Origin of the sequence: Pseudomonas sp. 2hn, assembly GCF_019646095.1 — a bacterium.
Classification (GTDB): domain Bacteria; phylum Pseudomonadota; class Gammaproteobacteria; order Pseudomonadales; family Pseudomonadaceae; genus Aquipseudomonas; species Aquipseudomonas peradeniyensis.
This window is the reverse complement of the sequence record NZ_CP081016.1, coordinates 1303359-1357894: the sequence shown is the minus strand read 5'-3', so window position 1 is coordinate 1357894 and position 54536 is coordinate 1303359. Positions and strand designations below refer to the sequence as shown.

At 64.1% G+C, this 54536-nt stretch carries 61 protein-coding genes and 3 tRNA genes (2 of these 64 cut by a window edge); 18 read left to right on the top strand and 46 right to left on the bottom strand.

Annotated elements, in window-relative coordinates:
• The 12 genes from tolA to K2O50_RS06305 form a co-directional block, all read right to left on the bottom strand.
• On the bottom strand, positions 1-555 hold the 5' portion of the coding sequence (gene tolA / locus K2O50_RS06360) for a cell envelope integrity protein TolA (protein WP_050704478.1). 522 nt of this gene lie to the left of the window's left edge; 555 of the gene's 1077 nt are visible here — the first part of the coding sequence; its start codon is at positions 553-555; its stop codon lies off the left edge, out of view.
• Positions 555-1007, bottom strand: coding sequence for a protein TolR (gene tolR / locus K2O50_RS06355; RefSeq protein ID WP_011535155.1), 453 nt, complete (start codon positions 1005-1007; stop codon positions 555-557). The genes tolA and tolR overlap by 1 nt, the downstream gene beginning before the upstream one ends.
• 14 nt (positions 1008-1021) lie before the next feature.
• Positions 1022-1717: a protein TolQ gene (gene tolQ, locus K2O50_RS06350; protein ID WP_023628695.1), complete on the bottom strand. Its 696-nt coding sequence runs from the start codon at positions 1715-1717 to the stop codon at positions 1022-1024.
• 2 nt (positions 1718-1719) lie between these two features.
• Entirely contained in the window at positions 1720-2172 is a 453-nt protein-coding gene (gene ybgC / locus K2O50_RS06345; RefSeq protein WP_050704477.1) for a tol-pal system-associated acyl-CoA thioesterase, read from the bottom strand.
• Positions 2173-2297: 125 nt separating this feature from the next.
• Positions 2298-3344, bottom strand: coding sequence for a Holliday junction branch migration DNA helicase RuvB (ruvB, locus tag K2O50_RS06340; protein ID WP_011535158.1), 1047 nt, complete (start codon positions 3342-3344; stop codon positions 2298-2300).
• Positions 3341-3958: a Holliday junction branch migration protein RuvA gene (gene ruvA / locus K2O50_RS06335; protein WP_011535159.1), complete on the bottom strand. Its 618-nt coding sequence runs from the start codon at positions 3956-3958 to the stop codon at positions 3341-3343. The genes ruvB and ruvA overlap by 4 nt, the downstream gene beginning before the upstream one ends.
• A 108-nt stretch (positions 3959-4066) precedes the next feature.
• The gene (gene ruvC / locus K2O50_RS06330) at positions 4067-4591 is read right to left on the bottom strand and encodes a crossover junction endodeoxyribonuclease RuvC (protein ID WP_050704476.1); all 525 of its coding nucleotides are present in this window, start codon (positions 4589-4591) and stop codon (positions 4067-4069) included.
• Between the two features lie 185 nt (positions 4592-4776).
• On the bottom strand, positions 4777-5529 hold the full coding sequence (locus tag K2O50_RS06325; protein WP_050704475.1) for a YebC/PmpR family DNA-binding transcriptional regulator: 753 nt from the start codon (positions 5527-5529) through the stop codon (positions 4777-4779).
• 110 nt (positions 5530-5639) lie between these two features.
• Positions 5640-7415, bottom strand: coding sequence for an aspartate--tRNA ligase (gene aspS, locus K2O50_RS06320; protein ID WP_050704474.1), 1776 nt, complete (start codon positions 7413-7415; stop codon positions 5640-5642).
• 94 nt (positions 7416-7509) lie between these two features.
• Positions 7510-7731: an FmdB family zinc ribbon protein gene (locus K2O50_RS06315; protein WP_050704473.1), complete on the bottom strand. Its 222-nt coding sequence runs from the start codon at positions 7729-7731 to the stop codon at positions 7510-7512.
• Between the two features lie 89 nt (positions 7732-7820).
• Complete coding sequence (locus K2O50_RS06310) at positions 7821-8153, bottom strand: ribbon-helix-helix domain-containing protein (protein WP_052896323.1); 333 nt, start codon at positions 8151-8153, stop codon at positions 7821-7823.
• Between the two features lie 182 nt (positions 8154-8335).
• Positions 8336-8809: a Dps family protein gene (locus tag K2O50_RS06305; RefSeq protein WP_028690591.1), complete on the bottom strand. Its 474-nt coding sequence runs from the start codon at positions 8807-8809 to the stop codon at positions 8336-8338.
• 267 nt (positions 8810-9076) lie between these two features.
• On the opposite strand from K2O50_RS06305, the gene K2O50_RS26770 reads away from it, so the two are divergent.
• A complete protein-coding gene (locus K2O50_RS26770) occupies positions 9077-9670 on the top strand; it encodes a cold shock domain-containing protein (RefSeq protein WP_050704472.1) in 594 nt (197 codons plus the stop codon).
• 19 nt (positions 9671-9689) lie between these two features.
• Here K2O50_RS26770 and K2O50_RS06295 read toward each other — a convergent pair whose 3' ends face one another.
• Both K2O50_RS06295 and K2O50_RS06290 read right to left on the bottom strand, forming a co-directional pair.
• On the bottom strand, positions 9690-9902 hold the full coding sequence (locus K2O50_RS06295; protein WP_050704471.1) for a SlyX family protein: 213 nt from the start codon (positions 9900-9902) through the stop codon (positions 9690-9692).
• Between the two features lie 2 nt (positions 9903-9904).
• Positions 9905-10324, bottom strand: a complete 420-nt coding sequence (locus K2O50_RS06290; RefSeq protein ID WP_050704470.1) for an HIT domain-containing protein — start codon at positions 10322-10324, stop codon at positions 9905-9907.
• 761 nt (positions 10325-11085) lie between these two features.
• Here K2O50_RS06290 and K2O50_RS06285 point away from each other — a divergent pair.
• The 3 genes from K2O50_RS06285 (at position 11086) to K2O50_RS06275 (ending at position 15229) form a co-directional block, all read left to right on the top strand.
• On the top strand, positions 11086-12381 hold the full coding sequence (locus tag K2O50_RS06285; protein ID WP_050704469.1) for an OprD family porin: 1296 nt from the start codon (positions 11086-11088) through the stop codon (positions 12379-12381).
• Between the two features lie 157 nt (positions 12382-12538).
• Complete coding sequence (locus K2O50_RS06280) at positions 12539-14254, top strand: proline--tRNA ligase (RefSeq protein WP_050704468.1); 1716 nt, start codon at positions 12539-12541, stop codon at positions 14252-14254.
• 21 nt (positions 14255-14275) lie between these two features.
• Positions 14276-15229 (top strand): hypothetical protein, encoded by a 954-nt coding sequence (locus tag K2O50_RS06275; RefSeq protein WP_050704467.1) that lies wholly within the window; start codon positions 14276-14278, stop codon positions 15227-15229.
• A 114-nt stretch (positions 15230-15343) separates the two neighbouring features.
• Here the strand turns inward: K2O50_RS06275 and dinB are convergent, their stop codons facing one another.
• Positions 15344-16402 (bottom strand): DNA polymerase IV, encoded by a 1059-nt coding sequence (gene dinB / locus K2O50_RS06270; protein ID WP_162232951.1) that lies wholly within the window; start codon positions 16400-16402, stop codon positions 15344-15346.
• Between the two features lie 210 nt (positions 16403-16612).
• Between dinB and K2O50_RS06265 the strand changes: the two genes are divergently transcribed.
• The 5 genes from K2O50_RS06265 (at position 16613) to K2O50_RS06245 (ending at position 21292) form a co-directional block, all read left to right on the top strand.
• Positions 16613-16689, top strand: a tRNA-Met gene (locus K2O50_RS06265).
• A 135-nt stretch (positions 16690-16824) separates the two neighbouring features.
• Positions 16825-16901 (top strand) — tRNA-Met (locus K2O50_RS06260).
• 124 nt (positions 16902-17025) lie between these two features.
• Positions 17026-17102: transfer RNA gene (locus K2O50_RS06255), tRNA-Met, on the top strand.
• A 255-nt stretch (positions 17103-17357) separates the two neighbouring features.
• The gene (mprF, locus tag K2O50_RS06250; RefSeq protein ID WP_050704465.1) at positions 17358-20000 is read left to right on the top strand and encodes a bifunctional lysylphosphatidylglycerol flippase/synthetase MprF; all 2643 of its coding nucleotides are present in this window, start codon (positions 17358-17360) and stop codon (positions 19998-20000) included.
• Positions 20000-21292: a virulence factor family protein gene (locus K2O50_RS06245; RefSeq protein ID WP_050704464.1), complete on the top strand. Its 1293-nt coding sequence runs from the start codon at positions 20000-20002 to the stop codon at positions 21290-21292. The genes mprF and K2O50_RS06245 overlap by 1 nt, the downstream gene beginning before the upstream one ends.
• Before the next feature lie 163 nt (positions 21293-21455).
• On the opposite strand, the gene K2O50_RS06240 is transcribed toward K2O50_RS06245, so the two are convergent.
• The gene (locus tag K2O50_RS06240) at positions 21456-23366 is read right to left on the bottom strand and encodes a potassium transporter Kup (RefSeq protein WP_050704463.1); all 1911 of its coding nucleotides are present in this window, start codon (positions 23364-23366) and stop codon (positions 21456-21458) included.
• A gap of 236 nt (positions 23367-23602) precedes the next feature.
• Between K2O50_RS06240 and rimO the strand changes: the two genes are divergently transcribed.
• The 5 genes from rimO (at position 23603) to tsaA (ending at position 27524) form a co-directional block, all read left to right on the top strand.
• Positions 23603-24934, top strand: a complete 1332-nt coding sequence (gene rimO, locus K2O50_RS06235) for a 30S ribosomal protein S12 methylthiotransferase RimO (protein ID WP_050704462.1) — start codon at positions 23603-23605, stop codon at positions 24932-24934.
• Positions 24935-25019: 85 nt separating this feature from the next.
• On the top strand, positions 25020-25478 hold the full coding sequence (locus K2O50_RS06230) for a GNAT family N-acetyltransferase (RefSeq protein WP_050704461.1): 459 nt from the start codon (positions 25020-25022) through the stop codon (positions 25476-25478).
• 121 nt (positions 25479-25599) lie between these two features.
• Positions 25600-26310: an rRNA pseudouridine synthase gene (locus tag K2O50_RS06225; protein WP_050704460.1), complete on the top strand. Its 711-nt coding sequence runs from the start codon at positions 25600-25602 to the stop codon at positions 26308-26310.
• Positions 26311-26360: 50 nt separating this feature from the next.
• Positions 26361-26822: a DUF1456 family protein gene (locus K2O50_RS06220; RefSeq protein WP_050704459.1), complete on the top strand. Its 462-nt coding sequence runs from the start codon at positions 26361-26363 to the stop codon at positions 26820-26822.
• 6 nt (positions 26823-26828) lie between these two features.
• On the top strand, positions 26829-27524 hold the full coding sequence (tsaA, locus tag K2O50_RS06215) for a tRNA (N6-threonylcarbamoyladenosine(37)-N6)-methyltransferase TrmO (RefSeq protein ID WP_050704458.1): 696 nt from the start codon (positions 26829-26831) through the stop codon (positions 27522-27524).
• 171 nt (positions 27525-27695) lie between these two features.
• On the opposite strand, the gene fpr is transcribed toward tsaA, so the two are convergent.
• Entirely contained in the window at positions 27696-28475 is a 780-nt protein-coding gene (fpr, locus tag K2O50_RS06210; protein WP_050704457.1) for a ferredoxin-NADP reductase, read from the bottom strand.
• A gap of 120 nt (positions 28476-28595) precedes the next feature.
• Between fpr and finR the strand changes: the two genes are divergently transcribed.
• Positions 28596-29522 carry a LysR family transcriptional regulator FinR gene (gene finR / locus K2O50_RS06205; RefSeq protein ID WP_050704456.1) on the top strand — a complete coding sequence of 309 codons (927 nt, stop codon included), beginning with the start codon at positions 28596-28598 and terminating at the stop codon, positions 29520-29522.
• Between the two features lie 4 nt (positions 29523-29526).
• On the opposite strand, the gene K2O50_RS06200 is transcribed toward finR, so the two are convergent.
• From K2O50_RS06200 to K2O50_RS06190, 3 genes are all read right to left on the bottom strand, one after another.
• On the bottom strand, positions 29527-29892 hold the full coding sequence (locus K2O50_RS06200) for a diacylglycerol kinase (RefSeq protein ID WP_050704455.1): 366 nt from the start codon (positions 29890-29892) through the stop codon (positions 29527-29529).
• A 77-nt stretch (positions 29893-29969) separates the two neighbouring features.
• Positions 29970-30620 (bottom strand): response regulator transcription factor ErdR, encoded by a 651-nt coding sequence (erdR, locus tag K2O50_RS06195; protein ID WP_028690610.1) that lies wholly within the window; start codon positions 30618-30620, stop codon positions 29970-29972.
• Positions 30621-30877: 257 nt separating this feature from the next.
• Complete coding sequence (locus K2O50_RS06190) at positions 30878-31588, bottom strand: tRNA-uridine aminocarboxypropyltransferase (RefSeq protein ID WP_050704454.1); 711 nt, start codon at positions 31586-31588, stop codon at positions 30878-30880.
• A 214-nt stretch (positions 31589-31802) separates the two neighbouring features.
• On the opposite strand from K2O50_RS06190, the gene K2O50_RS06185 reads away from it, so the two are divergent.
• Positions 31803-32222, top strand: a complete 420-nt coding sequence (locus K2O50_RS06185) for a quorum-sensing-regulated virulence factor family protein (RefSeq protein WP_028690612.1) — start codon at positions 31803-31805, stop codon at positions 32220-32222.
• 1 nt (position 32223) lies between these two features.
• Here the strand turns inward: K2O50_RS06185 and K2O50_RS06180 are convergent, their stop codons facing one another.
• Positions 32224-32430 (bottom strand): hypothetical protein, encoded by a 207-nt coding sequence (locus tag K2O50_RS06180; protein WP_050704453.1) that lies wholly within the window; start codon positions 32428-32430, stop codon positions 32224-32226.
• A gap of 304 nt (positions 32431-32734) precedes the next feature.
• Here K2O50_RS06180 and K2O50_RS06175 point away from each other — a divergent pair, with 304 nt between their 5' ends.
• A complete protein-coding gene (locus K2O50_RS06175) occupies positions 32735-33853 on the top strand; it encodes an LOG family protein (protein ID WP_050704452.1) in 1119 nt (372 codons plus the stop codon).
• Positions 33854-33905: 52 nt separating this feature from the next.
• Here K2O50_RS06175 and recX read toward each other — a convergent pair whose 3' ends face one another.
• From recX to K2O50_RS06045, 25 genes are all read right to left on the bottom strand, one after another.
• Entirely contained in the window at positions 33906-34376 is a 471-nt protein-coding gene (gene recX, locus K2O50_RS06170) for a recombination regulator RecX (protein WP_028690615.1), read from the bottom strand.
• Positions 34377-34384: 8 nt separating this feature from the next.
• Positions 34385-35461: a recombinase RecA gene (recA, locus tag K2O50_RS06165; RefSeq protein WP_028690616.1), complete on the bottom strand. Its 1077-nt coding sequence runs from the start codon at positions 35459-35461 to the stop codon at positions 34385-34387.
• A gap of 104 nt (positions 35462-35565) precedes the next feature.
• The gene (locus tag K2O50_RS06160; protein ID WP_050704451.1) at positions 35566-36048 is read right to left on the bottom strand and encodes a CinA family protein; all 483 of its coding nucleotides are present in this window, start codon (positions 36046-36048) and stop codon (positions 35566-35568) included.
• A gap of 59 nt (positions 36049-36107) precedes the next feature.
• The gene (locus K2O50_RS06155) at positions 36108-36605 is read right to left on the bottom strand and encodes a lysis system i-spanin subunit Rz (protein WP_371263129.1); all 498 of its coding nucleotides are present in this window, start codon (positions 36603-36605) and stop codon (positions 36108-36110) included.
• A complete protein-coding gene (locus K2O50_RS06150) occupies positions 36602-37153 on the bottom strand; it encodes a glycoside hydrolase family 19 protein (protein ID WP_050704450.1) in 552 nt (183 codons plus the stop codon). Before K2O50_RS06150 ends, K2O50_RS06155 begins: the two co-directional genes overlap by 4 nt.
• Before the next feature lie 217 nt (positions 37154-37370).
• On the bottom strand, positions 37371-38405 hold the full coding sequence (locus K2O50_RS06145; protein WP_050704449.1) for a phage late control D family protein: 1035 nt from the start codon (positions 38403-38405) through the stop codon (positions 37371-37373).
• Between the two features lie 115 nt (positions 38406-38520).
• Positions 38521-38727: a tail protein X gene (locus K2O50_RS06140; protein ID WP_050704448.1), complete on the bottom strand. Its 207-nt coding sequence runs from the start codon at positions 38725-38727 to the stop codon at positions 38521-38523.
• Complete coding sequence (locus K2O50_RS06135) at positions 38702-39547, bottom strand: phage tail protein (RefSeq protein ID WP_050704447.1); 846 nt, start codon at positions 39545-39547, stop codon at positions 38702-38704. The genes K2O50_RS06140 and K2O50_RS06135 overlap by 26 nt, the downstream gene beginning before the upstream one ends.
• 9 nt (positions 39548-39556) lie before the next feature.
• A complete protein-coding gene (locus K2O50_RS06130; RefSeq protein ID WP_050704446.1) occupies positions 39557-41851 on the bottom strand; it encodes a hypothetical protein in 2295 nt (764 codons plus the stop codon).
• Positions 41852-41976: 125 nt separating this feature from the next.
• The gene (locus tag K2O50_RS06125) at positions 41977-42279 is read right to left on the bottom strand and encodes a phage tail assembly protein (RefSeq protein ID WP_050704445.1); all 303 of its coding nucleotides are present in this window, start codon (positions 42277-42279) and stop codon (positions 41977-41979) included.
• Positions 42280-42291: 12 nt separating this feature from the next.
• Positions 42292-42801: a phage major tail tube protein gene (locus K2O50_RS06120; RefSeq protein ID WP_023628885.1), complete on the bottom strand. Its 510-nt coding sequence runs from the start codon at positions 42799-42801 to the stop codon at positions 42292-42294.
• A 13-nt stretch (positions 42802-42814) separates the two neighbouring features.
• Positions 42815-43981, bottom strand: a complete 1167-nt coding sequence (locus K2O50_RS06115; RefSeq protein ID WP_050704444.1) for a phage tail sheath family protein — start codon at positions 43979-43981, stop codon at positions 42815-42817.
• Between the two features lie 141 nt (positions 43982-44122).
• The gene (locus K2O50_RS06110) at positions 44123-44989 is read right to left on the bottom strand and encodes a hypothetical protein (RefSeq protein ID WP_050704443.1); all 867 of its coding nucleotides are present in this window, start codon (positions 44987-44989) and stop codon (positions 44123-44125) included.
• Complete coding sequence (locus K2O50_RS06105) at positions 44976-45422, bottom strand: phage tail assembly chaperone (RefSeq protein WP_050704442.1); 447 nt, start codon at positions 45420-45422, stop codon at positions 44976-44978. Before K2O50_RS06105 ends, K2O50_RS06110 begins: the two co-directional genes overlap by 14 nt.
• Positions 45423-45434: 12 nt before the next feature.
• A complete protein-coding gene (locus K2O50_RS26585; RefSeq protein WP_050704441.1) occupies positions 45435-47552 on the bottom strand; it encodes a phage tail protein in 2118 nt (705 codons plus the stop codon).
• Positions 47545-48156, bottom strand: coding sequence for a phage tail protein I (locus tag K2O50_RS06090; RefSeq protein WP_050704440.1), 612 nt, complete (start codon positions 48154-48156; stop codon positions 47545-47547). The genes K2O50_RS26585 and K2O50_RS06090 overlap by 8 nt, the downstream gene beginning before the upstream one ends.
• A gap of 1 nt (position 48157) precedes the next feature.
• Positions 48158-49039 carry a baseplate J/gp47 family protein gene (locus tag K2O50_RS06085; protein WP_050704439.1) on the bottom strand — a complete coding sequence of 294 codons (882 nt, stop codon included), beginning with the start codon at positions 49037-49039 and terminating at the stop codon, positions 48158-48160.
• The gene (locus K2O50_RS06080; protein ID WP_050704438.1) at positions 49036-49362 is read right to left on the bottom strand and encodes a GPW/gp25 family protein; all 327 of its coding nucleotides are present in this window, start codon (positions 49360-49362) and stop codon (positions 49036-49038) included. The genes K2O50_RS06085 and K2O50_RS06080 overlap by 4 nt, the downstream gene beginning before the upstream one ends.
• A gap of 104 nt (positions 49363-49466) precedes the next feature.
• Complete coding sequence (locus tag K2O50_RS06075; RefSeq protein WP_050704437.1) at positions 49467-49799, bottom strand: hypothetical protein; 333 nt, start codon at positions 49797-49799, stop codon at positions 49467-49469.
• A 92-nt stretch (positions 49800-49891) separates the two neighbouring features.
• Positions 49892-50452, bottom strand: a complete 561-nt coding sequence (locus K2O50_RS06070) for a phage baseplate assembly protein V (RefSeq protein WP_220689978.1) — start codon at positions 50450-50452, stop codon at positions 49892-49894.
• Positions 50449-50946, bottom strand: a complete 498-nt coding sequence (locus tag K2O50_RS06065; protein ID WP_050704434.1) for a hypothetical protein — start codon at positions 50944-50946, stop codon at positions 50449-50451. Before K2O50_RS06065 ends, K2O50_RS06070 begins: the two co-directional genes overlap by 4 nt.
• Positions 50947-51008: 62 nt before the next feature.
• Entirely contained in the window at positions 51009-51839 is an 831-nt protein-coding gene (locus K2O50_RS06060; RefSeq protein ID WP_050704433.1) for a putidacin L1 family lectin-like bacteriocin, read from the bottom strand.
• Between the two features lie 10 nt (positions 51840-51849).
• Positions 51850-52038, bottom strand: a complete 189-nt coding sequence (locus K2O50_RS06055) for a Com family DNA-binding transcriptional regulator (protein ID WP_050704432.1) — start codon at positions 52036-52038, stop codon at positions 51850-51852.
• 24 nt (positions 52039-52062) lie between these two features.
• Positions 52063-52410 (bottom strand): phage holin family protein, encoded by a 348-nt coding sequence (locus K2O50_RS06050; protein ID WP_050704431.1) that lies wholly within the window; start codon positions 52408-52410, stop codon positions 52063-52065.
• Between the two features lie 462 nt (positions 52411-52872).
• On the bottom strand, positions 52873-53619 hold the full coding sequence (locus K2O50_RS06045; RefSeq protein ID WP_082337656.1) for an XRE family transcriptional regulator: 747 nt from the start codon (positions 53617-53619) through the stop codon (positions 52873-52875).
• 151 nt (positions 53620-53770) lie between these two features.
• On the opposite strand from K2O50_RS06045, the gene mutS reads away from it, so the two are divergent.
• Positions 53771-54536, top strand: partial view of a DNA mismatch repair protein MutS gene (gene mutS, locus K2O50_RS06040; protein WP_050704430.1) — the start only. It continues 1808 nt past the right edge of the window; the window shows 766 of its 2574 coding nt (coding positions 1-766); the start codon lies at positions 53771-53773; the stop codon falls past the right edge of the window.

The window sequence follows — 54536 nt, the reverse complement described above, 5'->3', positions numbered from 1 at the left end:
GTCTTCGGCGGCTTTCTTCTTCGCCTCTTCCGCAGCTTGTTTCTTGGCTTCTTCCTCGGCCTGCTTCTTGGCCTCTTCCTCAGCCTTCTTCTTGGCGATGTCGGCCTGCTGCTTTTCAGCGGCCTTCTTCGCCTCCTCGGCTTTCTTGGCCTCGGCGGCTTTCTTCTGCTCGGCGGCCTTGGCGGCCTCCTCAGCCTTCTTCGCCTCGGCGGCTTCGCGAGCCTCCTCGGCCTTTTGAGCGGCGTCGGCTTTCTTTTGTTCCGCGGCCTTCACGGCCTCCTGCTCGACCTTCTTCTGCTCCAGCTGCTCGACCTCGGTCTGGCGCGAAGCAGTCTTCTTCGCCTCCCCGGCAATCTTCTGATTGGTCTGGGTGGTCGCCTGGCTCTTGGACTTGAGCTGGTAGAGCGTGGCCTGGACGATGGGCTTGGATGGTGGCAGCTCGGGGGTCATGGCAAAGCTGACGAACAGCATGCCGAACACCAGCACATGCAGGCCAATGGCCCAGACACTGGGCCAGAAGTAGCTTTCCGAGGCGGATGGCTCTCGCTGCTGCATCAGGGCGCCTCGGTAATCAGGCCAACGTTACCGACACCGGCCTTCTGCAACCCGCCCATGGCGCCCATGACCGCGCCGTAGTCGACGGCCTTGTCGCCACGGATGAAGACCTGGGTCTGCTTGCCCTGGTCACGGCCGGCGGCAATGATCTTGGTCACCGCACCGGTCATTTCCGGCAAGGTCATGGCCTTGTCCATCTGCTTGTCGGTGTCGACTTCGCTGCCAAGGTTCCAGTAGTAGGTCTTGTCGGCCTTGATCGAGATGGTCAGGACCTGGACGTTGTTGTCCTGCGGCAGGGCTTCGCTGGAAACCTTGGGCAGATCCACCTTCACGCCCTGGTTGAGCATGGGGGCGGTCACCATGAAGATGACCAGCAGCACCAGCATCACGTCGATGTAGGGCACCACGTTCATCTCGGCGACCGGCTTGCGTTTGTGGCGAACTCGGGCCATGGGTTTCTACCTGATCACTCTTCGCTGGTGTGTACTTTGCGGTGCAGGATCGCCTGGAACTCGTCGGCGAAGGTGTAGTAGCGGCCAATCAGCACTTCACTGCGCGCGGCAAAACGGTTGTAGGCGATAACGGCCGGGATCGCGGCGAACAGGCCGATCGCGGTGGCGATCAGGGCCTCGGCGATACCGGGAGCCACGGTCGCCAGGGTCGCCTGCTGGGCGCTGGCCAGGCCACGGAACGAGTTCATGATGCCCCACACGGTACCAAACAGACCGATGTACGGGCTGGTTGAACCGACGGTCGCCAGGAACGGCAGGCTCTGCTCGAGCTTTTCTTCCTCGCGGGAAATGGCCACGCGCATGGCACGACCGACACCTTCCATGACCGCGTCAGGGTCAACGCCCGGCTGCTGGCGCAGACGCGAGAATTCCTTGAAGCCGGCGCGGAACACCTGCTCGACGCCCGAGTCCGGATCGGGGTTGCTGCCCGCCTGGCGGTACAGCTTGGACAGGTCGATGCCCGACCAGAAGCGCTCTTCGAAAGCGTCCAGTGCACGACGACCGGCGCGCAGCATGGTGCTGCGCTGGAAGATCATGATCCAAGAGGTCACCGAGGCTGCCACGAGGGTCAGCATTACCAGCTGAACCACGACACTGGCATTGGCGACCAGGCTCCACATGGAGGTATGGTCGACGACGTTTGCTTCCACGCTTATTCTCCTGCGTTCGATTGAGTACCCGCGCCGTCCGCCAGGAATGCGTCGCGCAGTTCTGGGGGAATGGCCCGGGGTTTGAAAGTGTCGGCGCGCACGGCGGCCACCAGGAACTGCCCCTCGCAGAGCAGCACTTCATCCTGTGTTCGCCACACCTGCTGCACGAAGCGCAGGCTGGCACGATTCAATTCAAGCACTTGCGCGGTCACCCGCAGCTCATCGTCCAGGCGGGCCGGCGCGTGATAGCGCGCCTCGCTGGAATGGACCACGAACAGCAGGTTGTCCTGCGCCAGCTGGACCTGGGAGAACCCCAGGTGACGCAGCCGCTCGGTGCGGGCGCGCTCCATGAACTTGAGGTAGTTGACGTAATACACCACGCCACCGGCGTCGGTATCCTCGTAATAGACGCGACAGCGGTGTGCGAACGGTTCCAGCCCATTTTGCGCGCGCATACTCTAGTGGTTACTCCTGAACTTGCCAATCCGCCCCGGCAACTGTTTTTGCATCGATAATGTCGTATTGCCAGCGAGCCTGCGCCGTGCCAGCGGTAGGACCATGAAAAACCCGATTCGATCTGTCATTCGTCGTCCTGGGCGGCATATTCGCCACCTTCGCAGAAACGCCCGGGGATGTTCAGGCCGAAATGCAGGTAGGCGTGTCGGGTCACCACGCGGCCTCGCGGGGTACGCATGATGTAACCCTGCTGGATCAGATAGGGCTCGAGCACGTCCTCGATGGTGTGACGCTCCTCGCCGATCGCCGCGGCAATGTTGTCGAGCCCCACCGGACCGCCGTCGAACTTCTCGATCATGGTCAGCAACAGACGCCGGTCGGAGTGATCGAAGCCACGTTCGTCGACATCCAGCAGGTTCAGCGCCATATCCGCGACGGCCTTGGTGATCTCGCCCTTGCCGCGCACTTCGGCAAAGTCGCGCACCCGCCGCAGCAGGCGGTTGGCGATCCGCGGCGTGCCCCGCGCCCGACGGGCGATCTCGAAGGCGCCCTTGTCGTCCATCGGCAGCCCGAGAATACCGGCCGAACGGCTGACGATGGTGGCCAGGTCCTTGTTGCTGTAGAACTCCAGGCGCTGGACGATGCCGAAACGGTCACGCAGCGGATTGGTCAGCATGCCGGCTCGGGTGGTGGCGCCAACCAGGGTGAACGGCGGCAAGTCGAGCTTGATCGAGCGCGCGGCCGGCCCTTCGCCGATCATGATGTCGAGCTGGAAGTCTTCCATCGCTGGGTACAGCACCTCCTCGACCACCGGCGACAACCGGTGGATCTCGTCGATGAACAGCACGTCATGGGGCTCGAGGTTGGTCAGCATCGCCGCCAGGTCGCCCGGGCGCTCGAGAATCGGGCCCGAGGTGCTCTTGACCGACACGCCCATTTCCTGGGCGATGATGTTGGCCAGGGTGGTCTTGCCCAGGCCTGGCGGGCCGAAGATCAGGGTGTGGTCGAGGGACTCGTTGCGCCCGCGCGCCGCCTGGATGAACAGCGCCATCTGCTCGCGCACCACCGGCTGGCCGATGTACTCGTCCAGGCGCAGCGGGCGGATCGCGCGGTCCTGGACTTCTTCACGGTCGCGGCCACTGGCGGCGATCAGGCGGTCGGTCTCGATCACTTGGCAATCATCCCTTTAAGGCTGCGACGGATCAGCTCCTCGCTACTGAGGCCCGCCTTGTCCTTGATCGCGGCAATCGCCTTGCTCGCTTCCTGTGGCTTGTAGCCCAGGGAGACCAGGGCGCTGACCGCGTCGGCCTCGGCCGAGGACTCACTGGCGACCGGCAGCGGGCCGTCGGAGACCAGGGTGAACATCGCCGGGGAGGTTTCCCAGGCCTTGAAGCGGTCCTTGAGTTCGACCAGCAGGCGTTCGGCGGTTTTTTTGCCGACACCGGGCACACGCACCAGGACCGAGGCGTCCTGGGCCTGCACGCAGCGCACCAGTTCGTCCACTTCCAGGCCGGACATCAGCGCCAGCGCCAGCTTCGGCCCCACGCCGTTGAGACGGATCAGCTCGCGGAACAGCTCGCGCTCGCGCTTTTCGGCAAAACCATAGAGCAGGTGGGCATCTTCGCGCACCACCAGGTGGGTGTGCACGGTCACTGGCTCGCCGACCTTGGGCAGGCGGTACAGGGTAGTCATCGGCACTTCCAGCTCGTAGCCCACGCCGTTGACGTCGATAATCAGGTGCGGCGGCTGTTTTTCCGCCAGGGTGCCACGCAAACGTCCAATCACGTTCCGATCCTTCCTCTCGGGCGCCGGTCGAAAACCGGTCCACCCTATCAGCAAATGCGCCGGGAGCGCGCGTCACCCGGACAAAATGTGTATCAGCGCATGAAGCGGTTACAGACGCAAGCGTCCGCCGCGCCGCCGCGCCGTCGCCAACCCATGGGGAATCAGGCTGGAACGGGTATGGGCGTGGCACAGGGCGATGGCCAGGGCGTCGGAGGCGTCGATCTGCGGCTTCTGGGTCAGCTTGAGCAGGTGCATGACCATCATCATCACCTGCTCTTTATTGGCCCCGCCGGTGCCGGCCACGGCCTGCTTGACCTGGCTGGCGCTGTACTCGGCGATCTCCAGGCCCGCCTCGGCCGCGGCGACGATGGCCGCGCCCCGGGCCTGGCCCAGCTTGAGCGCCGAATCGGCGTTGCGCGCCATGAACACCCGCTCGATGCCCATGGTCACCGGACCATGCTCGCGGATGATCTCGCTCACCCCGCGAAAGACGATCTGCAGACGCTCGGGCAGCTCGCCGCCACCGGTGCGGATACAGCCCGAGGCCACATACTCGCAACCACGGGCGGTCTGGCGGACCACGCCGAAGCCAGTGATGCGCGAGCCGGGGTCAATACCAAGAATCAGAGTCATAGTGTCTGTGAAAAAATTGGTGCATCTCTGCAAACTGTCCCGGCCCTTTCGCGGGTAAACCCGCTCCCACAGGTACTGCACCACATTCAGAGTCGGTGCAGTACCTGTGGGAGCGGGTTTACCCGCGAAAGAGCCGGGACAGGCGCTGACAAATTCAAAGAACCGGCAGGGATCGCCAGAACACCTTAGCCGAGGCTTTCCATGATCTCATCCGAGATCTGCGCATTGGAGTAGACGTTCTGCACGTCATCCAGGTCCTCGAGCATGTCGATCAGCTTGAGCACCTTCTCCGCGCCGTCCTTGTCCAGCTCTGCACTGGTAGTCGGCTGCATCACGATCTCGGCGTCCGAGGCCTTGAAGCCGGCCTCTTCGAGCGCATTGCGCACGGCATAGAAGCTGTTGAACGAGGTGAACACCTCGAAGGAGCCATCGTCGTTGGCCACCACGTCGTCGGCGTCGGCCTCCATCGCGGCTTCCATCAGCGCGTCCTCGTCGACCGCAAGCTCGGCGGCGAAGCTGATCTGCCCCTTGCGCTCGAACAGGTAGGCGACCGAGCCGTCGGTGCCCAGGTTGCCACCGCACTTGGTGAAGGCATGACGCACGGCGGCGGCGGTACGGTTGCGGTTGTCGGTCATGGCCTCGACCATGATCGCCACGCCGCCCGGGCCGTAGCCCTCGTAGCTCAGCTCTTCGACGTTGTCGCTTTCGTTGGTGCCGGCACCACGGGCCACGGCGCGATCGATGATATCGCGGCTCATGTTGGCACCCAGGGCCTTGTCCAGCGCCAGGCGCAGCCGCGGGTTGGAGGCCGGGTCAGGGCCGCCCTGCTTGGCCGCGACGGTCAGTTCGCGGATCCACTTGGTGAAGACCTTGCCTCTCTTGGCATCCTGGCGCTCTTTGCGGTGCTTGATGTTCGCCCACTTGGAATGACCAGCCATAACGACTCCGAATCCTTGAAACAGAAACAGGTTCCGCCCCGAAGGGCGGAACGTGAAGAATCCTGCGCATCAAGCGCGGGGGCACCCCGTGACCGTGGCGCCCCGGTCGATCACTCGACCTTGGCCTGCTCGCGCAGACGGATGTGCAGCTCACGCAGGGCCTTGGCGTCGACCAGGCCAGGGGCCTGGGTCATGACGCACGCGGCGCTCTGGGTTTTCGGGAAGGCGATCACTTCACGGATCGACTGGGCGCCGGTCATCAGCATGACCAGGCGATCCAGGCCGAAGGCCAGGCCACCGTGCGGCGGTGCGCCGAACTTCAGGGCGTCGAGCAGGAAGCCGAACTTCTCTTCCTGTTCTGCCGCCTCGATGCCCAGCAGGCGGAATACCGCTTGCTGCATTTCTTTACGGTGAATACGGATCGAACCACCACCCAGCTCGGTGCCGTTCAGGACCATGTCGTAGGCACGCGACAGCGCGGTGGCCGGGTTGGCCTCCAGCTCTTCGGGGGTGCACTTCGGCGCGGTGAACGGGTGGTGCAGCGCGGTGAAGCTGCCGTCTTCGTTCTCTTCGAACATCGGGAAGTCGACGACCCACATCGGCGCCCACTCGCAGGTCAGCAGCTCGAAGTCGTGGCCCAGGCGGATACGCAGCGCGCCCAGGGCCTCGCTGACGATCTTGAACTTGTCGGCACCGAAGAACACGATGTCGCCATCCACGGCGCCTACGCGGTCGAGGATGTTGTTGAGGTTGGCCTCGGGGATGTTCTTGACGATCGGCGACTGCAGACCCTCGACACCCTTGGCGCGCTCGTTGACCTTGATGTAGGCCAGGCCCTTGGCACCGTAGATGCCGACGAACTTGGTGTACTCGTCGATCTTGCTGCGCGGCATGCTGGCGCCGCCCGGCAGGCGCAGGGCGGTGACGCGGCACTTCGGATCGTTGGCTGGACCGGCGAAGACCTTGAAGTCGACATCCTTCAGCTGATCGGCAACGTCGACCAGTTCCAGCGGAATACGCAGGTCCGGCTTGTCGGAACCGTAGCGGCGCATGGCTTCTTCGAAGGTCATGTGCGGGAATTCACCGAACTCCAGGTCCAGCACTTCCTTGAACAGCTTGCGGATCATGCTTTCGGTCAGGCCCATGATCTCGGACTCGTCGAGGAAGCTGGTCTCGATGTCGATCTGGGTGAATTCCGGCTGGCGGTCGGCGCGCAGGTCTTCGTCGCGGAAGCACTTGGCGATCTGGTAGTAGCGGTCGAAGCCGGCGACCATCAGCAGCTGCTTGAACAACTGCGGCGACTGCGGCAGGGCGAAGAAGCTGCCGGCGTGGGTGCGGCTCGGCACCAGGTAGTCACGGGCACCCTCAGGGGTGGCACGGGTCAGGATCGGCGTTTCGACATCGAGGAAGCCGTTCTCGTCGAGGAAGCGACGGATGCTGCTGGTGATGCGCGAACGCAGGCGCAGCTTGTCGGCCATTTCCGGACGGCGCAGGTCGATGAAGCGATAGCGCAGGCGGGTTTCCTCGCCGACGTCGGAATATTCGTTCAGCGGGAACGGCGGGGTTTCCGCTTCGTTGAGCACGTTCAGCTGGTAGCCGAGGATCTCGATGGCACCGGAGGCCATGTTGGCGTTCACCGCGCCTTCTGGGCGCTTGCGCACCTTGCCGGTGATCTGCACGACATATTCGCTGCGCACGCGGTCGGCGGCGGCGAAGGTTTCGGCGCGATCCGGGTCGAATACGACCTGGGCCATGCCTTCGCGGTCACGGATGTCGAGGAAAATCACCCCGCCGTGGTCGCGACGACGATGGACCCAGCCGCAAAGGGTGACTTCCTGGCCGTCCAGGGACTCGTTCAGTTGGCCGCAATAATGGCTGCGCATCATGATCGTGGTTTCGCTTCTCGTGATTCGTGTGTTCGGTGGAGGTCTTGGCCGCCCAAGGGGCTAATACTGCAAGACCTGGCGGATGCAATTCAACTCAGTCGGCCTTGTCGCCGCCTGCCAGATTCTTTTTCGCCCCGGTCTTGAAGTCGGTCTCGTACCAGCCGTTGCCACTCAGGCGAAAGCCGGGGACCGACAGCAGCTTCTTCAATGCCGGCGCCTGGCACGCCGGGCAATCGGTCAGCGGCGCGGCACTGATCTTCTGCAACACCTCCATTTGGTGTTCGCAGGATGCACATTGATAGTCGTACAGGGGCATGGGTGTCTCTCGTCAACCACATCGCACGCTGCCCAAGGCAGCAAAGAGCGGGATTATATATGGTAAAGGAGAGCAGTGCAGCCCGGCGATCAGTGCGCGTCTCGCGCTTCCTGCAGCCAGGCGACGCAGATCACCCTGACCAGGCCGCTGAAATTCCTCACCCCGCCATGGCGCAGGTGCACCTCGCGATCCACATAGGACAACACGGCGCTCACCGAACAACGGTTGGCCTGGGCAATGCGCTCCAGGATGCGCCAATACACCACCTCCAGGCGCAGGCAGGTGGCAAAGCCGTTGAGCCGCACCGAGCGCGACACGGGCCCGGCCTGGGCCATGTCGAAATCTCGCCTGAACGGGTCGAGACGCGGATTGCCTCCTCCCTGCCTTGCATTACCGTCGATACCACGCATCGGATCGCCCATCGCACCGCTCCATCGTCACGAAACCACACCCCGTTCGTCAGCCGAATGGGTCCATGACCGTCATGAAGCGCCATCGATCAGGTCGATAGCAGCGGCAAAGTCTTCCCCACAAACGCGCGGGCCCGATACCGCTGACGGTATCGGGCCCGGTTTCACTGGGTCGAACGACAAGCAACCGGCAATCAGTTCCCGTCGAGCAGGACTCGCAGCATCCACGCCGTTTTCTCGTGGACCTGCATGCGCTGGGTCAGCAGGTCGGCGGTCGGCTCGTCACTGACCTTGTCCACCACCGGGAAGATACTGCGCGCGGTGCGCACCACCGCCTCCTGCCCCTGCACCAGTTGGCGGATCATTTCCTCGGCGGGCGGCACCCCCTCCTCTTCCTTGATGGAGGAGTGGCGGGCATAGAAGGCGTAGGAACCCGGTGCCGGGAAGCCCAGGGCACGAATGCGCTCGGCAATCGAATCGACCGCCAGGGCCAGCTCGTTGTATTGCTCCTCGAACATCAGGTGCAGGGTGCGGAACGACGGACCGGTGACGTTCCAATGGAAGTTATGGGTTTTCAGATACAGTACATAGGTATCCGACAACAGGCGGGACAACCCATCGACGATGGACTTGCGATCTTCTTCACTGATACCGATATCGATTGCCATGAAGCTCCCCTTTCCATAAGGCTTGATCATCAAGCGGGCAACAAACACTCTAACAAGAGTTGCCGCCCGGCGCATGCGGCACAGGGCCGCCCGCACCAGCCGGTTTGAGAAGCCTGCGTCTTTGCTGTTAAATAGGCAGTGTGCCACCCGTGCGGATTGTCAATGCCGGGTGCATAGGCTGGCCCGCCACGTTTTCGCGCCTACCGTTCACGCGCACCGTGCGACCAGCTCATCCTGTGATCGGCCTTATCAATGTGAGCCAAACCAATGTTCAAGATCGTCCATCTGGTGACGGGCCTGGCGGCGTTGCTGCTATCGCTCATACCCAGCCTGAAAGCTGACGCAACACCCTTCCTGCAACAACCCGAGGCCGTCTACCTGGCGCTGCTCGGGCTGCTCAACCTGGTCATTGCCCCGGTACTGCCGCAGTACTACAAAGGCCTGCGCCAGCAATTGCAACACGCCGCCAGCCTGCTGCTGGTGCTGGCAGTGGTGCTACAGACCGTGACCCTGCTGGCCCGCCCGGAGCTGGGCAACCTGGCAGCCCTGGCCTGTGCTGTCCTGGCCTGCGCCATGCACCTGATTGCCGGCTTCGTTCGCGGCACGCGAAAGGCCCGCTCCAGCCAAGGCACCTCGCATGACGTCGGCAATCGCGATACCGGCACCGTGAAGTGGTTCAACACCTCCAAGGGCTTCGGCTTCATCTCCCGCGATTCCGGTGACGATATCTTCGTGCACTTTCGCGCCATCCGCGGCGAGGGCCACCGGGTGCTGGTCGAAGGCCAGCGCGTGGAGTTCTCGGTGATGCACCGCGACAAGGGCCTGCAGGCCGAAGACGTGGTCGCCGTCGCGCGCCGCTGACCCTTTGCCGCCGCCGTACTCAATAATGAGGCGGCGGCGCCTCCTCTCCCCCGCCGCCCTGCTGGCCGGCCATCTCCTCGTAGCGCTTGATCAGCTCCGCCATCTGCAATTGCAAGCGTTCGATCACTCGACTCTGCTCGACAATCACATCATTGAGCGCCTGCAAGCTGTCGTCCTGGAACGCCTGACGGGTCTCCAGCTCGACCATGCGCATTTCCAGCTCCTGCGACATCCTCATGCCTCCTTGAAGCTTTCACCCAGCAGCGCACGCACTTGCTGGCGAATACCATCGACCTGCTCCTGGGTGTAGCCGATGGCCGATACCTTGCCCCAGACCGGGGCAGGCCAGGCAGCATCGCCCTGGCGACGCACGATCACGTGCATGTGCAACTGGCTGACCACGTTGCCCAGGGCCGCGACATTCATTTTGTCGGCGGCGAAAGCATCCTTCAGCGCCTCGGCCAGGGCGGTGGTCTCGACCCACAGTTGCTGCTGGTCGGCCTCCTCGAGCTCGAACACTTCGGTGATATCGGCGCGACGCGGCACCAGGATGAACCACGGGTAGTTGGCATCCTTGCTCAGCAGCAGGCGGCACAGCGGCAGGTCGCCCAGTACCAGGGAATCCTCCTGCAGGCGAGAATCGAGGGTGAACACGGCAAACCTCCTTAAAACTATTCAGCCCTTCCGAGCGGTCGGGCACAGGGGCGCAAGGATACTCCGCTTCGACCGCTGCCACACCCGCCGACGTCGATCCTGGGCATTTGTGGCACGCGAATGACAACATCAACGCCCCGCTTCGGTAACACTGCGCTACTTTTCGCACCAAAATGATGCCGCTCGTCAGACCTTCGCCACACATCCTTCACATAAAACAGCCAGGATAAACAATCGACGGTAACACCTTGACTTGGAAGGCAGCTTCCCAAGCAAACACAAGGAAGGATCGCGACCCGCCGACGAACTGGTCGCGCCCCGTGTTTGCGGAGGTTTCCCAGCCCCGCTCGAGGCAAATGTGAAAATTTCATCAAGCGTTCGTGATTTTGAGCACGCTTGTTGCATTCGTTTCACGCCAAGTCGGCACGACCCCTGCATTGCAGGGTGAACGCGACAAATAACAACAGCGGCATCGGATAAACCAGGGAGTTTCACAAGCCGTACTTTGTATTTATACAAATATGACGGTTTCGAGACAGCGCTGGAGTTGTACGCCCTTATATGACAGGCGTGATTTGCGACATGGAGACAACCAACAGCGACATGGCCATAAAGTTACCGAAAGGTTGTTTCTGCCCATATCGCCAAGAATAGTCCGCGTGATATACATTTTCGCCGACATAACAAGAAAGAGCCGACCCCATAACTAAAATACCCGGGCGCGGCGGTACTCTTCCTAAAAACCAAAGGAGCAAATCACGATGCGCGTGATGAAGTGGAGCATGATCGCCCTGGCCGTAGCGGCAGGGACTTCGCAGCTGGCTATCGCCTCTTCGCAGGATGAGTCCAAGGGCTTCCTCGAAGACAGCAAACTCAACGTCAAGACCCGGATGCTGTACTTCAGCCGTGACTTCCGCAACAACGACCGGGATGACGAGGGCAACCGTCAAAGCCGCGCCGAAGAGACCGGCCTGGGCTTTGTCGGCACCTACGAGTCCGGCTTCACCCAAGGCACCGTGGGCGTAGGCTTCGACGCCGTCGGCATGCTTGGCCTGAAACTGGACAGCGGCAAAGGCCGCGCTGGCACCGGCCTGTTCCCCACTGCTCTCGATGGCCGCTCCCAGGACGACTACTCGAAGGCTGGCGCAGCAGCCAAATTCCGTATTTCCGACACCGTACTGAAGGTCGGCGATCAGTTCACCGCCTTGCCGGTCTTTGCTACCGATGACAGCCGCCTGCTGCCCGAAATTGCTCAAGGCGGCCTGATCACCAGCAACGAGATCAAAGGCCTTACCCTGCACGCCGGTCGCTTCACCAGCCTGACCGCTCAAGCAGAAACCAACCGTGACAGCTTCCGCCTCAAGGAAGCCGATGTCCTGGGTGGCACCTACGCCATCACCGACAGCCTGAGCACCAGCGTCTACTACTCGCACGTCGAGGATCACTTCCGCAAATGGTACGGCAACGTCAACTGGGCACTGCCGATCAGCGACAAGCAAGGACTGGTGTTCGACTTCAACATCTATGACACCAAGTCCATTGGCCAGAACCTGACTGGCGCCTGGGTCAAGAAGGCCGACGGCTCCAACAAACTTGACAACATCGCCGCCAGCCTCTCGGCCGCGTACAACATCGGCGCCCACACTTTCACCCTGGCTTTCCAGAAAGTCAGCGGCGACGGCGACTACGCCTATGGCGTAGATGGCGGCGGTACCGTGTTCCTGGCCAACTCCATCGCACGTTCGGACTTCAACGCCGAAGACGAGAAGTCCTGGCAGGCACGCTACGACCTGAACTTTGCCGAGTACGGCATCCCAGGCCTGACCTTCATGACCCGTTACGCACGCGGTACCGACGCCAAGACCCGCACCACCGATAACGGCTCGGAGTGGGAACGCGATATCGACGTCAAATACGTCCTGCAGGAAGGCCCGGCCAAAGACTTGAGCTTCCGCGTACGTCAAGCCACCTACCGTTCCGCGGATGGTGTCTACTACGGCTCCAGCTCGATCGACGAACTGCGCCTGATCGTCGAGTACCCGCTGAGCATTCTGTAAGCCCGCGCTTGCATTGCTCCGCAAATGAAGAAGCCCGGCAATCGCCGGGCTTTTTCCTGGCTGACAGAAAGGCCTGACTGCTGCATTCTGTACGCTTTCGTTTCGCCCCCGTACAATGCGGGGTCATTTCACATTCAGGCAATCGACACGGCCCACCATGCGCACCAGTCAATATTTGCTCGCCACCCAGAAAGAAACCCCGGCCGATGCAGTGGTCATCAGCCACCAGCTCATGCTGCGTGCCGGCATGATCCGCAAACTGGCCTCCGGCCTGTACACCTGGCTGCCGATGGGCCTGCGGGTGATGCGCAAGGTCGAAGCCGTGGTCCGCGAGGAAATGAACGCCGCCGGTGCCCTCGAAGTGCTTATGCCGAGCATCCAGCCGGCTGAACTTTGGCAGGAATCCGGCCGCTGGGAGCAATACGGTCCCGAGCTGCTGCGCCTGAAGGACCGCCACCAGCGCGACTTCTGCGTCGGCCCGACCCATGAAGAGGTCATCACCGACCTGGCGCGCAACGAGCTGTCCAGCTACAAGCAGCTGCCGCTGAACATGTACCAGATCCAGACCAAGTTCCGTGACGAGATCCGTCCGCGCTTCGGCCTGATGCGCGGCCGCGAGTTCATCATGAAGGACGCCTACTCCTTCCATGCCGACCAGGCTTCCCTGCAGGAAACCTACGACCGCATGCACCTGGCGTACTCCAACATCTTCACCCGCCTGGGCCTGGACTTCCGTCCGGTGCAGGCCGACACCGGCTCCATCGGTGGCAGCTACTCCCACGAGTTCCACGTGCTCGCCTCCTCCGGCGAGGACGACGTGATCTTCAGCGATACCTCCGACTACGCCGCCAACATCGAGAAGGCCGAGGCCATCCCGCGTGAAACCGTGCGTCCGGCCCCGACCGAAGAGCTGCGCCTGGTCGACACCCCGAACGCCAAGACCATCGCCGAACTGGTGGAAAACTTCGGCCTGGCGATCGAGAAGACCGTCAAGACCCTGATCGTGCATGGCGCCGAGGAAGGCAAGCTGGTCGCCCTGATCGTCCGTGGCGACCATGAGCTCAACGAGATCAAGGCTGCCAAGCTGGAGCAGGTCGCCGACCCGCTGGTCATGGCTTCCGACGCCGAGCTGCGCGCCGCCATCGGTGCCGGCGCGGGCTCCCTCGGCCCGCTGAACCTGCCGCTGGAGTGCATCATCGACCGCTCGGTCGCCCTGATGAGCGACTTCGGCATCGGCGCCAACATCGACGACAAGCACTACTTCGGCGTCAACTGGGAGCGCGACCTGCCGGTTCCACAGGTCGCCGACCTGCGCAACGTGGTCGAGGGCGACCCGAGCCCGGACGGCCAGGGTACCCTGGTGATCAAGCGCGGTATCGAAGTCGGCCATATCTTCCAGCTCGGCACCAAGTACAGCGAGGCGCTCAAGTGCCAGGTGCTGGGTGAGAACGGCAAGCCTGTCGTGCTGTCCATGGGCTGCTACGGCATCGGCGTGTCCCGCGTGGTCGCTGCCGCCATCGAGCAGAGCTATGACGAAAAAGGCATCATCTGGAACGACGCCCTGGCACCGTTCCAGATCGCCCTGGTACCGCTGCGCTACGAGACCGATGTGGTCCGCGAAGCCACCGACAAGCTGTATGCCGAACTGACCGCCGCCGGCTTCGAAGTGCTGCTGGACGACCGCGACAAGAAGACCAGCCCCGGCATCAAGTTCGCCGACATGGAGCTGATCGGCATTCCGCACCGCATCGTCGTCAGCGACCGTGGCCTGGCCGAAGGCAACCTGGAATACAAGCACCGCACCGAATCGGAGGCCCAGGCACTGCCGCTCGCGGACGTGCTGACCTTCCTGCAGGCCCGCATCCGCCGCTGATAACCCGTTACGCGAGTGATCATGTCCAAGCGAAGTACCTACACCCTGGGGGGCGCCGCACTGTGCGGCGCCCTGCTCCTCGGCGGCTGCGCCAACCAGATGTCCCAGCGCAGCGACCACGAGGAGCGCGTCGAGCGCAAGCTGCTCGAGCACAGTCTGCAGATCGATGTCGGCGAGCCGAAGGTGATGGAGCTTCCGCAACGACGTGTGCGCATCCATGAGCTCAAGCGCTTCGAGGTCACCGAGTTCGAGGTGACCCGCCGCTACGACCGCTACACCCCCTACCAACCCTGGCGGGAGATCTACGAGATCCCGCTGGGCGCGGTAGCGGTGGTGGCCGGTATCGGTGCCAACGTGGTCAACGTGTTCGCCCTGGGCAACCTGCCGGACAGCGTCACCCACGACTGGCTCAGCTATGGCGTGGCGGGCGTCAACCCGTTCATGAACGTGCCGTCCAACGGTCGCGCCCAGCAGAACCTGGCCGGTATCGACGAGGTTGAGAAGGGCAAGCGCGAGGAGTCCATCAGCCTGCCGTGGAACGAGCGCCTGGTCGAGGTCAAGGCCGGCAAGATGACCCACGAGCTGACCACCGACAAGAACGGTGTGCTGCGCCTGAACCTGCTCGACAGCCCGTTCTCCGAGCAGAACCTCAACCATATCGGCACCCTGCACCTGCAGGTGGTCGACGAGGACAACCAGGTGCGCGGCGATGCCAGCCTGCTGGTCAGCGGCAACCTGCGCGGCAAGCTGCTCGAGGCCCACGAGCTGATCTTCGACGATCTCGAGGATGATGATGTCGGCCAGTGGGTGCATCGGGTCAAGCGCCTGTCGGAGCTGGGGCTGGAAGAAGAAGCCAGTGAACTGGAGCAGAGCCTGATCGAGCTGACCCGCAATGATCCGGAGCTGCAGCAGGAATTCCTGCAGACACTGACCAAGGCCACCGGGCGCCTGGTAGCTGATCCGGGCGTGCAGTAACACGAAAAGGGGCTGCTTTGCAGCCCATCGCGGGGCAAGCCCGCTCCTACAGGTCCTGTGTTGGCTTTGTAGGAGCGGGCTTGCCCCGCGATGGGCCGCAAAGCGGCCCTTCTTCTATTTATCTTCGAACAACTCCAACTGCTCATGCGCCCCGCGCAGATCGCGCAGCCTCACCCCCACGCCCAACAACCGCACCGGCTTGCCACCCCGGGCAAACGCCTGGCTGAGCAACTGCCGGTAACTCTCCAGATCCCTACCCGCCCCCGCCTGCTCCATCGTGGTCTGGCTGAAGTCATGGAACTTGACCTTGACGAAGGGCTTGTCGGGCCGATAGCTGCTGTCCATCCGCGCTATCCGCTCGTTCAGGCTGGCCAACAGCTCCGGCAGTTTTTCCAGGCAGCTGTTCAGATCGGGCAGGTCATGGTCGTAGGTGTTCTCGACGCTGACCGACTGTCGCCGGCTGTCGTTCTGTACCGCCCGCTCGTCGATCCCCCGCGCCAGCCCCCACAGACGCTCGCCAAAACTGCCGAACTCGCGAACCAGCGCCAGCCGCGACCAGTCGCGCAGCGACAGGCAGGTATCGATCCCCAGCCGCGAGAGCTTGTCCGCCGTCACCTTGCCGACTCCGTGCAAGCGCGCCACCGGCAGGTTCGCAACGAATTCCTCCACCTGATCCGGAGTGATGACGAACAAACCGTTGGGCTTGCGCCAGTCACTGGCGATCTTGGCCAGGAACTTGTTCGGCGCCACCCCGGCGGACACCGTGATGTGCAGTTGCTGGGCCACCCGCCGACGAATGTCCTCGGCAATGCGCGTGGCACTGCCGGCAAACCACTGGCTGTCGCTGACATCCAGGTAGGCCTCGTCCAGCGACAAGGGCTCGATCAACTCGGTGTAGTCACGAAAGATCGTATGTATCTCCCGCGACGCCTCGCGGTAGGCCTCGAAGCGCGGCTTGACGATCTCAAGGTCCGGACACAGCTTCAGGGCATGCCCGGACGCCATCGCCGAACGAACCCCATAGGCACGCGCCTCATAGTTGCAGGTGGCGATCACCCCGCGCTGCCCCGGCTGCCCGCCCACCGCCATGGGGCGACCGACCAGGCGCGGGTCGTCACGCATCTCGATGGCGGCGTAGAAACAGTCACAATCAATGTGGATGATCTTGCGCAGGGACATGGGAGACAGCCACTACTGTAAATTCATACAGATAGTATCCCATGCCCCCGCCACGAAACAGCCTGTGCGGGATGATCGGCCTGCAAGCCCCGTCACGACTGAGCCGCGTGCCGACCTGAGACGCTAAGGGTTTGAACAAAAAAGGATTTTTTTGAATTAATGCTTGACACCGAAAAGGAAATCCGTAGAATTCGATCTCACAGGCGCGGGATGGAGCAGCCTGGTAGCTCGTCGGGCTCATAACCCGAAGGTCGTCGGTTCAAATCCGGCTCCCGCAACCAGATTCAAGAAAAGGCCACTGTTTCGACAGTGGCCTTTTTTATTGCATTTCGATTTCCGATTATTTAAAACCCATGGAAAATCAAGCAGTAACGCTTGACAGCAAACTAGAAATCGGTAGAATTCGGTCCCACAGGCGCGGGATGGAGCAGCCTGGTAGCTCGTCGGGCTCATAACCCGAAGGTCGTCGGTTCAAATCCGGCTCCCGCAACCAGATTCAAAAAAGGCCACTGTTTCGACAGTGGCCTTTTTTATTGTCTGCTGATCAACCAAATGACGTTGTACTCACTGTTAGCACTTGACAGTGCATGGCCAATCTGTAGAATGCGCCCCTCTGACGCGGGATGGAGCAGCCTGGTAGCTCGTCGGGCTCATAACCCGAAGGTCGTCGGTTCAAATCCGGCTCCCGCAACCATATTCGTCAGAACAAGCCCCGCCTGTCGCAAGATAGTGCGGGGCTTGTTGCATTCAGGCTCCGTAAAAGCCAATTGCCCCCTTCCCCGCTACCTGCCTCCCTTGCCGCCCCCCCTGCGGCTGAATGAACTATCTTTAACTATCCTGAAACAGATTAAGCCGTCGGCCCGGAGTAATATTCGGATACGTTTTTCCAAAGGGACTTTCACTTGGCCGTACCTTGCCTTCACCTCGCGCAGACCGCACGAGGCACCCCATGACCGCCCCCACTCCCGAAACCCAGGCACCGCTGACGGCGGCCTTGCCTACGGCTGCCCAGCGCCTGCCCTGGCTGGAGCGCCTGAGCAAGTACCGCCAACCGCTGGGGCTGGCAGTGACCCTGGTGTTGTTCGCCATGGGCCTGATCGCCTGTCGCCACCTGCTGAGCGAACTGGACATCTATGCCCTGCACGATGCCATGCTCAGCGTGCCGGCCAATGCACTGCTCGGCGCGGTCCTGGCCACCGTGGTCGGTTTCGTCATCCTGCTGGGCTATGAATGGTCGGCCAGCCGCTACGCGGCCGTGCAACTGCCACCCCGCACCCTGGTGCTGGGCGGCTTCAGTGCCTTCGCCATCGGCAACGCCATTGGCCTGTCGATGCTGTCTGGCGGTTCAGTACGCTATCGCCTCTACGCGCGCCAAGGACTGGGCGCCGCGGAAGTCGCGCGCATGACGGTCTTTGCCAGCCTCTCGCTGGGCTGCGCCCTCCCACCTCTGGCGGCACTGGCCACCCTGAGCGATCTGCCAGCGGCGGCAACCGCACTGCGCCTGCCAGCACCGCTGCTGGGCGGTATCGCAGTCGCCGTGCTGGTGGCCGCCGCCGCCCTGGTGATGGGCCTGTATCGCCGGCGCCTGCCCGAACAACCACTGGCCGACAACCTGCTGGTGCAGTTCGGCCGCCGCACCCTGCGCCTGCCGGGCGCGCGCCTGACCGCGCTGCAACTGCTGATCACCGCGCTGGATGTCGCCGCCGCCGCCACCGTGCTCTACCTGCTGCTGCCGGAAGCACCGCCGTTCGGCGCCTTCGTGCTGGTCTACCTGCTCGCCCTCGCCGCCGGCGTGCTCAGCCATGTGCCGGGCGGCGTCGGCGTGTTCGAGGCGATCCTGCTGGCGGCCTTCGCCAACCAGCTGGGGGCCGCGCCGCTGGCCGCCGCGCTGCTGCTGTACCGGCTGATCTACGTGGTCATGCCGCTGCTGGTGGCTTGTGTGCTGCTGCTGGCCAACGAAGCCCGCCGCCTGATGGTCACCCAACAGGCGATCCGCGCCGCCTCGGGGCTGGCCGCGCCGGTGCTGGCGATCCTGGTGTTCCTCTCCGGCGTGGTGCTGCTGTTCTCCGGCGCCACCCCGGAAATCGACAGCCGCCTGGAACACATGGGCTTCCTGATTCCGCACCGCCTGATCGATGCCTCGCACTTCGGCGCCAGCCTGATCGGCGTGCTCTGCCTGCTGCTCGCCCAGGGCCTGCGCCGGCGCCTGTCGGCTGCCTGGCTGCTGACCACGGTGCTGCTGCTGGTGGGGGCGGTGCTGTCGCTGCTCAAGGGCTTCGACTGGGAAGAAGCCAGCCTGATGTGCTTCACCGCCGCCCTGCTCGCCCTGTTCCGCCGCTCGTTCTACCGCCCCAGCCGTCTGCTGGAGCTCCCGTTCTCGCCGGTGTACCTTGTAGCCAGCGCCTGCGTGGTCGGTGCCTCGGTGTGGTTGCTGCTGTTTGCCTATCAGGACGTGCCCTACACCCACAAGCTGTGGTGGCAGTTCACCCTCGACGCCGACGCGCCGCGCGGCCTGCGCGCCGCCCTCGGCAGCGCCGTGCTGCTGGTGATCGTCGCCCTGACCTGGCTGCTGCGCACCGCCCGCCCGGTCATCCACCTGCCAACCGACGACGAGTTGCAACGCGCCAACCGCATCCTGCTGGCTTCCGACCAGCCCGACGGCGGCCTGGCCCTGACCGGCGACAAGGCGCTGCTGTTCCACCCCAACGACAACGCCTTCCTCATGTATGCCCGCCGTGGCCGCAGCCTGGTGGCCCTGTACGATCCGATCGGCCCGGCCCAGGAGCGCGCCGAGATGATCTGGCAGTTCCGCGACCTGTGCGACCTGCATCATGCACGCCCGGTGTTCTACCAGGTACGCGCGGAGAACCTGCCGTTCTACATGGACATCGGCCTGACCGCGATCAAGCTCGGCGAAGAGGCCCGGGTCGACCTGCGGCGCTTCGACATCGAAGCCAAGGGCAAGGAGATGAAGGACCTGCGCTACACCTGGAACCGAGGCGGGCGGGACGGGCTGAGCCTGGAGATCCACGAGCCAGGTCAAGCGCCGCTGGCCGAGCTCAAGGAAATCTCCGACGCCTGGCTCGACGGCAAGAACGTGCGCGAGAAAGGCTTCTCCCTCGGTCGCTTCAGCCCCGAGTACCTGCAGCATTTCCGCATCGCGCTGATCCGCTTCCAGGGCCGTCCGGTGGCCTTCGCCAACCTGCTGGAAACCCACAGCAACGAGTTGGCCAGTCTCGACCTGATGCGCGCGCACCCGGAAGCGCCGAAGTTGACCATGGAATTCATGATGGTCGGCCTGATCCTGCACTACAAGAGCCATGACTATGGCCGTTTCAGCCTGGGGATGGTCCCCCTCTCCGGCTTGCAGCCACGCCGTGGCGCCCCCTTGACCCAGCGTCTGGGCTCGATGGTGTTCCAGCGCGGCGAGCAGCTCTACAACTTCCAGGGCCTGCGGCGCTTCAAGGACAAGTTCCAGCCGGACTGGGAACCCCGCTACATGGCCGTGCCGGCCGGGCTCGACCCGCTCGTGGCACTGGCTGATACTGCCGCCCTGATCGCTGGCGGCCTGACTGGATTGGTGAAACGTTGATGATCCGACGCTATTGGCTGTACATACTGATTCCCCTGCTGCTGGCCGTGCTGGCCGGCGGCGCGGCCTTCTGGCTGTGGACCCGGCCGGCGCCCGAGGCGCGCCTGGAGCACCTCACCCTCGACGACGGCAGCGCCCTGACCCGCGCCACCCCCGGCGTGCATGCCAAGGCCCGGGTGGCCATCGGCGTGCCCCAGGACCAAGCCCTGACCGACAAGCAGCTGCTCGACCTGAGCCAGGCCGGCGAGGCTCAGCTGGTGCAGGTGATCCTGCCACCCGCCGACTGCGCCAAGCAGCAGGCGGCGATGGACCAGGCCATCACCCGCCTGGCCGGCAAACCGACCCTGGTCGCCGGCATCGGCCCGGGCGCGGCCCAGGCTTGGCGCTGGCTGGCCGCACAAGGCGACGACAAGGCCCGGGCCATCTCGGTGGACTTTACCGTCGAGCAGCCCGGCTGCCAGGTCGCCCTGCCCAAGTCCGCCGCCCACGGCCACTGGAACGTGGCCTGGAACGACAACCCGGATGACGCCAGCGCCGCCTTCGTGCGCGACCAGGCCAACGCCGAGACCAGCATCGCCGACTACGACATCCACCTGCCCCAGGTGCTCAAGGCCCAACTGACCCAGGCCTTGGTCGGCCATGACGGCAACGCCCTGGCGATCCCGGTGGTGGAAGTTCCGGCCGGGCAGACCACCGACACCGTGACCCTGTTCCTTTCCGGCGACGGCGGCTGGCGCGACCTGGACCGCGACGTGGCCGGCGAGATGGCCAAGCTCGGCTACCCGGTGGTGGGCATCGACACTCTGCGCTACTACTGGCAGCACAAGACCCCGGAACAGAGTGCCGCCGACCTGTCCGAACTGATGCAGCACTACCGCCAGAAATGGGGCACCAAGCGCTTCGTACTGACCGGTTACTCGTTTGGCGCCGATGTGTTGCCGGCCATCTACAACCGCCTCTCCGAGGAAGACCAGAAGCGCATCGACGCGGTGATCCTGCTGGCCTTCGCCCGCAGCGGCAGCTTCGAGATCGAGGTGGAGGGCTGGCTGGGCAAGGAAGGCCAGGAGGCCCCGACCGGGCCTGAGATGGCCAGGCTGCCGGCAGCGAAGGTGGTATGCATCTACGGTGTGGAAGAGACCGACGAAAGCGGCTGCACCGACAAGACGGCCGTGGGCGAACGCATGAAGCTGCCGGGCGGCCATCACTTCGACGAGAACTACCCGGCGCTGGCCAAGCGCCTGATCGGTGAGATCGAGACCCGCCAGGGAAAGGCCAACGTCGCTGAGAAATGATGGGGAAAGGGGCCGCTTTGCGGCCCATCGCGGGGCAAGCCCGCTCCTACAGGCGACCCCACCCCCTGTAGGAGCGGCCTTGTGCCGCGAATGGGCTGCAAAGCAGCCCCGGCAATGGAGCAGTCATACCCCAAAAAATGCAATACCTTGAAAGGGCTGCCCCTCAGATCTCGACCTGCGTCCCCAGCTCGATCACCCGATTGAGCGGCAGGTTGAAGAACCGCAGGTTGCCGTTGGCGTTCTTCAACAGGAACGCGAACAGGTTCCCGCGCCAGCGCGACATGCCCTCGAGGCGTGAGGCAATCACCGTTTCCCGGCTGAGGAAATAGGTGGTGCGCATCGGGCTGAAGTCCAGCTCATCCAGGTGGCACAGCTTCAGCGCCGCCGGCACGTCCGGCTCGTCCATGAAGCCGAAGTGCAGCAGCACCCGGAAGAACCCGTCGCCATAGGCCTCCACCTCGAACCGCTCCTGCTCCGGCACCCGCGGCCGGTCTTCGCTGACCACCGTCAGCAGCACCACCTGGCTGTGCAGAACCTGGTTGTGCAGCATGTTGTGCAGCAGCGCATGGGGCACGGCATCGGGCCGGGCGGTGAGGAACACCGCGGTGCCCTCGACCCGGTGCGGCGGCTGCACGCGGATACTGCCGATGAACACCGGCAACGGCAACGCGCCCTCGTCGATACGGTCGACCAGGATCTGCTTGCCACGCTTCCAGGTGCTCATCAGCACGAACAGCACGATCCCCGCCAGCACCGGGAAGGCGCCGCCCTGGACGATCTTCGGCACGTTGGCGGCGAAGAACAGCCCGTCGACCAACAGGAAGCCCACCAGCAGCGGAACCGCCAGCACCGGTGGCCACTTCCACAGCAGCAGCATGACCGCCGAGACCAGGATGGTGGTCATCAGCATGGTGCCGGTCACCGCCACGCCATAGGCCGCAGCGAGGGCGCCGGACGACTCGAAGCCGATCACCAGCAGCACCACGCCGACCATCAGGGTCCAGTTCACCGCACCGATGTAGATCTGCCCCTGCTCGTCGCTGGAGGTGTGCTGGATCTGCATACGCGGCACGTAGCCCAGCTGGATGGCCTGGCGGGTCAGGGAGAAGGCCCCCGAAATCACCGCTTGGGAAGCGATCACCGTGGCCATGGTTGCCAGGCCGACCAGCGGCAGCAGCGCCCAGCTCGGCGCCAGCAGGTAGAAGGGGTTGCGCGCCGCCTCCGGGTTCTGCAGCAGGATCGCGCCCTGGCCGAAATAGTTGAGCACCAGCGCCGGCAGCACCAGGGCGAACCAGGCGCGGGCGATGGGCTTGCGGCCGAAGTGGCCCATGTCGGCGTACAGGGCCTCGGCGCCGGTCAGCGCCAGCACCACGGCGCCGAGAATGGCCACGCCCATGCCCGGATGAACGATGAAGAAATTCAGCGCCCAGGCCGGGTTGAAGGCCTTGAGCACTTCCGGGCTCTGCGAGATGCCGTGTACCCCCAGCGCCCCCAGAACCACGAACCAGGTGACCATGATCGGACCGAACAACTTGCCGATCTTCTCGGTACCGTGCTTCTGCACCAGGAACAGCGCCACCAGCACCACCAGCGAGATCGGCACCACCCAGTGGTCGATGCCTTCGAAGGCCAGGCCCATGCCCTCCACCGCCGAGAGCACCGACACCGCCGGGGTGATCATGCTGTCGCCGTAGAACAGCGAGGCACCGACCAGGCCACAGCCGACCATCAGTGCCCGCAGTTTCGGGTATTCAGCCGTGGCGCGCCGCGCCAGCGCGGTGAGCGCCATGGTCCCGCCCTCGCCCTGGTTGTCGGCGCGCAGGATGAACATCACATACTTGAACGATACCACCCAGAGCAGCGACCAGAGGATCAACGACAGGATGCCCAGCACTCCATCGTGATTGACCTGCACACCGTAACCACCGGTGAAGACCTCTTTGAGGGTATACAGCGGACTGGTGCCGATATCGCCATAGACCACCCCAACAGCTGCCACGAGCAGCCCCAGCGATTTCGCCGCCCCCTGCTTGCCCTCGTGCCCGCCTTCGGCGTGACTGCTTGCCTGAACCATCGACCACTCCCGCAGAAGGCCAACTAGACCGGTTGAATTCCTACCCGCGCCGGACCATCCCGGATGCCCCGGCGCAACGGCGCGAAGCATAGCGCAGCGTTCGTCGTATTTCTGCTGGTAAAGCGACCTTGTGCTCGCTAGAATTGCGCACTTTTTGATCAGAGGCGCCAAAAAGCGCCCGTCAAGATCGCCCGCGATTCCAGCCGGGCGAACTGCATTCAATACCGAGGTTAGTCATGTCCACCACGCCCGCCACCCCCAAGGTAGGTTTCGTAAGCCTGGGTTGCCCAAAAGCCCTGGTCGATTCCGAGCGCATCCTCACCCAACTGCGCATGGAAGGCTATGAAGTCGTGCCTACCTACGATGGCGCCGACGTAGTGGTGGTCAACACCTGCGGCTTCATCGACAGCGCCAAGGCCGAGTCGTTGGAAGTGATCGGCGAGGCGATCAAGGAGAACGGCAAGGTCATCGTCACCGGCTGCATGGGTGTCGAGGAAGGCAATATCCGCGATGTGCACCCGAGTGTGCTGTCGGTCAGCGGCCCCCAGCAGTACGAGCAGGTGGTCAACGCCGTGCACGAGGTGGTACCGCCGCGCCAGGATCACAACCCGCTGATCGACCTGGTGCCGCCACAAGGCATCAAGCTGACCCCGCGCCACTATGCCTACCTGAAGATTTCCGAAGGCTGCAACCACAGCTGCAGCTTCTGCATCATCCCGTCGATGCGCGGCAAGCTGGTCAGCCGTCCGGTCGGTGAAGTGCTGAGCGAGGCCGAGCGCCTGGTCAAGGCCGGCGTCAAGGAGATCCTGGTGATCTCCCAGGACACCAGCGCCTACGGCGTCGACGTCAAGTACAAGACCGACTTCTGGAACGGTCGCCCGGTCAAGACCCGCATGCTCGAGCTGTGCGAGGCCCTGAGCAGCCTGGGTGCCTGGGTGCGCCTGCACTATGTCTACCCGTACCCGAACGTCGACGACGTGATCCCGCTGATGGCCGCCGGCAAGATCCTGCCGTACCTGGACATCCCGTTCCAGCACGCCAGCCCCAAGGTGCTCAAGTCGATGAAGCGCCCGGCCTTCGAAGACCGCACCCTGGCGCGCATCAAGAGCTGGCGCGAGCAGTGCCCTGAGCTGGTGATCCGTTCGACCTTCATCGTCGGCTTCCCCGGCGAGACCGAAGAGGACTTCCAGTACCTGCTCGACTGGCTGACCGAAGCCCAGCTCGACCGCGTCGGCTGCTTCCAGTACTCGCCGGTCGAAGGCGCCCCGGCCAATGACCTGGGCCTGGATGAAGTGCCGGACGACGTCAAGCAGGAACGCTGGGACCGCTTCATGGCCCACCAGCAGGCGATCAGCGCCGCGCGCCTGCAACAGCGTATCGGCAAGGAGATCGAAGTGCTGATCGACGAGGTCGAGGAACAAGGCTCGGTCGGCCGCAGCTTCTTCGACGCGCCGGAAATCGACGGCAACGTGTTCATCGACGGCGACCACGGCTTCAAGCCAGGCGACAAGGTCCGTTGCCGTATCGTCGATGCCGACGAGTACGACATGTGGGCCGAGCCCGTCTGAGCGATGTTCGCCTGAAGATACCCCGCCCACTGGCGGGGTATTTTTTTGCATCTATGTTTTCCTCAATGGCCCCGAGGATCACAGGATGTCGCCCACCGTCACGCTGCAAACGCCCCACCTGAGCGACTACCCCGAACTGGTCCGGGTGTGGGAGGCGTCGGTGCGCGCTACCCACGACTTCCTGCCCGACGGCTACATCGTGCTGCTGCGCGAGCATGTGCTGCGCAAGTACCTCGATACGGTGATGCTGGTCTGCTGCAAGGACGCCAGGCGGCGCATCCTCGGTTTCGCCGGCGTGGCCAACGGCCGTGTCGACATGCTTTTCGTCGCGCCGGAGCACCGTGGCCAGGGTATCGGCCAGCGCCTGCTGCGGCACGCGGTAAGCGAGCTCAACGCCGAACGCCTGGATGTCAACGAGCAGAACCCCCAGGCCCTGGGCTTCTATCTGCACGAGGGTTTCGAGGTGTACGGGCGCTCTGAAACCGACGGCCTGGGGCAGCCCTATCCCCTGCTGCACATGAGGCTAGTTCGTACAACGTCCTAGGACATAAGCCAAGGAAACCAATACTCAGCTCCGAAATGGCGGAAATGACATCGATTTGCAGCCGCTGCCCCGCGCAGGCAGGTACAATGAAAGCTTTCCCTGCCGCGTGATGCCCGTGTCCATGTCCGAACCCATTCGTCTCTCCAAACGCCTCATCGAACAGCTTGGCTGCTCCCGCCGAGAGGCCGAACTGTACATCGAGGGAGGCTGGGTCACGGTCGACGGCGAGGTGGTCGAGCAGCCACAGTTCAAGGTCGCCGGGCAACGCGTCGAACTGCTCCCGGGTGCCCGCGCCGAAACGCTGGAGCCGGTGACCCTGCTACTCAACCAGCAGGCCGGGCAGGACACCGCCAGCGCCCAGGCGGGCATGAACATGGCCAGCCTCAGCGAAGCGCACCGCGAAGGCGTGCGCCCACTGCACGGGCATTTCGCCCGCCAGGCCTGTATCGCCCCGCTGCTGCCAGGTGCCAGTGGCCTGCAACTGTTCACCCAGGACTGGCGGGTGACCCGCAAGCTCGAGGCCGACCTGCGCCGCATGGAGCAGGAATATATCGTCCAGGTCAGCGGCGAGGCCAAGCCCGGCGCCATCGAGCGCCTGGCCCGCGGTGTCGAGCGCAAGGGCGTCGAACTGCCGAAAGCAAAGGCCAGCTGGCAGAACGAACAGAACCTGCGCATGGTCCTGAAGAACCCGCAGCCCGGGTTGATCGAACAACTGTGCGAGACCGCTGGCCTCAAGGTCCTGGCGATGCGCCGCATTCGCCTGGGTGGCGTGTCGATGGGCAAGCTGCCGCTGGGCCAGTGGCGCTATGTGGCCGCTACAGAACGCTTCTAGCATTACCGCCGCGCAATGACTGACGCGGCAACAGAACAGGATTCGCTGCAATGAACCACAACGATGTACTGCGCAGCCTGCGCTACATGCTCAAGGCCAACGACCAGAAGCTGGCCGAGATCATCAAGCTCTCGGGCCTGGAAGTTTCCGCCGAGGCCATCGCCGGCTACGTCAAGAAGGAAGAGGAACCCGGCTTCGTGCGCTGCCCGGAGAAGGTCATGGCGCACTTCCTCGACGGCCTGGTGATCCACCGTCGCGGTCGCGACGACAGCCGCCCAGCGCAGCCGATCGAAGTGCCGGTGACCAACAACACCGTGCTCAAGAAGCTGCGGGTGGCCTTCGAACTGAAGGAAGACGACCTGCACGCGGTGCTCAATTCGGTCAACTTCCCGGTGTCCAAGCCCGAACTGAGCGCGCTCTTCCGCAAGGTCGGCCACGACAACTACCGCCCCTGCGGCGACCAGTTGCTGCGCAACTTCCTCAAGGGCCTGACCCTGCGCGTGCGCGGCTGAGCCGTGATGCAGCATACCGTCTCGCCGGTCGGCATCGTCCGCTCCTGCTTCAAGGAGAAGTTCGCCATCCCGCGCCAGCCCCAGCTGGCGCCGGCCGCCCGTGGCGTGCTGGAGCTGCTGCCGCCCTTTGACCAGGGCGATGCCGTTGAAGGGCTGGAGCAGGTCAGCCATGTGTGGCTGCTGTTCCTGTTCCATCAGGCACTGGAAGACAAGCCACGCCTGAAGGTGCGGCCACCGCGCCTGGGCGGCAACAAGAGCATGGGGGTGTTCGCCACCCGGGCCACCCACCGGCCCAATGGCATCGGCCAGTCGGTGGTGCGCCTGGAAGGCGTCGAACCGGGGCGTCTGCTGCTGTCGGGGATCGACTTGCTGGACGGCACCCCGGTGCTGGATATCAAGCCTTACGTGCCCTATGCCGACAGCATTGTCGGCGCGAGCAACCTGATGGCCAATGATGCACCAGAGCCGATTGCCGTCGACTGGAGCGAAAGCGCCCTGCACCAGGCCCGCGATCATGCACTGCGCCTGGATCAGCCACTGGTGGAGCTGATCGAACAGTGTCTTGCGCAGGACCCGCGGCCTGCCTACCAGATACCGCCTGCGGAGCGGGTCTACGGGGTTAAATTTTGGGATGTGCAGGTCAGGTGGCACTACCCGCACCCGGATCGGATCCGGGTGCTGGAAGTGGTGCGGGAAAGCTGAAGCTCTTTCGTTTTCAAGCCCGGCCCTTTCGCGGGTAAACCCGCTCCCACAGGTTGCGCAAACTCTGTGGGAGCGGGTTTACCCGCGAAGAGGCCGGCACTGGCAACCGCGATCTTGCAGGCATAAAAAAACGCAGACCCAGGTCTGCGTTTTTCATTAGCGCGGCTCGCCTTACTTCTCGACGAACGCACGCTCGATCAGGTAATCACCCGGCTCACGCATGCGCGCGGAGATCTTCAGGCCGAAGCTGTCCAGCACTTCGCTGGTTTCGTCGAGCATGCTCGGGCTGCCGCAGATCATAGCGCGGTCGTCCTGCGGGTTGATCGGTGGCAGGCCAATGTCGGTGAACAGCTTGCCGCTGCGCATCAGGTCGGTCAGGCGACCCTGGTTCTCGAACGGCTCGCGAGTCACGGTCGGGTAGTAGATAAGCTTGTCGCGCACCGCGTCACCGAAGAACTCGTTCTGCGGCAGGTGCTCGGTGATGAACTCACGGTAGGCCACTTCGTTGACGTAGCGCACGCCGTGGACCAGGATCACCTTTTCGAAGCGCTCGTAGGTCTCCGGGTCCTGGATGACGCTCATGAACGGCGCCAGGCCAGTGCCGGTGCTCAGCAGGTAGAGGTGCTTGCCCGGGTTCAGGTCATCGAGCACCAGGGTACCGGTAGGCTTCTTGCTGATGATGATCTCGTCGCCTTCCTTCAGGTGCTGCAGCTGCGAGGTCAGCGGGCCGTCCGGCACCTTGATGCTGAAGAACTCAAGATGCTCTTCCCAGTTCGGCGAGGCGATGGAGTAGGCGCGCATGAGCGGACGGCCGCTGTCCTGCTGCAGGCCGATCATCACGAACTGACCGTTCTCGAAGCGCAGGCCCGGGTCACGGGTGCACTTGAAGCTGAACAGGGTGTCGTTCCAGTGGTGCACACTGAGGACACGTTCGTGGTTCATGTTGCTCATCGATGGGGCTCCTGAAGGAAAACGCGGCGCGCGCAAGACGCGCAGTTGCGCGATAGTTTAGGGGCAGCGACAATATCTGTTAACTGAATTATCAAGATATGTGTTATCGGTTATATAGATATGCGATTCACACTCCGTCAGCTCCAGGTTTTCGTCGCCGTCGCCCAGCACCAGAGCGTGTCCCGGGCCGCCGGCGTGCTGGCCTTGTCGCAATCGGCCGCCAGTACCTCGATCACCGAACTGGAGCGCCAGTCCAGCTGCCAGCTGTTCGACCGCGCCGGCAAGCGCCTGAGCCTCAATGCCCTGGGCCATCAACTGCTGCCCCAGGCCGTGGCCCTGCTCGACCAGGCCAAGGAGATCGAGGACCTGCTCAACGGCAAGTCGGGGTTCGGCTCGCTGGCCGTCGGCGCCACGCTGACCATCGGTAACTACCTGGCCACCCTGCTGATCGGCAGCTTCATGCAGGTGCACCCGGAGAGCCAGGTCAAGCTGCACGTGCAGAACACCGCGCATATCGTGCAACAGGTCGCCCACTATGAAATTGACCTGGGTCTAATCGAAGGTGACTGCAACCACCCCGATCTCGAGGTTCAGCCCTGGGTGGAGGATGAACTGGTGGTGTTCTGCGCGCCCCAGCATCCCCTGGCGAAGGCCGGCCATGCCAGTATCGAGCAGTTGTCCCATGAAGCCTGGATCCTTCGCGAGCAGGGCTCGGGCACGCGCCTGACCTTCGACCAGGCCATGCGCCATCACCGCGCCAACCTCAACATCCGCCTGGAACTGGAACATACCGAGGCGATCAAGCGCGCCGTGGAGTCGGGCCTTGGCATCGGCTGCATCTCGCGCCTGGCCCTGCGCGACGCCTTCCGCCGCGGCAGCCTGGTGCCGGTGGAAACCCCGACCCTGGACCTGGCGCGGCAGTTCTACTTCATCTGGCACAAGCAGAAGTACCAGACCTCGGCCATGCGCGAGTTCCTCGAGCTGTGCCGCAGCTTCACCGCCGGCGTTCGGCGCAGTGACGAGATCGTGCTGCCACCGATCGCCTGAAGGCTCAACCGAGCAGGATCACGCCCCAGACCACCGCGACCATGCTCATGGCCACCAACTGCGCGGCGCTGCCCATGTCCTTGGCGTTCTTCGACAGCGGGTGGCGATCGAGGGAGATGCGGTCGATGGCCGCCTCCACCGCCGAATTGAGCAATTCGACGATCAGCCCCAGCAGGCACACGGCAATGAGGATTGCCCGTTCACCGCGGCTGACCGGCAGCCAGAAGGCCAGCGGCACCAGCACCACGTTGAGCAGCACCAGTTGACGGAAAGCGGCCTCGCCCTTGAAGGCGGTGCGCAGGCCGTCCAGCGAGTAGCCGGCGGCGTTGACGATACGTTTGAGGCCGGTCTGGCCTTTGAATGGCGACATGTGTGTCCGTCACTTCACCGGAGAAAGGCCCGCAGGCTAGTCCAGCCTGAGTCAAAAAAGCGTGAATGCACGGGTACTTAGCTGGCCGAAACCGATTCAAGTTGTTGCAGCAGCAACGCCGCCTGGGTCCGCGTGCGCACCCCCAGCTTGCGGAAGATCGCCGTCACGTGGGCCTTGATGGTCGCCTCGGAAACGTTCAGCTCATAGGCGATCTGCTTGTTCAGCAGCCCTTCGCAGACCATGGTCAGCACGCGGAACTGCTGCGGGGTGAGGCTGGCCAGGCCTTCGCTGGCGGCCTTGGCCTCGGCCGACACATCAACCTTGTCGAATGCCTGCGGCGGCCACCAGACATCGCCATCGAGCACGTTGCGCACAGCTTCCTGGATCTTGCTGAGCTCGCTGGACTTGGGAATGAAGCCGCTGGCGCCGAATTCGCGGGACTTGACCACGACGGCTGCCTCTTCCTGGGCCGAGACCATCACCACCGGGATCTGCGGGTACTGGCCGCGCAGCAGGACCAGGCCGGAGAAGCCATAGGCGCCGGGCATGTTCAGGTCCAGCAGGACCAGGTCCCAGTCGGCTTTCTCGGTGAGGCTGGTTTCCAGTTCGGCGATGCTCGCCACCTCGACCAGGCGCACGTCCGGGCCCAAGCCGAGGGTAACGGCCTGGCGCAGTGCGCTGCGAAACAGCGGGTGGTCATCGGCAATCAGGATTTCGTATGTGGCCATCGATCTATGGATCCTGTTCTGTGCCAGGCGCAGGGGATACGGGAGACGCCTGGCGGGCAACTCATGGCGCGAACGGCAGGGCCGCCGGCCGGGATGGCACGGCGAAGTCCGGGGTAACAGCAGCTTCGTCGTGCCCGAAGCGGCGCCAAGGATGCCGAGCACGCCCCGGGTGGTCAAGCCAATTGCCCGGTCGAACCCGCCTACCCTGGCTGCCAGCCCCGACAGTATGAACCAATCCGTGGCGCCTGCCCCTTGGACTATAGGAAGGTATGCAAACGCTGGTGGACCTCGTCCTGCTCGTCCAGCGGCAGGCGCCGCTTGCCGCTCAAGTAGTGCAGGCTGAAGACGTCCAGGTAGGCGTCCAGGGCCTGCGAGGCCTGGCCGTCGCCGGCCAGCTCCAGGCACATGGCGGCGACTTCGGCGGTGCAGAAGTGATCGTCGCGCTTGGAACGGCGCAGGCGGTAGCGCGACATCTGCTCGGGTTGCAGGCTCAGCACCGGGAAACGGTCGAGGTAAGGGCTCTTGCGGAACATCTTGCGCGCCTCGGTCCAGGTGGCGTCGAGCAGGATGAACAACGGGCGCTTGCCCGGCTCGCGCGCAACTTCGCTGACCACGCGCTCTTCCTTGACGAACTCGCCTGGGAACACGATGTAAGGCTGCCAGCGGGGGTCGTCCAGCAGCGCCAGCAGCCCCTCGTCCACCGACGTGCGCAGCCAGCCGAAGGCCGAGGTGTCCTCGATCACGTCGGCGATCAGCCAGCCGGTGTTGGTCGGCTTCAATGGCTCGGTGTCATGCATCAGCAGGCACATGCCGGACTCGGCCGGCACCCGGGGTTTCCAGGCGCACAGGCAGTGCGTGGCGATTACCCGGCAATCCGGGCAGCGCTCGGCGCGCGAGCCTCTGGCGACAAAGGGTTTGATGCTGCGCGCCAGGCGTTCGGCGCGCAGGCGCGCTACCGCGTGGCTCATGGCAGCAGGTCTTGGCAGGGAAGTGGGAGGGGCACGGCGACGACTCGATGAAAACAAGGCGCCCAGTCTACCAGAGCTCATGTCATTTGCCGTGCAGCCAGCGGCGCCACTCCTTTATAATCGCAGGTTCTGGCGGCCTGGAAACCCTGCGCTTTCATGGAACGCCGCCCGCCGGCGCTGGTCAAAGCGCCAGTCATCGAACCAGGAGAGATCCATGCTGCGTCTTATCGTCCCGACCCTGAGCCTGCTGCTCGCCCTGCCCCTGGCCGCCCAAGCTGCGTCCAAGCAGGAGTACGAGCTGAACCAGATGCTGCAGAAGGTCGCCAAGGAAAGCAGCGTCGGCACCCCGCGGGCCATCAACGAGGACATCCTCGACCAGGGCTACACCGTCGAAGGCAAGGCACTGGTCAACCACCTGAGCGTACGCCAGGAGCACGCCCAGCGCATGCAGGCCAATCCCGCGCAGGTTCGCAGCCAGCTGGGTGACAGCGTGTGCCGCAACAACGGCTACCGCCAGCTGATGTCCAAGGGCGCCGTGATGGTCTATCGCTTCACTGTCTACAAGACCAACCAGCCGGTCATGGACCAAGCCTTCGACGCCGCCAGCTGTGCGGCCGGCAACAAGAAGAAGTGATTCAGGCCAACTGATCGCTGTTTCTGGCGCGCCGCTGCTCATCATCGGCGCGCAATTCGGCCAGCAGGGCCTGCAGATAACGCGAATGCGCCTCGGCTCCCTGCAGCCGGCGCAGGCACTCCCCCTCAAGGCTCAGGTGATGAGCCTTGGCCTCGTACTCGAGCAACTGCAACAGTTGCCCATCCACCTCGATCACCAGCCGGTGCATACCGCCACCTCGCTGTATCGCCCTACTGCCCCCCAGTTAACCAAAGTCCCGCCAGCACTGGTTTTCGCCTGACCGGCGGTAGTGCGCGCCTGTGGCGGCACGAAGCCGCGCCAGCGTCTAGATTGATAACGAGTACCCATAACAACGACAACGCGATGGAATTGCCACTGCAACATGGCCTTGAAGGCCTACTGCAACGCTCGGGGGGCACACTCGAGCCACAGCAGCCAGCGACACACGCAGTGTCGCGGCCGGGACACGCCATCGACCCGGTCAGAGGTTTTGCTGCAGAAGGAGACGTTGAATGCCTTACCAATCGAACGAGCTGCTGTTCAACCATTTCAGGGACAACGGCATCGACCTGAGCAAGATCGACGAGCAACTGCAACTGGTCGCGCCGAACAGTCCCAACCTGCCGCTGTACCGCGACATGCTGCTGACCGTGCTGCGCATGGCCCACGACGACCGCAACCGCTGGAACGCCAAGATCACCCTGCAGGCCCTGCGCGAGCTCGACCACTCCTTCCGCACCCTCGAGCGCTACAAGGGGAGACGCAAGGTCACCGTGTTTGGCTCGGCACGCACACCAATGGAACACCCCATGTACGCGCTTGCCCGGGAGTTGGGCGCAACGCTGGCGCGTTCGGACTTGATGGTCATCACCGGCGCCGGTGGCGGCATCATGGCCGCCGCCCATGAAGGAGCCGGCACCGACCACAGCCTGGGCTTCAACATCACCTTGCCGTTCGAACAGCACGCCAATGCCACGGTCAATGGCACCGACAAGCTGCTGCCGTTCCATTTCTTCTTCATCCGCAAGCTGTTCTTCGTCAAAGAAGCCGACGCGCTGGTGCTCTGCCCCGGCGGTTTCGGCACCCTCGACGAGGCGCTGGAGGTACTGACGCTGATCCAGACCGGCAAGAGCCCGTTGGTGCCGGTGGTGCTGCTCGACTCGCCCGGCGGCAGTTTCTGGCAGGACGCCCTGACCTTCATCAGCCGCCAGCTCGAAGAGAACCGCTACATCCTGCCCAGCGACCTCAAGCTGGTACGCCTGGTGCACAGCGCCGACGAGGCGGTCGAGGAGATCAACCAGTTCTACAGCAACTACCACTCCAGCCGCTGGCTGAAGAGCCAGTTCGTGATCCGCATGCACCACCCCTTGAGCGAGGCGGCCCTGCATGATGTGGAGGAAGGCTTCGCCGACCTGCGCCTGAGCGGCAGGTACCACCAGCAGCCAGACAGCGGCGCCGAGCACGAGGAAGGCAATTTCAGTCACCTGACGCGCCTGACCTTCGCCTTCAACGGCCGCGACCAGGGCCGCTTGCGCGAACTGGTGGACTTCATCAACCTGCCGGAGAACTGGGCCAAACCCCAGCCGATGCACACCACCCAGCGCGCCCGGGAAGCCTTGCGGGTCAGCTGAACGCAAAATGCCCTGTACGGCTGACACGCATGGGCGTCAGCCGTACAGGGCATCAATAATCGTCGAGGTCGCGACCGCTGAGCAGCCGGCCGATCATGTCCATGGGGAAACCACGGTAGGCGAGAAAGCGCGTCTGTTGCGCCCGGCTGCGTGGGTCTTGCGGGCGTTGCCCGGCGAACTTGCGCTGCCAGACATCGCGCAATTGCGTCGCCCAGTCCACTTCGCTGTCGCGCAGGGCCTGGTCGATATCGCCACGGTTCAAGCCGCGCTGGCCGAGCTCCTCGCGAATTCGCGCGGGGCCGTAGCCGGCACTGGACCGGTAGCGGATGAAGCTTTCCAGATAGCGGGCTTCACTAAGCAGCCCTTCTTCGGCCAGCCGATCGAGCGCAGGCTCGATCAGCTCGTCCGGTGCGCCACGCTGACGCAGCTTGCGCGTCAGCTCGACGCGACCATGCTCGCGGCGTGCGAGCAGGTCCATGGCTGTCCGCCGAACGGCGACGGGGGTGTCGAGTACGACGGACATTGGGCCAATCAATAACCGGCGTCGGCGTCAGCCAGGTCGTCGGCATCGGCTTCGGCTGCACCGGCCTTGGCGGCAGCTGCTGCAGCGGCGGCGGCACCAGCGGTCAGCAGCTTGTCGCGAATCTGCTTCTCGATCTCGCTGCCAATGGCCGGGTTCTCTTGCAGGTACTTGGCGGCGTTGGCCTTGCCCTGACCGATCTTGTTGCCCTGGTAGCTGTACCAGGCACCGGATTTTTCCACCAGGCCTTGGGACACACCCAGGTCGATGATCTCGCCGTTACGGTAGATGCCCTTGCCGTAGAGGATCTGGAACTCGGCCTGACGGAACGGTGGCGAAACCTTGTTCTTGACGATCTTGACGCGGGTTTCGCTACCAACCACTTCGTCGCCTTCCTTGACCGCGCCGGTACGGCGGATGTCCAGGCGCACCGAGGCGTAGAACTTCAGGGCGTTACCACCGGTGGTGGTTTCCGGGCTGCCGAACATCACGCCGATCTTCATGCGGATCTGGTTGATGAAGATGACCAGGCAGTTGGCGTTCTTGATGTTACCGGTGATCTTGCGCAGGGCCTGGGACATCAGGCGGGCCTGCAGGCCGACGTGCATGTCGCCCATCTCGCCTTCGATCTCGGCCTTCGGTACCAGGGCGGCCACGGAGTCGACGATGATCACGTCGACGGCGTTGGAGCGCACCAGCATGTCGGTGATTTCCAGGGCCTGCTCGCCGGTGTCCGGCTGCGAGACCAGCAGGTCGTCGACGTTGACGCCCAGCTTGCCGGCGTATTCAGGGTCGAGGGCGTGCTCGGCGTCGACGAAGGCGCAGGTGGCGCCGTTCTTCTGGGCTTCGGCGATGACCGACAGGGTCAGCGTGGTTTTACCCGAGGATTCCGGGCCGTAGATCTCGACGATACGGCCTTTCGGCAGGCCGCCGATGCCCAGGGCGATGTCCAGGCCCAGGGAACCGGTGGAAATGGCAGGGATGGCCTGGCGCTCGTGGTCGCCCATGCGCATGACCGCGCCCTTGCCGAATTGGCGTTCGATTTGACCCAGGGCCGCAGCCAAGGCGCGCTTCTTGTTGTCGTCCATTGAAATCCTCACGTGTTCGACGTGGCCCTGACGGCCGGAATAACTGTATAAGTAGCCAGTATTATTCCACAGCGATTCGTTTCCGCAAACCCCCGTCGGGCGATTTACTCCGCGCCAAGCTGTAACAAGCCGTCTAACGCGGCGATCACCGTCTGTCGGCGCACCGCTTCGCGGTCGCCGTCGAAGTGCCGGCGCTCGCTGCTCACGTGGGTTCCGTCGGCCCAGGCCAGCCACACCGTGCCCACCGGCTTGGCCGGCGAACCGCCGTCTGGCCCGGCCACGCCACTGACCGCCACCGCGAAGCGTGCTCCGCTGGCGGCCTGGGCGCCCCGCACCATGGCCTCGACCACTTCCTGGCTGACCGCCCCCACCTGGGCGAACAACGCCTCGGGAACGCCCAACTGGCGGGTTTTCTGGGCATTGGAATAGGTGACGTAGCCTGCCTCGAACCAGGCCGAGCTGCCGGGGATGCGGGTGATCGCCTCGGCGATGCCACCGCCGGTGCAGGACTCGGCGGTGGTCACCTGGGCGTTGAAGCGCCGCAGGTGTTCACCCAGGCGGGTGGAGAGTACGGTGATCGGGTCCATGGCTAGCTCCTGGCAAGACTGCGCCCTACCCTACCACTCCCGCCCCTGCTGGCAAGCGCTCAGGGCGACAGCGCGCGGATATAGGCCTGGCACGCCCGCAAGGCGATCAGTCCACGGTCGCCGTCGTCGGTGATGGCGACAATTCGTCGAGCATGCGCCGGGTCAAGTCGGGCGCGTACGGGACCATGATCCACGCCGCCGGCGCCGGCGGCGGCAGGCACTGGGGCACAGGCGGTGTCGCGCTCGACCAGGACCGACAGGCGCAGATCGGCAGTAGCAAGGCGGTCACGCAGGCGAGCCTGAGTCTGTTGGGCATCGGTCAGCTCCTGGAAATGCTTCGTTTCACTGTCGTGCAGGCGTTGTTCGAGGCCCTGGCGCTGCTCGCGTTCGGCGAGCAGCAGGCCGTGCAGCGCCTCGGCCTGCTCCAGGCGCTGCTGCACCAGCGCCTGTTCCTGCTCGGCCAGCTGACGCCCGAGGCGCCACCCCTGCAGCTGCCAGGCCAGCGCCGCGGACAACGCCATCAGCCCAAGGCACAGCGCCAGTTGCAGGCGGTTCAGCACAGCACCTCCCGCGCCCGCGCCCAAAGTTCGAGGCGCTCCGACAAGCCGTTCAGGCCGCCATTGATATGCCGGGTGATGCGGTTGAACTCGCCCTGGTCGGCCAAGGCGTTGAGTCCGCGCGAGTGCCAGAACCAGGCCGCCGATTCGCAGGCCCAGCGCGGCTGTTCGAGCATCTGCGGTTGCGCCAGCAGGCGTTCGTCGCCGAACAGCGCACGGCTGCAGGCCTGGTAGTTGTTGCGTCCGGTCACCTGGATCAGGCCACGGCCGCAATAGCGCTGGCCGTCACCGTCGGCTTCGGGGGTGTTGCCCAGGCGCAGGGCCAGGCTGCCGGTGTCATAACGAGCCAGGTAGCGGTCGTTGCCCAGCTCCTTGACGTAACGCAGTTGGCCGGACTCATGGCCGACCTGGGCCAGGAACGCGGCAATACGCTTGGGGTGGTCGATCTCCCAGTTGGCCATGGCCGTGTTCAGCGCCGGCAGGAAGGCGGCGACGCGTTGGCCGGCGAGCGGGTAGATCTGCTTGAGTTGCTGTTCAGTGAGCGGCATCGGTGCATTCTCCATTGCGGTCTGATCGAAAGGCGGCCGGTGCCGCCTGTGGCTCGCTCATGGGCGATGGCTCGAAGCGCTTGGCTTTCACAGGATTCAAGGTGTGGCGACCGCCGCACCTGATCTGGAGCTCGGAAACAGGGTGATGCGGCCGGCTGACAGCGACTATAGGGAGCGCCACCGTCGGCAGGCATCGGGAAACCCTCACCGCCCTGTCTCAGGCCTTGAGCGAACCCGCCCGCCGAGGCGCGGAACCCTTGGCCTTGGCCTTGCCCTGGCGGCCGCCGTTGCACTGCACGGTGGTGCGCCAGCCGTTGCTGGTGAACACCTGCTCGACCGACTCGATCAGGTAGTGCCCATCCAACCCGGCCAGAAAGCCCTGGACATCGATGGCGCGCTCGGCGAACAGGTCGGTACGCCCGGGCATGTCCAGGCGCACGCTGGCGGTGTCGCGGTTGAAGCTGGCCAGGCGGGCGCGGGCGGCCTGTTCCGCCGCCGCACGGTTGGGGTACAGGTGGCGGTCGGTGTAGACCGGCTGCAGGCCGGCCGGAGCATCGCCATTGACCAGTTCCACCGCCTGCAGGCGCCCGCTGGCGCTGTCCTGGTGGCGGGCCCTGACGGCCTTGTGGGTACTCTTGTCAGCCAGGCGAAACTGCCACTGGCTGACGTCGCTGCGGGCAATGCCGATCACCCCCAGGGGCTTGCCGCTGGCGCTCTGGCCACCCTGGCGCGGCAGCACCAGCAACTGGCCGTTGGCGAGTTTGGCGGTGCAGTCGTGCAGGCGCGCCAGGCGGGTGATGAAGTTGAAGTCCGACTCGCTGTACTGGTCGACCCTCGGCACCTGCACGGCCACCGGGCACACCGCCTGCCAGCCATTGCGGGCACCGATCTCGGCGACGATGCGCTGCAGCGTCGCGTTCTCCCAGCTGCCGCTGCGGATGGTCTTGCCGCTGCCGCGCAGGTCGCTGGCCTTGCCGCGGATCACCAGGGTGTCCGGCGGGCCGGATAGCTCGACCTCGTCCACCGTGTAACGGCCAAGGCGGCTCAACGGCTGCCCGGCGTAACCCAGGTGCACCTCGAGCACTGCGCCCCTGGCTGGCAAGGCCAGGGCGCCGTCGCGGGCATCGAGGCGCAGCTCAAACTCGTCGGATTCCAGGCCAGGTTTATCAGTGGTGCGTAACAGCAACAGGCGGTCGTTAAGCAGCGTGGTGATGTCATGGCCGTCCGCGATGATGCGAAATTGAGGTTGCATGGTTGGGGCTCCGCTGTGTTGATGTAGCGAGGACGGCGTGGGAACGGGCTTGCCCCGCGACGGCGCCATCGCGGGGCAAGCCCGCTCCCACGTGCAGTTCAGGAAAGGTGAGTGGTCAATCCCACAACTGCAGGCTGGTACTGGTCGTCATCGGCAGCTCCGGCAACAGGATCCTCACCCCGGCACGAAACGGCTGCGCTTCGTCCGCCAGGCCCTGGTTGGCATCCAGCACGGCCTCGACCGTGCCGGCCAGATGGCCGTAATAGTGCTGGCAGAGGGTATCGAGCAGGTCACCCTCAGACGTTGTGCAAGTCTTGGCCATAGCTCACGAACTCCAATGAAAACCCTTGTTTGCGCGGAATTCCGCCGGCCAGCAGGACGCTCTGCTCCTCCTCGATGCTGGTCAGGCACCAGGTGCCGAGCACCTCGCCGTAGCCGGTGGTCAACGACAGCGGCAGCAGCTGGCGGCCGATGCTGCGCAGCGTCTGCAACTGACCGAGGCCGCCCTTGAAGCCGGGGAAGATCGCGCCACGGATGTTGATGCTCTCCTCGCCCAGGCTGACCGCCTGCTGGGCGCTCTCGCGGCTCAGGCGCTCCTGCCCGGCCCAACGAAAGCGCGTCTGCCGGCGCAACTGGTCGAAGGCGGCGGTGTCGAGGTTGAAGTAGTACGGCGCCGCCCCCGCCTTGAGCGGTTGCAGCACCAGCAAGTGCGGGAACGGCTTGACCGCTTCAGCGGCCGGCGTCGCCTCGGGCGCGAAGCCCAGCGTCGACAGCACGCCATTGACGGTCGAGCGCACCTCCCCCACCACACGGCGAATCGCCGCACCGGCCTTGGCGGCATGAGCGGCGAAGCCGTCGATGCGATCGCGCACCTGACGCACCACCGCCACCGCCTGGTCGTACTTGGCCACCACCTTGGCAACCCGGGCCTGGGCATTGGTGATCGCGCGCATGGTGCGCTGCAGCTTGGCCCCGATGATCGGGCCGACCACCGGCAAACCTTCCAGCTCACCCACCGCGCCCTGTATATGGACGATCGCGTCGTTCATCGGATCGAGCATGGCATCGGCACGCCGACGCCCTGCCTCTCCCGCCTTGACCAGGGCGTGCAGCGTGGCTTGCAGCTGCTCCAGATAGGTCATGGATCCTCCTTAAAGTGCGATATGTGGGGTGTCGGCCAACTGCGCGGAACGGGCCTGACGCATGAGTTCCTCGAGCTGACGACGGGCGATGGCCTCCAACTGTTGCAACACCGATGGGTCATCGAGACTGTTGCTGAACGTGACCGGCATGTTGGCGGTGAAGGTGAACTGCTGGTTGATCGGCGCGGGGGGGACCGCTGGCGTTGCCGCCGCTACCGGTGGTGCAGGTGCCGGCGGCTGTGCTGCAGGGCTATCCATTGCCCGTGCCGCCTCACCCAGGCCCGGCTTGGCGGCAGGCTCTTCCTTGCCCGAACCCAGCGCCTTGCCCAGCCAGCCACCGATACTTTCACCTCCCATGCTGCCCAGCACGCCACCGATCAGGCCACCGATCGCGGTGCCGATCACCGGCACCACCGACCCGATGGCGGCACCTGCCGCAGCACCGGCCAGGCCGCCTCCCAGTCCTCCGACGGCGGTGCCATAACCCTCGAGTTTCTGCTCGGGGGTAGCATCGCTGTTGTAGGTCTCGGCAAGTTGCATACCGGTGTCGAGCAAGTTGGCACCAGGAATGCGCCAGAACACTCGCCTTGCCACCGAGGCGCCGGCATTGCCGGCCACCGCCCTACCCACCTGGCCCGTGACCGCAGTACCAGCGAGCCCGATAGCGCTGGCTGCCGATGCGGCGGCTGACGGGCTGTCCGGAACAGCCTCCTGCCCCTCGAAGAAGGCCGCCTCGTCCTCGGCTTCGTCGACTTCTTCTTCCTCCTCCTCTTCCTCCGGCTCCTTGGCATCGTCACCCGCTTTCGGCATGCGAGCGGCAGTCGCGGAAGTCTTGGCCTTGTCGGCAGGAGCGTCGTTGGCGGCGGGCTTGTCGGAGAACAATCCATGGAGCGTCTTGCCAGCCAAGCCGCCAAGACCTTCACCGATCATTTCGCCAATCTCACCGCCGTACTTCTGGATCCGCTTGTTCTTGGTCACACCTCCGAGCAGTTCCGCCCCAAGGCTCCCCAGTACGCTGCCGAAAGCGGCGCCTACCGCCTCGGCCTGGTCCTCGCTCTTGTCCTTGAGCACGGCCAGTCCAAGCTTGGTGGCGCCCTTGGCGGCGGCCTTGCCACCGTTCTCCCTGAGACCGCTGGTGATCTCGCTGCGTCGCTCGGGAGATTGCCCTTGGTAGGTCCGCGCGCCCCAGGCGGCAAACGCAGTACTACCCAGTGCGCCTGCCGCGATCAGTCCGCCCTTCACGATCTCCCGAGCGCCATTGGCGGGCCCTTCAGGGGGGCGTTCTTGCGTTGCAGCAGCGCTCTCGGGTGCGGCGCTTCGGGTCTGCTCTGACGGCGTGGCGGGCCCCTCGGGTGCATCGACAGAACGTTGAGCTGAAGCGTCAGCCGCGGCCTTGTCCTTGCCTGAAGCATCGTTGGCGGCGGGCGTATCGGAGAACCAGCCGAAGACTTTCTTGCCGAGAAATCCGCCGACACCTTCGCCGATCATTTCGCCGATCTCACCACCGTACTTCTGGATCTGCTTGTTCTTGGTCAGGCCGCCCAGGAGCTCCGCTCCCAGGTTGCCGAGTACGCCTCCAAGCGCTGCGCCAGCAGCCTCGGCCTTGTCCTCGCCCTTGTCCTTGAGCATGACCAAGGCAAGCTTGGTGAGGCCTTTAGCGGCAGCCTTGCCACCGTTCTCCTTCAGGCCCTTGGTGATCTCGCTTTGTCTTTCAGGCGTTCGGCTTTGATAATACGAACGTGCCCCCCAGGCAGTGCCAGCGGCTACAGCGACAGTACCGGCACCGACCGCTCCAGCCTTGAGCACCGCCAAACCCGCATTCGCCGATTCCAGAGGCACACGCCCCTGCTCCGCGCTGCGCGCCTCGGGCGGATCACCCCGGGCCGGCCGTGGCGCGGGGCTCGTCCCCTCCAGCAAGGCCGCCTTGCGCTGCTCCAACGTAGGGACTGGTGGCTCCTTGACGGCGGCCGCACTCGAGGCCACCACCATCGCACGCAGTTCCAGCGGCTTTCGCCCAAGGGACAGGTACAGCCTGCGCAAGCGCTCGACCTCGTTCCCCTCACGGCGCAATCGATCGATCTGCGCCTCATGTGCCCATGCCTGCTCGTTATCCAGCTGCCTTTCGGCCTGGCCCACCTTGTCCAGCTCGAGCCCCAGGCGGATGACCTCGCCGATCAACCGCCCGAGCCGGGTACCGTCCGCTTGCCTGCGCAGGCGCTCGACCTGGCCACGCAAGCTGTCGACGGTCCTGCCCAATGCCTGGTCGCTGGTGACGCCGAGGGTGAACACCTGTGTGTTCGCCATGGCTTGCTCCTTGTCACTCCGCCAGCCACCAGACCATGTCGCTGTACGACATGGTCATGATTTCGCTGGCGGAAAAGTTCAGCTCCTTGGCCAGCCGCCTGGCGGCGGCCTTCTGCCGGGCAGGGTCAAACCTCGTCGTCCTGCACCAGGCGAAAATAGCCCGTCTGCAGGCGGCTGTAGTCCTTCAGGGCCAAGCCCTCGAGGTCCTTGACGCCAACTTCGGCGAGCGAGGCGAACAGGTTCAGTTCGCGCTGTTCGTCATCGCCCGCGCCACCGGCCTGGGCGTTACGGATGTCACGCACGGTCGGTGCGCGCAGCGACAGGCTGTCGACCTGCACGCCGTTGGCCTCGCTGGGGCGCGACAGGCGCACGGTCACGCGCTCGGCGTCGACGGTCAGCCATTGCGGCAGTTTCTTCGCTTGAGCCATCGAGTGTTCTCCTTAAAGACCCAGGGCGGCGCGCTGGGCGGCCAGTTGGTCGACGCCGTCGATCACCCGCTTCATGCCCAGGGCGTCGATTTCGTAGACCAGGCGGCCATCGACTTCGAGCTTGTAGTAGGTGACGGCGACGCTGTGCTTGATCTCGGCCTTGTCACCGGACTTCCAGTCGCCCATGTCGATCTCTTTCAGCGAGCCGCGCAGGGTGACGATGACCGGGTTGATCTTGCCCTTCAGGCCCTTGAAGGCGCCGCGGAAGGTGCCGTTGAAGGCGGTGCCGTCGGCCAGGCCGAAGAACTTCAGCGACTCGCGGCGCACACCGGTGGTGGTGAAGGCGGCTTCCTGCTTCTCCATGCCCTGGTCCATCTCGACCGGCATGTCCATGCCGCCGGGGCGGTGCTCTTCCATCTTCAGGGTGAGCTTGGGCAGGGTCAGGCTGGGCACGTCGCCCTGGAAGCTGACGCCATCGACGAACAGGTTCAGGTTGGCCAGTGTTTCGGGAATCATTGCCATGTGGATGCGCTCCTTAAGCGGCGGAATCGAGGACTTCGGTCAGCCACTGGTTGGTGACTTCGACGCGGAAATTGGGGTTTTCGGCAGGCGGCACATCGGTGAAGCGGATGTTCCAGTACACCTTGCCCTGCTCCAGCTGGCTGGCAGTGTTCAGCTCCGGATCGGCGAAGACCTCGAAGTTGATGATCGCGCCCTGGTTCTTCAGATCGCGCATGAAGGCCTGCAGGCCCTCGGTGACGTCCTTGACGTAGGTGGCGGTGATGGAGCGGTCGACGGCCCACTTGTGGCCGTAGAGGATCGCGTCCATGACGATGTCCATGGTCCGCACACGGGTGACGAAGGCCCATTTCGGATCGCTCGACAGGGTACGGTTGCCCCACAGGCGGAAGCCGTCGTCGCGGATGATGGTGGCGATGTTGGCGTTGTTCAGCAGGTTGGCGCGGCAGGTGTCGTCGCCATCGAGGAACTCCACGGCGCGGGTGGTGCCGGTGATGCCGACGAACTCCTTGTTCGAAGGCGAAGCCCAGAAGCCGTACTCGCGGTCGGTGAAGGCGAACAGGCCGGCGACCCAGGCCGAACCCGGCGCGTCGACGGTGGCCTCTTCGGCGTTGTCCCAGTAGCGCACGCCCGGATCGACCAGGAAGGCGCGCTTGGCGCCGAAGTTCTTGGCGTAGGCGATGGCCGCTTCATCGGTGGTGTTGGGGCCGTCGATGATGGCGATGGCGCGCAGCTTGTCGGCCAGGGCTACCAAGGCGGTGCCGACGGCCTGGGTGGCGCTGTGCTTGGGGGTGACCAGCAGGCGCGGCTGGGCGTTGAAACGGCTCTTGCCGTCGAGCAGCGCCTGCAAACCGGTACGTTTGCCGTCGGCCAGCACGTTGCCGATGATCGCCGAGGTCTGCTCGGCGGTGTCTTCGAGCTTGGCCACGCCGCAGGCGACGATGACCGCCTTGGCGCGGCTGTAGATAGCGCGGCAGGCCTTGGTGATCGCCGCATCCTGGCCGAACGCCGCGACCGCTTCGCGCTCGCTGGTGATCAGTACCAGGTCATTGGCCTTGGCGGTGACGCCCGGGCCTTCGGTGAAAGTGTCGACCAGGCCGATGATCGAGGACGATGGTAGCGCGATGCTGCGGGCGCCGGTGTCGACGTTAGTTACGGTGACGCCGTGGAAGAATCCACTCATGTAGTTTACTCCAGGAAAAAAGAAAGCCCCGCAAGTGCGGGGCCAGGATGGGAGCCGGTCCTGATAGCGTTCAGGGCCGGAGTAGAACGAAGTGAAAAAAGCGAGGACAGTCCGCCTTGCCGAATACCTATACAACCCGCCTCAGATCAACTTCAAACGTCCAGGGTAGGCAGTGCTGCGGGGTCTTACCGTTCCCCAGTAGATTGCATTCGTTTCCGTCTGAGTAGCGCCGACGTAATAGATTGCGCTGGTGAAACCATCACCTTTGTCGACCCCAACCTCAGCCAGATTGCCGATACCCTGAACGGCAGGAGCACTGGCATTGTCACCGGTGATTTTTGTCCCCATGCGCCAACTCGCGGCAGTACGGCCAGGATCAACCCCCCGTCCCTCATCGAGCATGCGAAGAAATTCGCCGCGAAAATCCGGAATGCGGAACGTTGAAGTGCCGTCACCGCGAGTCCAGGCACCCTCCATGCCAGCACGCTGCGCTTCATCCACAAGCATTCCCGATTGCTGAGCGTGGTCCCATAACCAGGGCCAGTCGCCACGCCCCAGCAACCGAGCGTCAGGCCGCCCCCAGCCTCCTGGGTTGGAGGCTGTGGTGGTTTCAAAGGCGATACGTCCCAGCGGCGTGTTATCGAACCGGTCAAGCAGCAGCCAGCTACCAGCGCCATCACTGCGCAGATGCCAGAAATCACCGCCACCCAGCACCATGCAGAAAGGGTAACCTTCTGGACGCAGGTGCATATGGAACTTGATTTTCTCACCGCTGGCGGCGTAGACCAACAGGGCATTGGCGCTATTGTCGATACGCTGTACCCGCACATCCATGATGCAGTTGGCCTTGGGCAGGGTGATCATGGTCTGGCCTGCCGAGGCATCTGCAAGTACGAAACCTGCTTCATGGGCGGCCAGGACCTTGTTGCCGCGGATGACAGAGTTGTTGATGCCCTGGACCGAAAGCATGCCGCTTTCGATAGACGCCAAAACGTCACTGCGGCTCATACTGACCTCCTGTCGAGTCGAGGAATGCTGGCGCCTGGGGGCGATGCGCAGAATCCGGGAACACGTCTGAAACAGGCCAGTCGCGCAAAGACTGGCGATAGCGAAGCAACGCCTCGAACTGCTCCTCCGTTTGAGTCGTGACCAACCCCAGGCTTTGCTCCTCGTTGTATCGGGCGACGAACCATTGGCTACTGACCAATTGCGAATCGCGCCAGCCGCGCTCGATGCGGACTAGTTCCTCTCTGTTTGGTGCAGTCCTTTCGATCAGGATCGGCAGGCCGCAGTCATCATGGCCACGGACCTTGTCCAGATCAGGATTGGCAATGACGGCCTCATATATAGCTTCGGTAATGGGTACTGCATCGTCGGGCATCTGCAAATGGACACCGCTGAGGTAGGTAGACCCCGTCGACTGACTATAAAATCGCTTCATGCATGCTCCCTGTCAGTAGCCGATTGCAAAATAGGGGCAGGCCGACATCGTAGGGTTGCCCCAACCGGTCGAACCTTTGGTGAAAGATCCCTGGTTGAGGGCATTGAGGCCTGTGCTTTTCAAATCCCGGAATTGCCAGTAGGTACGGGTAGTACCATTGGCGGGTGTGTAGTCAGTGGCTGCAACCCAGACGCAGCGATTGGGGAAGGCAACCGGAAAACTGATATCGACAGATTCCGTAGTGTTTGCGCTTGAGCCGTACTGAATGATCAGTCCCCCCAGCCAGGAAGGGAAAATGATGTATCCGTTCGTGCCAAATGACATGGAAAAGCCCCAGCGCAGCTTTTTTGGCGTAACAGCGACACTGTCTACGACACCGGCATTGACTTCTGCCTGGGTGGCAAGCTTGATGGTTCCCAAGTTGATTTCTGTTGCCTGACCAGCCAGTGGCGCTAAAGCTGCAACATTGATATTTCCCTGGTTAACCGGCGCATTCCAAGCCTTGAGGCACCACATCACAGCAAGGCTACGTGGACGGGTTTCAGTACCACCCTTGGCCGCTGCTGGGGCGAACACACTTGATACGAGTGTCGCAAGAAGTACGGAACTACCCGTTGTCCTTGCGGTTGCGCCCAGGTTCCCTGTTGCACTCCCAGCGACGTTTGCCTCAAATGGCATCTTTCCAGTGCCGGCGTCAGCCGAGATCACCGCATGCTGGTGATCGAGCAGAGAATCATCGGCCCAGCTACCAACTCCCCTGCCCGGATCGACCCCCCGTCCATGATCCCAGCCACGCAGGAACTCACCGCGCGTATCCGGTAAACGGAAGAACCCTTCCGGCTCGTTGCCTTTATTGAAAGCCCCGCCCAGGTAAGCCGCAAGGTCCGGATACACCGCCGCGCTCTGGGTACTGCCATCGACTTCGAGGAAGCCCGCCGGCACCGTTCCCCTAGGGAAGGGCAGCATGGTGCCCACCGGTAACGCCGACGCAGTATTCAACAGCGCCTGGGTCTCGGCCTTGGTGTAGCTGTTCGCGGCCTGGAAGGAACTGAAGGCCAGGATCTCCACGGCCTCGCCCAGGCTGCACGGCGCCTTGAAAGTGATCTTCTGGCCGTCGGACAGGTAGTCGGTGATCTCACGGCCATTGCGCAGCACTATGGTGCTGCCGACGGTGTGCGCCAGGTTGAAGACGGTCTGGCCGACCGACGCCTCGAACGAGAAACGCTCGAACGCCTTGCTGGCACCGACACCACCGCCGAGCTGGAAGCAGGTCCCGTCGTAGTTCAGGTCGTACAGGACGCCACTACGAATGTCCCCGCCTACCAGGTCGACCAGGCCGGCATTGCCGGACTTCTTCACTGCCACGGCAGCCAAACCATTGATACGCACCGTCACGGCGCCGGTGTTGGTGGCGCTGGCCTGGAACTGGAAGCGCTGGCCAGGGGCATAAGCTGCCAGGGCCGACTCACCGCTCTTTAGTTTCAGGGTCAAGGCATCGGCGGTTCCGGTGGCAACACCAAGCCAGGCCAGCGGTCCGACGTCCTTGGCCGCGTCGGCTCGGCGCAGATACTGCGGGTGCGGGTCGGCTGCCTCCAGGTGCGTCTTGAGCTGGTTGTGCGCATACAACTCGGCGGCTTCGCGGGCCTTGTCGACGTAATCGCGAGTGGCCAGAACAATACTTGGGTCGACCTTCAGCGTGACGTTGGCGACGTTGCCGAACACCACATGCATGCGAATGGTCTGGGTACGCCCGGAACCTTGCGCCAACAGTGGCTTGTAGCTCGGCGCCGGCTTGGCCACGGCGATGAAGTTGCCGTTAGCGTCTTCCAGTGCCAGCTCACGGATCCACCAGCCGCCGGTTTCCGGCGGCAGGACCAGCTCGGCGACCAGCACGCCGGGATCGGCAGGCGATTGATAGAGGGCGTTCAGTTGCGCCCGGTAGACCTGGCGCACCAGCGCGGTCTGGGTAGGTTTAGGTGTAGGGTCCGGCGTTTGCGAAGGCTCGCCACCGGCATCACCGATCAACATGTGGGTGATGTTCCAGGGCAGCCCCAGCACGGCGGTATTGGCCTGCTGGGCAATGCCCACGTTGGTCAGGAACCCACCGAATTGCGTGGTTGAGTTAGCCATTGAGGTAGATGTCCAGTATGTCCAGAGTTTGGTCGCTCACCAGGTTGTAGGCGCCCACATGCACATCGATGTCCGATGCCTGCCAGGGATGCACCTCCAGCAGCTCACCTTCATAGAGAGCAACAGCCTGATACGCGGGGATGAGGCTTTCCAGGCTGATGTCGAGGCCGACCAGATGCCGGCTGACCGGCTTGGCGTCCTCGATCAGGCGGGTAAGCTCCTGGTAGGTCTGTTCGTCGATGCCGCTGTCCGCCACCCCGACCTTCAAGGCAAAGGTCCCCGGCACGCCGGCAGGCTGGGTCTGCCACCATTCCTGCACTTCGATCAGGTAGCCGAACGGCTCGACCACCCGCCGGAGGGCGCCGAGGGTGCCCTTGTGGGCGTGGACGAAGAACGCCGAGCGGATCACCGAACGCTTGATCGCCTCGCTCCAGCTGTCGTCCCAGCGGTCCACCGACCAGGCCCAGGCCAGCTGGTAGAGCAGGTGCGCCGGGCATGTGTCGGGGTTGTAGAGGGTGCGCAACGTGACCTTGAGGTCCTCGTCGGCCGCCACCTCGATGGCCCGCTCCAGCGGCGTGCGGTTGAGCGGCAGAAGGCTCTGCATATCAACCTCCCTGCCGCAGTTCGATGCCGGTGCACCAGGCGGCCTGGGCCTTGCTCGGGCGAATGTCGCTCCAGCCGACCAGCTCGACACGGCTCACGCCATCGATGTGCAACTGCGCGTCGATCCCGGAGCGGGCGACCTCGACGCCAAGGCGTCGACGCGGATTGACCCAGGCCTGGAGGCGACGCCGGCACTCGCTGAGGATCGCCTCGAACTCCGGGCCGTTGTCGGCCATGTGCAGCACTGCCTCGACGCGGTACGGCAACACCTCGGCGCTGCGCACATTGACCCGGTCGGCGACCGGGCGGATATCGTCGTCGTTGAGGTAGGCGTTTACCTGCGCCAGCAGCTCGGGGCTGGCCACGCCGTCGCTGTCCAGGCTCAGCACAGTGATATCCACCACCGCCGGCGACGGACTCTCGGCGGTCGCGTCGGCGACCCGCCCCGAAGCGTTGCGGGCATGGAGGATGTAGCTGTTGCGCGGGCCGGCGGTGGTCAGGCCTTCGTAGACCAGTTGCACCCGTTCGCGCAGGGCGTCGTCGGATTCGAGCACCGCCTCGGTCGGTGGAATCGTGCTTGGGTCCGCGGCCTGGATCACCAGGCGTTGCAGGCTGACGTTGGCTGCCAACTGATCCAGATCGCTGCCCTGGGCATAGGCCAGTAGCAGCGCCTTGGCCGCGTCATTGATCCGTGCCCGGTTGAGCAGCTTGCGGTAGGCACCGACCTCGAGCAGCTTGGTCACCGGGTCGCTTTCCAGGTTGGCGGTCCAGCCGTCGCCCAGCTGGGCGCGGAAGCTGGCCAGGTCCTCCTGGTACAGCGCCTCGAAATCGAGGTCCTCAAGCAATTGCGGGGCAGGCAGTTTCGACAGGTCGACCTGGCTCATACGATCACCTCCACCAGGGCGTCATCCCCCAGGTAACGACCGCTCAAGGCCAGGCTGACCTGGCCGTCGAGCACGGCGACGACCTTGACCCGCTCCAGCTTCAGACGCGGCTCCCAACGCCCCAGGGCTCGGGCCACCTCGGCCTGCACCGCACTCTTCCAGCCTTCGTTGACCGGCAGGTCGACGTAGCGGCGCAGCTGGCTGCCGTACTCCGGGCGCATGCGCCGGCTGCCCAGCGGCGTGGTGAGGATGTCCTCGATGGATTGACGCAGGTGGGCCACGCCCGACAGGGACTGGCCGATGCGGCGGTCCATGCCGATCATGGGGCACCTCCTGGAATTGAGGCTCCAGGTAGCCTGTTCGGATAGCGCATGGTTATCACCTCGCAGGCAGGAATGAGTTGCCCGGCACTGCCGGGCAACCGGCCTCAGGACACGAAGTCGTAGGTCAGGGCGACGGCCGCCGTGGCGTTGTTGGCGACGGTCCACAGGCCATAGCCCGCCGGGATGAACAGCTGATAAGGCAGGGTGTACTGCGAATCGATGCCGCCGTTGATCCCGCCCATGATGGCGTGGACGCTCATGTCACCGAGGTAGGCCGGCGCCTTCGGGCCGGTGTACAGGTTGAGGATGCCGCCGCCGGTGCACAGGGTGGCGGTGCGCAGGTACACGCCATCCTTGTTGTCCGCGGCGCTGAAGACCTGGCTGACGGCGGTTGGATGGGCGTTGAAGAAATGCTTGCCTACTTTTACTGCTTCCATGTTGCTTTACCTTTTGAGTCGAAATGATGGGTCGCGGCACACGCCGCGTTCATGTCGCTCAATGGCGATCTTGCTGGGCTCAAGGCCGTAGTTCAGTGCTTGTGGTTGGCGGTGTTGCCGGCCGTATCGATGATCCGGCCACCGCCGTTGATATCACCGCTGACCATCAGCGGGCCGTTGATGGCAACCTTGCCGGTCAGGGTGATCGACGCGGCGTCGAGGGTGATGGCGTTGTCGCTGACCACCAGGGTGCTGGCGCCGACCTTGACCGTGGCCTGGCCGCTGGGCAGCTGGATGTCATAGCGTCTGGCCTGCCAGTCGTAGGCCAGCGAGCCGCCATCGTCGAAGCGCCAGACCTCGACATGGTCGCGGTTGTCCGGCGCCGCCCCGGCATTGCCGTACAACCCCGGGACGAAGGTGCCCAAGGCCGGTTCGCCGCTGGGGCTGATCAACACGCCCTGCTCGTCCAGGCTCGGCACCCGCCAGTGGCGGGCCTTGCCGGCCGCCTGGGCGTGCCAGCGCACCCAGGCGCTGGTCCAGCCGCCGCCGTCGGACACCCGCACCCGGGCCGCGGCCAGGTCCACCGCCACCACCCGGCAAGGGATCACCAGGCTGGCCAGCATGCGATCGTGCATGGCGCTGGCGTAGCTCATGCCAGGTCCTCCGGTGACAGGTACTTGTCCTGGTTGCCGGGCCCGGTGTCCGGGGCGAAGCCCAGCATCAGGCTGCCCGCCGGCTGGTCGGGCCAGGGCCAGTGGACAGTCCCCAGCAGGACCGGTTGCTCCCATTGCACCCGCCAGGTGGTGCCCTCCGCTTCGGCAAGGATGTCCCGTGCGCCCTCGACGTAATCAAGCCCCCAGGACTGCTGGCGCAGCACATCGATCAGCTGCGCCGCCAGCACGCCGGCCTGCGTCCGTGCCTGCGCGGGGGTGCCCTGGGCGGTGACGCGGGCCTCGAAGGTCGCCATCAGTAATGAGCGACCGTCACGCAGCGCCTCGTCGCCACGCATGCGCAACACGCCATGCACCAGGGCCGGCAGAGCCGGCTCGGGAATGTCGTCGCCCTCCGTGGCGACCGTGGCGAAGGCCGGCAACGCCGCCCGCAGGGTGGAGGTGACAGCCGCGTACAACTGGGCCAATTCGCTCATGCTTGTGCTCCTTGAACGCTCGGTTCGGCGAAGGCCGGGCCCGCGAAGGCCCGGCGCCTGGCTCAGAAGTGCCAGGTCCAGATGTCGATCGGCTTCTGGTCAGGGTTGATCTTGCGGATATGGCGATAGGTCGGCTGGAAGCCGAAGCGCGCCCACACCGGTTTCTCGTCGAGGATGGCGATGCTGCCGTTGGCCTGCAGACGCAGCACCGCGCTGGCATGGCCGCCGGTGTGCGAATGCCACAGCACCGCGTTGCCGGCACCGTAGACCACCAGGTTGCCGTCACCCTGGAACACTGCGCGCACGGCGCCCTTGCCGTGGGTACCGGCGTTCCAGGTGGCCGCGCCGTTCGGGCCATAGGCCACGAGATTGCCGTCGCCCTGGAACACCAGCTTGCTGGCGCCCGCGCCGTACAGCACGCCCTGTACCAGCTCGGTGCCGGGTGCCAGCAGCAGCGAGTCCACAGCGCCAGGCACCAGCGCGATGGCCGGCGTGCCGTTCCACAGCGCCAGGGAGTCGACCAGCACGATGTTGCCGTCGTCCTGCAGCACCAGGTGCGTGCGGTTCCACTGGTCGTTGCTGGTGAAGGTGCTGTTGTTGGTCAGCCACACGCGGCGCCGCGAGTAGTCGTCGAGGAACGCGCCGTACTGCACGTAGAAGGCCAGCGGGGCTTTCTTGTTGCGCAGGGGTATGCTCGAACTGAAGGGTTGTTGTTCATTGGCGACCCAGACGGTGGCGCCGTTGTCCTGGATCACCAGGTTGCCATCGCCCTGCAGCAGCAGCTTGAAGCGCTGGTTGGGCGACAGCAGGTACTGGCCCGCCGACAGGGTCTGATAAGCGGGCAGCACCGAAGTGCCGACGCCGTTGAAAGGAATGCGGGTACGACCTGCCATGGTGTTTCTCCTACTGGATCGATTGAAGGGGAGCCGGGCCCTGCGGCCCGTCCTGATCGCTCGGTGGCACGTTGTCGAGGCCCGTGGCCTTCATGTGGTTCAAGGTCGCGCAACGCGAGCACTTGATCTGGACCAGCGCCGACCCGCCGATGCGGGCCAGCAAGCGGTTGCATTTACCGCAGCGAAACTCGTTGAACATCCGCTTTCTTCCTTGTTACCGCGTTCATTCTTCGTCCTGGCGCGCCACTGCGGGCTGGTCGTCCAGCCCCAGCCGGCGCGCGGCCCAGCGCTCATAGAGGCCGATGGCCACGTCGGCGCCAGCCATGGCAGTGAGGCAGCCAAAGGCACTGGCACTCCAGATCGACATGCCGCTGGCATACAGCAGCATGACCGTCGACACCCCGCAGACCATGCAGGCCCCGGAGCGCAGCGCCAGCCGCCTGAGCAGCCCCCAGCCGCGGGCGCCGGCCTTGTCGGCGCGCCACATCTCGCCGGAAAGTCCGCCCAGCAATGCCAGGAGGATCACCAGCCAGAGCGGCATCTCCAGCAACGTCTGTTGCTCGTTCGTCACGTTCCTGTCTCCTGTGTGTTGCCCGCCAGCGAGAGGCCGGCGGATCGTGATTGGCTTGACTCGGCATTCCAAAAAGCCCGCTCTGCAGGCTTTTCAGTAATGCGCGGTGTAACCGCCGGCCACGACTGGTGACGCCGTGCGGTTGCGCTTCAAATTGATGACTCCGACCGCGGCCGCCTGCCCGCCGGATAACTGATCGTGGTGCTTTACGCTGCACACCCGGGCCAGTTGCCAACCCTCTGAACAGTCGAGGCCTGTTCATCGCTGCCTGTATCTCAACCGGTTTGCGTCCGGCTTGGGATACATTTTATGCATTCATGCATATGCAGTCAATGCACAAATTCAAAATTTTATGCATCAGCTTTTGCTTCTATGCATGGAGGCCTGATCGGACGTGGGTGTAGGGCTTTTCTGAGGACGAAAAAAAACCCGCCGAGGCGGGTTTTTATCGAGGGCTGGGGATCAACGGGCGTACATGCCCCACCAGAAGACGTGGCCAAGAAGGCTGATCTGTTCTTCCTGCATCTGCTGGAAGCTGTAGTCCTCGTCGGGGTGCTCGTCGCGGTTGAAGCTGCGCAGGCGAATGCCGGTAGGCAGGCGGTACACCTGTTTCACCCGCAGCTGGCCATTGTGGTTGATGGCGTAAAGGTCACCGTCGATGATGTCGCCGATGGTGCTTTTACCGGTATTGACCCCGACCGTGGCGCCATCGCGCAGCACCGGCAGCATGCTGTTGCCGCGTACCGTCACGCACTTGGCGTTGTCGAACTGCACGCCATTGTGGCGCAGGCTGCGTTTGCCGAAGCGCAAGCGAGCATTCTCGCTTTCCTCGATGACGAATCTTCCTGATCCTGCTGCCAACTCGACCTCACGAAGAAAAGGAACGGACACCTCGTCGTCCTCGACGGGAGTTTCATCGTCCCACAGGCTGATATCGCTCAGGGCCGCATGGCCCTGGGCGAGCGGGGCCGCGTCACGGGACTCGCCCAGTTCGACACGGCCGCGCAACTGGTCGGTGCTCACGCCGAAGTACTCGGCGATCTTCGAGACGTGCTTGTCCGAAGGATCGACGATCTTCTCGCTGAGAATCCGCGACAGGGTGGATTGAGGCACGCCCGTGCGCCGATGCAGCTCTGTGGGGGACAGGCCGTGGCGGGCGAGCAGTTCTCTGAGTACGGAGGCTACGTTGCGTTTTTGCATAATGCGCATAATGCAACCGTGGAAGCGAAAATGCAATGGCCCCTGCAACAGTCAACCTGCGCAGATTTGCCCCACCCATCCGGCCTGCGTCGACCGGAAAAAGCCTGTACCATTAGCGGTTTCGAAATTTGCCACCAGACCACCCGCTGTAAGGCCCTGAATGTCTGACCTCTCCGCACACACCCCGATGATGCAGCAGTACTGGAAGCTGAAGAACCAGCACCCGGACCAGCTGATGTTCTACCGCATGGGCGATTTCTACGAGATCTTCTACGAAGATGCGAAGAAAGCCGCGAAACTGCTGGATATCACCCTGACCGCCCGCGGGCAGTCGGCGGGCCAGTCGATTCCCATGTGCGGGATTCCGTTCCACTCGCTGGAAGGCTACCTGGCCAAGCTGGTCAAGCTCGGCGAATCGGTGGTGATCTGCGAGCAGATCGGCGACCCGGCCACCAGCAAGGGCCCGGTGGAACGCCAGGTGGTGCGCATCATCACCCCGGGCACGATCAGCGACGAGGCCTTGCTCGACGAGCGCCGCGACAACCTGATCGCCGCCCTGCTCGGTGACGAGCGCCTGTTCGGCCTGGCGGTGCTGGACATCACCAGCGGCAACTTCAGCGTGCAGGAGATCAAGGGCTGGGAGAACCTGCTGGCCGAGCTCGAGCGCATCAACCCGGTGGAACTGCTGATCCCCGACGACTGGCCGCAGGGCCTGCCGGCCGAAAAGCGCCCCGGCGCCCGCCGTCGCGCACCATGGGACTTCGACCGCGACACGGCGCGCAAGAGCCTCTGCCAGCAGTTCGCCACCCAGGACCTCAAGGGCTTTGGCTGCGACAAGCTGACCCTGGCCATCGGCGCCGCCGGCTGCCTGCTGACCTACGCCAAGGAAACCCAGCGCACCGCCCTGCCGCACCTGCGCAGCCTGC

Coding starts and splice junctions, on each gene's coding strand:
- K2O50_RS06185 (WP_028690612.1), top strand. CDS start 31,803: ATGCTGCGTCTTATCGTCCCGACCCTGAGCCTGCTGCTCGCCCTGCCC.
- K2O50_RS06045 (WP_082337656.1), bottom strand. CDS start 53,619: ATGCGCATTATGCAAAAACGCAACGTAGCCTCCGTACTCAGAGAACTG.
- mprF (WP_050704465.1), top strand. CDS start 17,358: ATGACCGCCCCCACTCCCGAAACCCAGGCACCGCTGACGGCGGCCTTG.
- K2O50_RS26770 (WP_050704472.1), top strand. CDS start 9,077: ATGTTCAAGATCGTCCATCTGGTGACGGGCCTGGCGGCGTTGCTGCTA.
- ybgC (WP_050704477.1), bottom strand. CDS start 2,172: ATGCGCGCGCAAAATGGGCTGGAACCGTTCGCACACCGCTGTCGCGTC.
- finR (WP_050704456.1), top strand. CDS start 28,596: ATGCGATTCACACTCCGTCAGCTCCAGGTTTTCGTCGCCGTCGCCCAG.
- K2O50_RS06150 (WP_050704450.1), bottom strand. CDS start 37,153: ATGCCGCTCACTGAACAGCAACTCAAGCAGATCTACCCGCTCGCCGGC.
- K2O50_RS06180 (WP_050704453.1), bottom strand. CDS start 32,430: ATGCACCGGCTGGTGATCGAGGTGGATGGGCAACTGTTGCAGTTGCTC.
- K2O50_RS06315 (WP_050704473.1), bottom strand. CDS start 7,731: ATGCCCCTGTACGACTATCAATGTGCATCCTGCGAACACCAAATGGAG.
- K2O50_RS26585 (WP_050704441.1), bottom strand. CDS start 47,552: ATGGCTAACTCAACCACGCAATTCGGTGGGTTCCTGACCAACGTGGGC.
- K2O50_RS06175 (WP_050704452.1), top strand. CDS start 32,735: ATGCCTTACCAATCGAACGAGCTGCTGTTCAACCATTTCAGGGACAAC.
- K2O50_RS06065 (WP_050704434.1), bottom strand. CDS start 50,946: ATGAGCGAATTGGCCCAGTTGTACGCGGCTGTCACCTCCACCCTGCGG.
- K2O50_RS06120 (WP_023628885.1), bottom strand. CDS start 42,801: ATGGCAATGATTCCCGAAACACTGGCCAACCTGAACCTGTTCGTCGAT.
- K2O50_RS06295 (WP_050704471.1), bottom strand. CDS start 9,902: ATGTCGCAGGAGCTGGAAATGCGCATGGTCGAGCTGGAGACCCGTCAG.
- recX (WP_028690615.1), bottom strand. CDS start 34,376: ATGTCCGTCGTACTCGACACCCCCGTCGCCGTTCGGCGGACAGCCATG.
- K2O50_RS06090 (WP_050704440.1), bottom strand. CDS start 48,156: ATGCAGAGCCTTCTGCCGCTCAACCGCACGCCGCTGGAGCGGGCCATC.
- aspS (WP_050704474.1), bottom strand. CDS start 7,415: ATGATGCGCAGCCATTATTGCGGCCAACTGAACGAGTCCCTGGACGGC.
- K2O50_RS06220 (WP_050704459.1), top strand. CDS start 26,361: ATGAACCACAACGATGTACTGCGCAGCCTGCGCTACATGCTCAAGGCC.
- K2O50_RS06160 (WP_050704451.1), bottom strand. CDS start 36,048: ATGGACCCGATCACCGTACTCTCCACCCGCCTGGGTGAACACCTGCGG.
- K2O50_RS06240 (WP_050704463.1), bottom strand. CDS start 23,366: ATGGTTCAGGCAAGCAGTCACGCCGAAGGCGGGCACGAGGGCAAGCAG.
- rimO (WP_050704462.1), top strand. CDS start 23,603: ATGTCCACCACGCCCGCCACCCCCAAGGTAGGTTTCGTAAGCCTGGGT.
- fpr (WP_050704457.1), bottom strand. CDS start 28,475: ATGAGCAACATGAACCACGAACGTGTCCTCAGTGTGCACCACTGGAAC.
- K2O50_RS06325 (WP_050704475.1), bottom strand. CDS start 5,529: ATGGCTGGTCATTCCAAGTGGGCGAACATCAAGCACCGCAAAGAGCGC.
- K2O50_RS06190 (WP_050704454.1), bottom strand. CDS start 31,588: ATGAGCCACGCGGTAGCGCGCCTGCGCGCCGAACGCCTGGCGCGCAGC.
- K2O50_RS06200 (WP_050704455.1), bottom strand. CDS start 29,892: ATGTCGCCATTCAAAGGCCAGACCGGCCTCAAACGTATCGTCAACGCC.
- K2O50_RS06310 (WP_052896323.1), bottom strand. CDS start 8,153: ATGGGCGATCCGATGCGTGGTATCGACGGTAATGCAAGGCAGGGAGGA.
- K2O50_RS06305 (WP_028690591.1), bottom strand. CDS start 8,809: ATGGCAATCGATATCGGTATCAGTGAAGAAGATCGCAAGTCCATCGTC.
- tolR (WP_011535155.1), bottom strand. CDS start 1,007: ATGGCCCGAGTTCGCCACAAACGCAAGCCGGTCGCCGAGATGAACGTG.
- K2O50_RS06245 (WP_050704464.1), top strand. CDS start 20,000: ATGATCCGACGCTATTGGCTGTACATACTGATTCCCCTGCTGCTGGCC.
- K2O50_RS06085 (WP_050704439.1), bottom strand. CDS start 49,039: ATGAGCCAGGTCGACCTGTCGAAACTGCCTGCCCCGCAATTGCTTGAG.
- K2O50_RS06275 (WP_050704467.1), top strand. CDS start 14,276: ATGTCCAAGCGAAGTACCTACACCCTGGGGGGCGCCGCACTGTGCGGC.
- K2O50_RS06140 (WP_050704448.1), bottom strand. CDS start 38,727: ATGGCCAAGACTTGCACAACGTCTGAGGGTGACCTGCTCGATACCCTC.
- K2O50_RS06230 (WP_050704461.1), top strand. CDS start 25,020: ATGTCGCCCACCGTCACGCTGCAAACGCCCCACCTGAGCGACTACCCC.
- K2O50_RS06075 (WP_050704437.1), bottom strand. CDS start 49,799: ATGGAAGCAGTAAAAGTAGGCAAGCATTTCTTCAACGCCCATCCAACC.
- K2O50_RS06105 (WP_050704442.1), bottom strand. CDS start 45,422: ATGAAGCGATTTTATAGTCAGTCGACGGGGTCTACCTACCTCAGCGGT.
- K2O50_RS06125 (WP_050704445.1), bottom strand. CDS start 42,279: ATGGCTCAAGCGAAGAAACTGCCGCAATGGCTGACCGTCGACGCCGAG.
- ruvC (WP_050704476.1), bottom strand. CDS start 4,591: ATGACTCTGATTCTTGGTATTGACCCCGGCTCGCGCATCACTGGCTTC.
- K2O50_RS06225 (WP_050704460.1), top strand. CDS start 25,600: ATGTCCGAACCCATTCGTCTCTCCAAACGCCTCATCGAACAGCTTGGC.
- K2O50_RS06060 (WP_050704433.1), bottom strand. CDS start 51,839: ATGGCAGGTCGTACCCGCATTCCTTTCAACGGCGTCGGCACTTCGGTG.
- K2O50_RS06070 (WP_220689978.1), bottom strand. CDS start 50,452: ATGAGCTACGCCAGCGCCATGCACGATCGCATGCTGGCCAGCCTGGTG.
- K2O50_RS06135 (WP_050704447.1), bottom strand. CDS start 39,547: ATGACCTATCTGGAGCAGCTGCAAGCCACGCTGCACGCCCTGGTCAAG.
- recA (WP_028690616.1), bottom strand. CDS start 35,461: ATGGACGACAACAAGAAGCGCGCCTTGGCTGCGGCCCTGGGTCAAATC.
- erdR (WP_028690610.1), bottom strand. CDS start 30,620: ATGGCCACATACGAAATCCTGATTGCCGATGACCACCCGCTGTTTCGC.
- K2O50_RS06115 (WP_050704444.1), bottom strand. CDS start 43,981: ATGAGTGGATTCTTCCACGGCGTCACCGTAACTAACGTCGACACCGGC.
- K2O50_RS06285 (WP_050704469.1), top strand. CDS start 11,086: ATGCGCGTGATGAAGTGGAGCATGATCGCCCTGGCCGTAGCGGCAGGG.
- K2O50_RS06130 (WP_050704446.1), bottom strand. CDS start 41,851: ATGGCGAACACACAGGTGTTCACCCTCGGCGTCACCAGCGACCAGGCA.
- K2O50_RS06280 (WP_050704468.1), top strand. CDS start 12,539: ATGCGCACCAGTCAATATTTGCTCGCCACCCAGAAAGAAACCCCGGCC.
- K2O50_RS06055 (WP_050704432.1), bottom strand. CDS start 52,038: ATGTTCAACGAGTTTCGCTGCGGTAAATGCAACCGCTTGCTGGCCCGC.
- K2O50_RS06110 (WP_050704443.1), bottom strand. CDS start 44,989: ATGAGCCGCAGTGACGTTTTGGCGTCTATCGAAAGCGGCATGCTTTCG.
- K2O50_RS06080 (WP_050704438.1), bottom strand. CDS start 49,362: ATGATCGGCATGGACCGCCGCATCGGCCAGTCCCTGTCGGGCGTGGCC.
- tsaA (WP_050704458.1), top strand. CDS start 26,829: ATGCAGCATACCGTCTCGCCGGTCGGCATCGTCCGCTCCTGCTTCAAG.
- K2O50_RS06145 (WP_050704449.1), bottom strand. CDS start 38,405: ATGCAACCTCAATTTCGCATCATCGCGGACGGCCATGACATCACCACG.